Below are 57,671 nucleotides of genomic sequence, written 5' to 3' on the forward strand. Positions count from 1 at the left end.
TATCTTTCTTTGCGGCGGCAAAGAAAGTAAGTGCCGCCCCGCACAGGGGCAACACGAATAGACCACTAACAATTCAAGGAAAGGCCAAAGCGCGAAGAACACTGACAAAACAAGCGCCGAGCATCCAAAAAACTTGTCCCCACAAATTGTTGGCAAACCTGTGGACAAGCTGCGCACAGTCACCTCAAGTGCTTGATGCAATAGCTGTATCGTCCGTCTACTCAACTGCAGACAATGGACTGCAGGCAACGACCTTGCTCTGTGATAAAAAGTAATCCCCAGCCACCCGCCGAGGCTCCCGCATGTCCTCCGTCATGGGCTTCAAACTCGTCCTGCTGTCGCTCGGCGCGATGATCGGTCTTCAACTGCTCGCCAAGCGGCTACGACTCCCTCCGGCCGCGGCACTTCTGGTCGGTGGCGCCGCGATGGCCTTCGTGCCTGGACTCCCTCGCATCAACCTCGATCCCGAGCTGGTCCTGGTCGTGTTCCTGCCGCCGCTCCTCATGGACGGCGCCTACTTCTCCGTATGGGACGAATTCAAGCGCAATTTCGGCGGCATCCTGCTGCTAGCGATCGGCGCCGTCGCCTTCACGACCCTCGCGGTCGGTCTGGTCGTGCATTGGGTCGTGCCGGCCTTACCGTGGAGCGCGTGCTTCGCGCTGGGCGCGGTCGTCTCGCCACCTGACGCCATCGCTGCAAAGGCCGTACTCGAACGCGTCGCGCTGCCGCGCCGGTTGATGGTGCTCCTCGAAGGCGAAAGCCTGCTCAACGACGCCGCCGGCATCGTGCTGTTCCGCTTCGCCGTCGCGGCCGCGCTGACCGGCACGTTCAACGCTCAACACGCGGTCGAGCGGTTTGCGGTGCTCGGCCTGGGTGGCGTGGCAGTGGGCATCGCGATCGGCTTCGTGGTCGTCAGGCTGCTGCGCTACCTCGACGACGTCTACCTCATCATCACCGCATCCGCCCTCTCCCCGTGGCTCAGCTACATCGCAGGAGACATGCTGGACGTCTCGGGCGTCATCGCGACCGTCAGTTGCGGGATGGTGCTGGGCTGGCACCAGCACGAAGTTTTCTCTGCCTCGGTGCGCATGCGCGGCACGGCTTTCTGGCAGGTCCTGATCTTCCTGATGGAAGCGCTCGTGTTCCTTCTGATCGGGCTGTCGCTGCGCGGCGTGATCGTGCGGCTGGGCGGCGTCGGAGATGCGTGGACCGCGTTCGCACCCGCTGTCGGCGCAGTGATCGCAGCCGTCGTGCTGTCGCGCTTCGTATGGGTGTTTGCCGTCGAATGGTTGAAGGGACTCGTGTGCAAGGTGACGCGGAGCGCAAACATTGCGCTCGACTGGCGTTCGTCGACGGTGACGAGTTGGGCCGGCATGCGTGGCGTGGTGACGCTGGCAATCGCGCTCTCGTTGCCAGAGGCAATGCCGGGGCGCGATCTGATTCTGGTGGCATCGTTCGCGGTGATTCTCGTGACCGTGCTCGGACAAGGGACCACGATCGGTGCACTGATTCGCTGGGTCAAACTGGATAGCGTGAAGGAGCACAACGAACAGCATTTGACGGAGCCTCAGGCGTGGGCGAGACTCGAAGCGGCACAATTCGCCGCGATCCAACCGCTCGTGCACGACGCCGACGGAAAAGTAATTCATCCACGCCTACTAGAGCAATACAGCTATCGGGCGCAGATGACGGACACCTACCAGCATGTGACGGAATATCCCGCCGATGTTCGTGTCGCCCATTACGACGTTGTGCTCGCCGCCGTGGCAGCCGGTCGCAGCGAGTTGTTGCGGATGCATCGGTCGGGGATGATTCACGATGAACTGCTAACCGAACTGGAGCGGGATCTCGATTTGCAGGAGATCGCCGCGTTGCATGGCAGGGGATGACCGGGCCGCGTCAGACGTGAGTCCACACGCGAACCGGTCGAACCGCGGTGAGCGTCAATGGCCTTTGAAAATATCCAGCAGTTGATTTTGCATCTGCATCATCTCGTGCGCGTGCTTCATCTCCATCTGCGCCATCGTGTCCTGATACTCCATGTCCATCTGCATCATTTTTTGCTGGATGCCGATGGCCTGAGCGCGCTGTTCAGGGCTCAGCTTGTCCATCATCATGCTGTACTCGGGTGGCATCAGATAGGTGCCGGCACGTCCTATTCCCTGTGCTTGCACAGAACCCGCGACAAGCGCGAGCGGCAGCAATCCGCACATCAGTGCGGCTCGGATCGATTTCATTTCATCTCCAGTCTTACGTGAGCAGCCCGGCTTCAAGGAGGGCTGCATAAGCGACACTCAAGTGCTCAGACTGGCTTGCCGCGATGAATCCGTTGCACTGCCGGGTCTGAGGGTGCAACACCCTGGGCTGACCGCTGCACACGATCGACCGGGTGTTTCATGGCCTTAGTCGCGAACGCTGACTGGAAATGACATGCTGGACGAAAATTGCGCCGATAATATTTCTTCTGCGCGGCTGTCATTTTCGCCGCGGCACGCCGACTAATTAATCCTTCCAGGACGACCCCAAAATCATCGTGCAGAAATTCTCGCGATGATAATGCGGGTCCTTCAGCGCCAGCACGTCCGCCTTCACGTTGCCGAAGGTCGTCTCCGGCTTGTGGATCGTGCCATGCGCGAATGCGTCGATGATGCCTTCCTTGAAATGCGCGCCGCGCGGGTGGGCGTGGATCACTTCATGGCGCTGGTGTTCGGTGAATTCGTCATAGGCGAGGCCCAGCACATCCATCTCCACGCCCGCGGTCACCAGTGCGACCACTGGCTTCATATATTGCGGAATCCCGGGCGTGGTGTGCAGCGCTATCGAATTCCACACCTGCTCGATATCGTCTTCGCCGATGCCGTGGCGCTGCAGAAAATCACGCGCCGCGTTGGCGCCGTCCACCTCGAAGCGATCATGCTCGCTGCTATACGGCGCGACGAGCCCCATGTCATGAAACATCGCGCCGATGTACAACAGCTCGGGGTCATACTTGAGTTGCTTGCGCGCACCGGCCAGCGAGCCGAACAGGAACACGCGCCGCGAATGGTGATAGAGCAACTCGGTTTCGGTATCGCGCACAAGCTGCGTGGCTTCGCGCGCCATCATGCTGTCGGGAATGTGGATGCCTGCGATCGTGGTCATGTGATGTGCTCCATGAAAGACTTGAGTGAACCCGACGCGCGGTCTTTGTGACTCGATAGCGCGTTTGGTATGCTGGTCCGCGATGCTTTTTCTGGCTGCTTATTTGACCCGTCGAGCAGCGCGTCCGATGAAGCTCAGTATTGGTCAGCAAGCCGTCGCGGGCAATCGCCGCGGACCGTTGAACACTGCCAAACGCACCGCGTTGACTGCCGCGGGCCGCGGATTCCCATCCATCGTCAAAGGAGATCATTCGATGCCTACCGTCGCGATCGCGATCTTTCCAGGCGTGCAGGCGCTCGACGTCGCCGGTCCCGTCGATGTGTTCTCCGAAGCCAATCGCTTCATCGCGCCGCAGGATCGCTATGAGGTCACGCTGCTCAGCGCGGAGCCGGGTCCGCTGCGTGCGTCCAACGGCATGACGCTCGTCGCCGATGCCACGTTCGACCAGGCACGCCGGCCGTTTGATCTTGCGCTGGTTGCAGGCGGCCCCTCACTGCCCGATGGCGCCGCGCCCGACACACGTTTGCTGGATTGGTTGTCGCGAGCCGCCACACAATGCGAGCGTTTCGGCTCGATCTGCACCGGCGCGTTCGCGCTCGGCCATGCGGGGCTGCTCGACGCACGCAAGGTAACGACGCACTGGCAGCACGCGGCGCAACTCGCCGAGCAGTTTCCGCTAGCCCATGTCGATTTCGACCGGATCTACCTGCGTGACGGCAACCTGGTCACATCAGCGGGTGTAACAGCGGGCATCGATCTATCGCTTGCGTTGGTCGCCGAACATCACGGGCCGCATACGGCGCTCGCCGTCGCCAAACGGCTGGTGGTGTTCGCACAGCGGCAAGGCGGTCAATCGCAGTTCAGCCCTTACCTGACCGCACCCGCTGACGACACCTCGCCGGTCGCCAAAGTGCAGGCGCACGTCATGGAACGGATTCGCGAGAGCTTTACGGTCAAACAACTGGCGGACGTCGCCGGAATGAGCGCGCGGAATTTCGCCCGCGTGTTTGTGCAGGAAACCAGGGTGACGCCGCATGAATTCGTCGAGCGTGCTCGCGTGGATGCGGCGCGCAAGTTGCTCGAAAGCAGCGATGCCGCGCTCAAGGCGATTGCGTATGACTGCGGCTTCGGCACCGCGGACCGGATGCGCATTGTCTTCACGAAGCGAATCGGCGTCACGCCGATGCAATATCGCGAGCGCTTTCGCTCTGCCTGAGGCAAGCAGGATGGCCACACGAGCACGCGCCAGGAGTGCGGCTAGCGCGCCGCCGGAATGCGGCCTGAAGACCCGCGCCGCTGCAAGCATCAGACATAGCGTGAGAAAATAGCGGTCTTCTCAAGCGAACGATCACAAGGAACGACATGTCTGCCTCTTCTCCGATCCGTGCGATCGTTACCGGCCACAATCGCGGCCTCGGCGCGTCTCTCACTGAACAACTGCTGACGCGCGGCGTCGCGGTACTGGGTCTGTCCCGCTCGCGTCACGCCACGCTCAAAGAGCGTTTCCCGGCACTGCTCGACGAAATCGAGCTTGAGCTTGCAGATCCCACGCGCGTCGCGCAATGGGTCGCAACCAATGCACTGCGCAGCTTCGTCAGCGGCGCGCAGACCGTACTGTTGATCAACAACGCAGGCATGGTCCAGCCGATCGGTCCGATCGAAGGCCAGAACGCCGCCGACATCGCGACCGCCGTGAGTCTGAACGTGGCCACGCCGCTGATGCTGGCGAGCGCACTCGCCGCGGCCAGCGTCGACGCGACCGACCGCCGCATCATGCATATTTCCAGCGGCGCGGCGCGCAATGCGTATCCCGGCTGGAGCATCTACTGCGCGACCAAGGCCGCGCTCGATCATCATGCACGCGCCGTTGCACTCGACGCGAATCGCGCACTGCGTATCTGCAGCCTGGCGCCGGGCGTGATCGATACGAATATGCAGGCGGAGATTCGCAGCAGCGGCGAGGAACAGTTCCCGATGCGCGAAAAATTCGAAGACCTCAAGCGCAACGGCCAGCTTTCGACGCCCGAACAATGCGCCACCCAGTTGCTCGATTACGCCTTCAGCGATGCATTCGGCCAAGCACCTGTGGCCGACATTCGCGAGGTCGCGAAGCAGGCCTGATACGCGAGCTTCGTGCTCCCGTAAAACCTCACCTTTCGGCTGAAACGTCGAACCTCACACGCCGGGCGCAACCATCACGTCGCGCTCGGCCGCTCCAATCTCGCCGTGCGGCACGAACACATAGCCGCGTCCCCACACCGTCTGCACATAGCGCGGCTCGGAAGGATCAATCTCGATCAGACGCCGTAGCCGCCAGATCGATACATCGAGACTTCGCCCTTGATGCAGCACGCTATTACCGCGCAATTTCTCGTTGAGTTGCACGCGCGTGAGGACGGTCATCGCGTGATTGACGAAGATTTTCAGCAACGCGAATTCGGAGCTGCGCAGCGCGAAATGCTCGTTATCACGGCGCAATTCGCGTGCGGAGAAGTTCAGCTCGCAACGTCCGAAGCGGTACGGCGGCCGCGTTTCCGGCGCGCCTGGCGCGAGCGCGCCACGCCGGCGCAGCAGCACGCGGATGCGGGCGAGCAATTCGGCAGGGTCGGCGGGCTTGCTCATGAAATCGTCGGCGCCGAGCTCGAGACCGATCACGCGATCGATCGCCTTGCTGCTCGCCGACAGCAAAATCACCGGCACGTCGTTGCCGCTCATGCGCAAGTCGCGCAATACGGCAAGGCCGTCGCCGTGCGGCGCTGAGACGTCGAGCACCAGCAACGCCGGCCGCTCCGTCTCGACCACGTGCTTCAGTCCGCCGCAATGCGGACGTGCGGACACGCCGCAGCCTTGCCCGCGTAAAGATTCGCCCACTACTGCCGTTAAACCGGCATCGGCGCCAACAAAGAGAATGTGCTGACTCATCCAACTGATTCCAGGAGACGATCGGTTTTCAGAGACAGGCGATGGCTTGCGGGAATAGCAAATCCGCTGACCGCTTGTCGTCCGCGTCGCCATCTTCCCTGTATGCCGCTATTCTCAAAACGCGGAACAGCCCCCAAGGTTGGCAATTTCTTCCCAACTCTTTCAACGCAGAACGTGATATGGGAAAGCTCGCCAAGTCACCCTGCGATGCGCGCATCAGCTCCCGAAAAATCTCACCTTTGGTACGAAGCGAACGGGATCAGGCGCAAAGTGCCCATCGGAGCGCTCCCGAAAACGCTCACCTTTCGAGCTTGGGGGCAGGCCGCAAAGGCATGCTGGGCGGGCAACCGGTAGTTCAGAACCGGCTACTCCCGCAAACCCTCACCTTTGGAAGGGGTCGAGTAATCTGCATACCCAGGTAAGAGGCGACGTGTGTCAGGCACTCACATTCCGCGCCGATGGCGGATCTGCTCGGAAAATGCTGGCGGGAGTCGCCGACGGAATTGTCGGAAGGTGAAGAGGAGTGATGCGATGCAACTCACGTGTGCGCTGACGCATCACGCTCCCGAATATTCTCACCTTTGAGCTTTGTGAAGACATTCAAGACGCCGGCCGCCATCAGGGCAGCCGGCTCATTCAACCAGGCAATCAGAACTTGTGACGAATCCCCACCACTGCCACTTCCTGGCTGTTGGTCCCTGAATTCACGCCGTAACTGCCGATCGAGGCTTGCGCGATCACCACCTTGCCGCTCGCGTTCAGCGTGTTGCCGCTCGCCTTCTGGTAGCCCGCTAGCGCATACAGTTCGGTGCGCTTCGACAACGCGAAGTCCGCACCGAGGTTGACCTGGTTGTAGTGTGCCGAACTCGGACCCGTCAACGACGTGTAGTTATAGCCAACGCCCGTGCGCAAGGCCGGAGTGATCTGATAGTTGAAGAACACCGAGCCGTTGTTGAACTTGGCGGTGCTGCTGAAAGCGGAGAACGTGTCGTTCGCGTACTGCGTGTTCGAGTAAGCTGCACCGACCGTTGCCGCGCCGATCACATACTGTCCACCCACCCGCACGATCTGAATCGACTTGGCGCTCGCAAAGCCCGCGTTGATGACTGTGTTGAACAGCGAATCGGAACTGCTGGTCCACGTACGCACATTCGCCGTCGTCGTCGTGTTGCCGCCGTTCGCGTAGAAGTAAGCTGCGCCGAGCGATAACGGGCCGTTTGCATAGGCCGCGCCGAAGCTATACGTCTGGCCGCTGCCGGTCGCACCCGCAACACCACCCACGCCGTACAGCGCCTCGACCTGGAAGCCGGCAAACAACGGGCTCACGTACTTGACCGAGTTGCTTACGCGCAGACTGTTGTCGTAGTTGTCGAGGTCGCCGGGCGTGGCAAACACGCCGCCGAAGTAGTTGTCTTCCGTCAGACCTTGAACCAGATCGACCACCGGGTCGTATTGGCGCCCGAGGGTGACCGTCCCCCACGTGCCGCTCGACAAGCCGACCACCGCCTTGCGGCCGAATTCGCGGCTCCCCTGCCCAAGCGCGCCCGTACCGATGTTGAAGCCATTCTCGAGCTGGAACACAGCGGCGAGGCCACCGCCCAGGTCTTCGGTGCCCTTGAGGCCCCAACGGCTGCCAGACAGGTTGCCGCTGCTGAACTTCACGAGCGTCGACTGATTCTGACCGCTCGCGTTTTGTGCGTTGTGAACATAGGCGATACCGGCATCGACGATGCCGTACAGCGTGACACTGCTCTGTGCCTGAGCGCCGGCAGCAAGCAAAAGACCTGCGGGCAATGCGAGGAGAGAAAGACGTTTCATTTTTGGAGTTCCCGTATCAATGTTGTATTTGTTTAAATCTGGCGCAACGATACGAGAGGAATTTGTGTCGGCAAACTAACGAATTCTTCGATGAATATGAAAATGCCGGTAGCGTGGGCGCTTCTAAGGCCACGCGTTGGCGCGATGTCACGCCGGGATGGCGGACAACTCGGAAGGTGCGTATTTCGCGGTGGCGAGGACTTCGGCAGGAACGGGTACGTGCGCGCGCCGCAACAGCGCGCCACTGCGGAACATCAGCAGATCGCCCGGCTGGCAGGTGGTCCAGACTTCATCGGTGAGCGGCGTGGTGGCGATCACTGCCGTGCGATCCGCAGGCGTGCCACGCTCGGCGAAATCAACTGAGAGGTCGCCGTCGACGAGACGCGCGCTCGAAAACGGCCAGTGACGTATCACGTACGACAGACGCGTCGAGCAATACGCGAACTGTGCTGTGCCGTTCGAAAGCACGAAGTTGAAAATGCCATACGGGTTCAGTGCGTGCGTCGCCTGCTCGATAACGTCGAATACCGCGTCGACGTCATTCGTGTCTGCATGATTGGCGAAATGCGCGTAGAGGCGATTCATGATGAAGCAGAACGCCGCTTCGCTGTCGGTCGTGCCGACTGGTGCATACGGACCTTGCTCCGGTTCACCGAGCGGCTGCAGGTCGCCGTTATGCGCGAACACCCATTGCTGGCCGCGCAACTCGCGCATGAACGGGTGGCAGTTCTCCACGCGCGCGCCGCCTTGAGTCGCCTTGCGAATATGCGCGACGACGTTACGCGACTTGATCGGATGGCTCTTCAGAAACTCAGCCACCGGCGACTGATACGCGGGCTTCTCATCTACGAACACGCGGCACGCGCGATCCTCGTAGAACGCCACGCCCCAACCGTCCACGTGATGGTCAGTGAGACCTCCGCGTGCGGCAAAGCCCGTCAGCGAAAAACTGACGTCGGTGGGTTCGGCGCAGCTGAGGGCGAGCAGTTGGCACATGCTCGCAGACTAGCGTGTTTCAACCGCCGCCGTTATAGCGAATCATGCTTTGCAAATCACCGCCGCGCGGGCTCCCGAAAACCCTCACCTTTGGCCGGCTCGCCGCGGCGTGCAGCGTCTAGCTTGCCAGCTTGCGGAACGTTTCCAGCACCGCGTCGCCCTTGAACGGCTTGAAGATCCAGCCTTTCACGCCCGCCGCCTTGCCGCGCTCTTTCATCGCCGGGCTGCTTTCGGTTGTCAGCATGATGACGTTGACGGTCGTGTTCGCGAGTTCGCCGCGAATCTTTTCGACCATCGTCAGGCCGTCCATATTCGGCATGTTGACGTCGCTGATCACCAGCTTGATGCCCGGGCTGGCCTTCAGTTTCGCAAGGCCGTCCTTGCCGTCCACTGCCGTGTCGACATCCAGACCGTTCTTCTTCAGAAAGCCGGCCACTTCGTCGCGCACGGTGCTCGAATCATCTACCACCAGAATTTTCGACATGTTTGTTTCCTATGACAACATTCAGAACAGATCCAGTTCGCCCGCTTCGACCATCGCACCAACGTCGTCCGTGACTTCCTTGAAGTCTTCCGGCGACCAGCTCAGGCTGAACACAAAACGTTGATGCAGCTTGACCGAGCGGCCCGTCTGCGGGTCCGTCAGCGAGTACATGAAACACAGTTGCGGATTGCCGCTGCCGAACGAGATGTACTTGTGCTTGTGATTCACCAGCAGCGGCACCTGCACCTGGCTGCGCAGCCAGGCGTCCGCATCGCCGACATAGCGATTCTTGAACGACCCCCAGATCAGATTGGTCACTTCGCCGAGCACGCCATTCAGATCGCGGAAATTTGCTTCGCCGTCTTCCGCGTGCTCGCTCATCCGATAACGATCGATCAGTTCGAGAATCGGCGCCTCTTCCGCCTGCATCATCATGTAACCGCGGCACCACGCGCTTTCCAGCGGAATCAGGCTGAACACCTCGCCGAAGATGATCCGGTCGCGCACGATATAAGGCGTGTCGCACGTGATGCTCAGGTCCTTGAACACGTCGCCGAGAATCGCCTGCGTCATGTCGGCGATGCCGCGCACCAGCGCGTTCGGATAATCCAGGCTGAAGATGTATTCGTCGATAACTTTGCGCAAGGGCGCCATGTCGTGCGCGACGTAGGCCGCGCAGACCACACGGCGCAAGCTCTCCGGCAGACTTTCGACGCTCGGATCGTCATCCCGTCGGATGATGATCGGCAACTCGGGGCGCACCGCGTTGATCCTGATCGCAATCTCGGCGCTCGCTTCGGCTGAACCGCCGTAGCCTTCAGCAAACAGAACCGCACCCAGATCGATGTTCGAGCGCAGCACCGACTGCAAGCGGTTCTTGCCGACTTTCACGCCAACCAGATTGTTCTCGTCGCAAAAGCGCTTCAGCGCCGCTTTGTGCACGGGGCAATCGTCGAGCACCAGCACCTTGCTGACCGGCTTGTTCATGTTCATTTCGCGTTCCTGCTCGCTGCGGATATCGACGTCATGGTCAACACCAAACTCTCAAAACAACTCCAGCTCACCGCTGGATTCTTCGATTGCGCTCGTATCGGCCACGAAGTCGATCGGCGCATGGGCACACACGCATACCGTCGCGGCAAGCTGCACGGAACTGTTCAGCGTGACCGAATACGACGACAGCAAACCCGGCTTCAATGCCGGCAGATGCCCCAGACAACGCGCGCTCAACACATAAGGCGTCGACATGCCGAGGTCAGGGAAATAACGCAGCAGTTCCTGATTCATCGCGCCGCAGCACAGATTGCAGATTTCCAGAAACGCTTCCTGAAACGGCCGCTCGTCGCCTTCTTTCAGGTAGTAGCCGCGGGTGCTGTCGTTTTCGTCGAAGTGCAGGATCAGCAGCAGTCTGAACACGATCGACGAGATGGTCAGCACGACCACCTGAGTGTCCTTCGTTGCGCCCTCACCGGCCTCGCTGAGCGGCGCGATCTCACACGTATCGCCAGAATCCCGCGGCAAACGCGCCTGTGCCGCCTTGCGGAAAATGCGTTCGAAGCTGTCCTTCGCCTGGCTCGTGATCACGCCGGCACCTGGTGCAGCTTCGAGTGGAACTGATTGGCGAGCGATTCGACGCTGGAGAGCGACGCCGCGATCATCTTGCCACCCGCCTGGATGTCCTGGAACGTGGACGTGGTGGTCAGATCGTTGCGGTGCAGACTGTCGCGATAGCTTTTCGACAATTCCTCAGAACGCGCAGCGAGCGCCCGAACCTCGCTCGCCACCACCGCGAAGCCACGTCCTGCCGGACCCGCGCGCGCGGCCTCGATCGACGCGTTCAACGACACGATCACCACATGCCGGACGATCGACGAGAGCTCCTGATTCTTCGCGTGCATATCGTGGTTCTGCGTCATCAGCGAGATCATCTGCTCGTGCCAACGCTCGAACGTGGCGCCGAGGCTCTTCAGACGCGCGGCTTCGCCGGCGATCTGTCGCGCCTGATGCGCCCACCGGTCTTTGTCGTCAGTCGCTGCTTTCAACGTTACGCGCAGTTCGTCGACGCTGGCTGATTGCTGCCCCAGTTCCTCACGCAACTGCGCGGCCAGGGCTTCCATCTCCTGCGCGGCCTGTTCGCGTTCGCGGATCGCTTCGGCGTGGTCCGCCTGCGCCGCCGATAACGCCTTGATCCGTGCTTCTGCTTCGTCACGCAACCGTGCCGTCAGCCTCGCGCTTTGCAACTTGTGCACGACAAAAGCCAGCAGCGCGGTTACCGCGCTGCCCGCCATCGCCGCCAATACGTACTGTTGAATCACAACCTATCCTTCCGAAGTCCGTCGCGAAGCGCGTCAATCGGCGCTCCGACCAACGGTCAATCCGCCATCGCGTCGAGTTGCAGTTCACTGGCATCGCCGCGCGCCGCCACACCCAGCGTGTCGACGGCGAAGCTATCCGGCAGGCAGACGATCGTCTGGAACTGACGGAACGAAGCGCCCTTGTGATCGTCGGTGAAGCGCAGTTCGATGCGGCCGTTCTCGCGCCTGAGGAAGTCGCGCACCGCGTCCATGCCGACGCCACGGCCCGATACTTCCGTCACCGTTGCGGCAGTCGAGAAGCCCGGCCGGAAAATGAATTCGGCGATGGCTTCATCGCTCGGGTGTTCGTCGCTGCCGATCCAGCCGCGCTCGGCGGCAATGCCGCGAATCCGTTCGAGTGCGAGGCCGCGGCCGTCGTCGCTGAGTGTGATCTGCAGCGCGCCGCTGTCCACGCCCACTTCGATGTCGATGGTGCCGGCCGGCGTTTTGCCGTGTGCGCTGCGCGCCTCGGCGGCTTCGATGCCGTGGTCCATCGAATTACGCAGCAGATGCATGAACACGTTGTTTAACGTACCGCCTGCCTGGCCGCGCAGACGGTAGCCGTTGTCGTCGATGCGCACGACCGGCGCCGGCTTGCCCAGTTCCTGCGCCAACGAAGGCAGCGAGTCCAGCACGCCGGAGAGCGCGTCCCTCACGCTTTCGCTACCCAATGCGCGCAAGGTCTGGCGCAGCGCGTCGCGCATCGACTGCAATTCGTGGAGTTCGCCGGCGTTCGTCTTGTCCAGCATGCTCAAGGTCCGCTGAATCTGCTCCTTCTCGACCATCACATAGCGGCCCGCATTGCCGGCATTATTCGCTCCGACCTTGCTCTTGCGGCCGAGGCTATGTTCGTTGATCTTCGCGTAACTCTCGATCGCCTCGCGGACGCGCGTCAGCTCCTGCATCAGGTGTTCCTGATCCCACGAGCGGTCCGCGTCCGGTTGGCGCAGTTCGTGATAGCTCTGCTCGGTTTCATGGACGACGTTGGTCAGGTGCGCCAGGTTATAGGTCCGCGCATTGCCCTTGATGGTGTGCATGTTGCGGAACAGTTCGGCGATCGCCGCATGGTCCGCTTCCGAATGCTTGCGGATGATGCGCTCGTTCTCGCTGACGAAACCCGCGGAGCTTTCAATGAAGTGATGGAACTTCTCTTCGCTCACCGCGAGAATCTCGCCGATCATGTCGAGACGGCGGCGCTGTTCGCTGGCTTCCGCAGCAAGCTTGCGCAGTTCGGTAACGTCGCGCACGCACAGCATCAAACGCCCGATAACGTCGTTTTCGTCGGTGATTGCCGACCAACTGAGGTCGAGAATCTTCACGCGGCCATCGGGCATGCGCTTCGAAATTTCACCGACCAGCAGATGCTGATTGAACGCGAAGTTGATGCAGTCCTCGCCGAGGCATGCATGCGTGGCCGCATCGACTTGCGAGAGCACGTCCGAGCCGAGATCCGTATCCGAGAACACCAGATCCATCAGACCGCGCCCGGCGATGTCTTTCGTTTCGAAGATGTCTTCCAGATACGCCGAGTACTCCGAGTGGATTACGGCGCCGTCGATCACCGTCAAGATACCTTGCTGCATGTTCTGCAACATCGCCTGGATGTCGGCGGTTTTCTGCTTGAGTTGCGCCGAGCTTTCCTGAATCTTTTCGATCATGCCGTTGAAGGCGACGATCGAATGGCCGATCTCATCCAACCGGCCCACCGGCACGCGCCGCGTGAAATCCTGACTCGAAGCGATCTCGCTCATCATCGCTTGCATGCGGCTGAGCGGACGGGTGATCTGACGGTAGAGCAGCGTGCCGATGAAAGTCAGCAGAATGATCGCGATACCGGTCACGACGGCGATGGCCGTCGTAGTGGTGGAAAGCGTGGCGTTCAGTGCGGTGATCGCATCGTCTTTCTGGCGGTTCTTCTCAACACGCAGGGTTTCGACAATGCCTTCGAGTTCGTCGCGATACTGCGCGACGTTGGCGAACAGATACGCTTGCGCGAGTTCGTTCTTGCCGCCGGCCTTCATCTTCGCCGTCTCGGCGATTGCGGAAAAGTAGTTCTCGAGGCTGTCGTTGGCCTGGGAGACGAGACCTTGCTGGGCATGGCTCGCGGCATCTTTGCCTTGCAGCGCGAGAGCCTGCTGCAACGAGGCCTTTTTCTTTTTCAGTTCGTCTTGTGCCTGGGCGACCATGTTGGCGTCCGGCGCATAGACCAGGGTCATGGTTGCGAGCTGTACGTCTTTCACTTGCGAGACGAGGTCGGCGGAAGCCAGCGCGCTGGGGACGACGCCCTCGGTCACCTTGCGCACTTCGCCTGCGCTGCCGCGCGTTTGATACACGGCGTAGCCACCGATTGCCGACAAGGCGACGAACATCAAGACAACCAATAGCGTGATGCGATGACGGATAGTCATGTGAAACCCCCGGGGGTATGGCCTTCGCGTCCGCCCTCGATCGGGGTAGCGCGTTATTTGCTAATTCGAGTCAAGCTTGCAGCGCTGCCGAGTATTGCTGGCGCATATTACTAAGCGATGACTACAGAGCGGTTGGCCACACCAAAGGGATTAAATATTCTTCTAAAGTTTTTCGTTTCGACGCCGTTAACGGCCGTTGTTTCGCGCTCGCCGCGTCAGCGGATCGGCGGCAGATGCTTCGACGCCTCACGCAACGTGAGCGGTGACAGAATGTCTCGCGCGGTCATCAGAAAGCCGCTGACCGCGTGAGGCGCATGCCACGCATAGTCCCGCAAGGCCCAGCCGATTGCCTTGCGAATAAAGAAGTCCGGCTCTGCGGCGAGCGAGCGTGCATAACCAAACAAACGCGTCTCGTCCGTATCGTCACGCCAGCCGAGTTGATGAATCATCGCGATACGGCGAACCCATAACGATTCATGCTCGAGCGCCGCGTCCATGCATGCTTGCGCGTGCGGCGTCTGTCCGCGCGCCGACTTCAGAATGTCGCCGACCACACCCGCCAGCGGATCGATCGAATCCCACCACGCGCTGCGTTGAGCGATTGTTAGTAGATGCTCGATGTCCGCGATCGCCAACGTCTTCCACTTGCGCGCCAGCAGATCGGTAGCCGCGTATTGGTATTCGCGCTGCGGCATCGCCCATAAGACGTGTGCACACGCGAGCAGGTGTTCCGCGTTTTCAACAGGCAGCCGCTTGAAGACCGGCAATGTCGCTTTGCGCCGCAGCGGCGTCGGCACCCCGATGAACTCGAACTGGTCGCGCATGTAGGCGCGCATCGCGACGGCGCGCCCGGCATCCGCGTGCGGAGCCAGCGCTGCCTTGATTTCTTCACCGAAAGCGTCAGGCGTCATTGGGAACGCGCTCCATATGAATGGAAAGTAATTCGCAGATGACTGCGTTTGCGTTTGGGCAGGCCTCCCGAATCTTCTCACCTTCGAATCGAAAGTGCGTCGACAGGTAGCAACATTATCACCTCACACGCTCCCGAATGTTCTCACCTTTCGGCTTTCAGCTCCCCTCCCAACCGCCGCCTAACACCTTGTACAACGTCACGAGATTGGCCTGTCGCGACAGACTATCCGACGCCAGTTGCTGTTGCGCGGTGTAGAGCGTGCGTTGCGCGTCGAGGAACGTGAGGAAGCTGTCCGTGCCCGCCTTGTACCGCGCCTGAGCAAGCGTGTAGTACCGCTGTGACGACGTCACGTAGTCACGATCCGCCGCCACCTGATCGACGTACGTTGCACGCGCAGTCAGCGCGTTCGCGACTTCTTTGAACGCTGTCTGAATGGCGCTCTCGTAATCAGCGACCTCGATTTGTTTCTCGATCTTGGCGACGTCGAGCGATGCCTTGTTGCTGCCGTAATCGAAGATCGGCACTGACACGGTCGGCGCGAATTCCCAAGCGCCTGTGCCCGCTTTGAACAAACTTGAAAGCGTCGAACTCGATGTACCAGCCGAAGCCGTCAGCTCGATCTTGGGAAAGAACGCAGCGCGCGCGGCGCCGATGTTCGCATTCGCCGCCTTCAGCGCATGTTCCGCCTGCACGATGTCGGGACGACGGGTGAGCAGCAACGACGGCACGCCCGCACCGATGTCGGCGAACATCGTCTCGTCATCGAATTCGCGGGCGGGTGGAAGGTCGTCGGGAATCGGCGCGCCGAGCACGGCGACCAGGTTGTTGCGGTCCTGCGCGACGGCGCGCCGATAGGACGCAAGGCTCGCCTTCGCGCTCGCCAACGAGTTTTGCGCCTGCTGCACGTCGAGCATCGACGAATTGCCCAACTCCTGAATGCGCTTGGTCACGTCGTATGTCGACTGATCCGCCTTGACCGTGTCTTCGGTGATTTGCAGGAGACGTTCGTCGGACAGGAGCGTCAGGTAGTCGGTCGCTACCGTTGCAATCAGGCTGATCTGCGTACTCTGCCGCGAGGCATCCGTCGCGAGATAGTTTTCCAGAGCCTGACGCTTGAGGCTGCGCAAGCGTCCAAAGAAGTCGATCTCCCATGACGTAGTACCGACGCTCACATCGCTGGAACTGCTCGTCACGCCTGAAGTGCGCTCGCGAGTCAAGCTGCCGCTCGCGCTGATCGACGGCGCGAGCGCTGCACGCGTGATGCGGTATTGCGCTTCGTACTCGGCTACGTTCAACGCGGCGACGCGCAGGTCGCGGTTGTTGTCGAGCGCGATCTCGATCAGCCGTTGCAGACGCTCGTCGCGAAAGAAGCTGCGCCAGGCCATGTCGGCGGCAAGCGGCGGTGCGGTAGTTGTCGTTCCCGGCGTCGCGGTTCCTGAAGCCGTTCCCGAAGCCGCAGCGCTAGTGCTCTCATACGCCTCGCCTTTGGGATAAGCCACCGCAACGGGTGCCGCGGGCCGTTCATAGTGCGGGTCCAGCGTGCACCCCGTCAGCATGGCAACAGCGAACGCCACCATGCATGCGCTCAATTTGAGTCTCATCATTCAACACCTTCCTGTTGCTTGGCATCGCCGTGTTCGCCGAACAGGCGGCGCACGACAACAAAAAACACCGGCACGAAAAAGATGGCGAGCAGCGTCGCGGCGATCATGCCGCCCATCACGCCGGTGCCGATCGCATGCCGGCTCGCCGAGCCGGCGCCTGTGCTGATGACCAGCGGCAGTACGCCGAACACGAAAGCGAGCGATGTCATCAGAATCGGCCGCAGACGCAGCCGCGCGGCTTCCAGCGTAGCGTCGATCAGGCTGCGGCCCTGCGCTTGCAGGTCCTTGGCGAATTCGACGATCAGGATCGCGTTCTTGGTGGAGAGCCCGATGGTCGCGAGCAAGCCGACCTTGAAGTAGATGTCGTCGGACAGCCCGCGAATATGCGCACCCAGTACCGCGCCGAGCACCCCGAGCGGCACGACCAGAATCACCGCGATCGGAATGGACCAGCTCTCGTACAGTCCGGCCAGACAGAGGAACACCACGACCAGCGAAATCGCGTACAGGTAGATCGCCTGCGATCCGGCAAGGCGCTCCTGGTATGATTGCCCGGTCCAGTCGATGCCATAGCCGGCGGGCAGCTTCTTCACGAGCGCGTCGACGGCGGCCATCGCCTGGCCCGTGCTGGTGTTCGCACCGGTTTGCGCGGTGATTTCCATCGCCAGCGTGCGGTTGAAGCGTTCGATCTGCGGCGGCCCGAACGTCCATTTGCCTGTAGCGAACGCGGAGAACGGGACCATCTGGCCGTCGTAGCCTGTGGTGGTCGTACTGCTCGTGCTTGTGGTCGAAGTGCTCGTACTGGTACTCGTGCTCGAACTGCTCGTCGTGCTGGACTTCACATACCACCGTCCAATATCGGACGGCATCATCCGGTAAGGCGCATCGGCCTGCACGTAAACCTTCTGGATGCGTCCCGTATCGACGTAGTTGTTCACGTAAGTCGAACCGAACGCGGTCTGCAACGTGTCGTTCACGTCGGCGATTGAAAGTCCGAGCGCACTCGCCTTCTCGCGATCGATATCCACGTGGAACTGCGGTGTATCGTCGAGGCCGCCGGGACGCATGCCGGCTAGCGCGCTGTCCTGCGCGGCAAGCGCGATCAATTGCTGGCGCGCGGCCATCAGCTTGTCGTGACCCTGCCCGGCGCGATCTTCCAGTTCGAAGTCGAGACCGCTCTGCGTGCCGAGTTCCTGAATGGCCGGCGGATTGAGCGCGAAAATCTGTGCGTCGTGCGAGGCGGCGAAGTGCATGTTGGCGCGCTGGATGATCGCCGCCGCCGAACCGTCGCTGCCGCGCCGCGTGCTCCAGTCCTTCAGCTTGACGAATGCAAGGCCGTTGTTCTGCCCCGAGCCGTTGAAGCTGAAACCGGTCAGCGCGATGATCTTGTCCACCTGCGGCAGACCGAGGTAATACGCCTCGACTTGTTTCACGACTTCCAGCGTCTGCGCGGCGGGCGTGCCGACAGGCGCGGAAATCGACGTGATGATGATCCCCTGATCCTCGTCCGGCAGATAAGACGACGGCAGCTTCATGAAGAGCAGCGCTACCACGCCCCCAATCAGCAGGTAGATCACCATATAACGCATCGGCTTGCCAATCACGCGCGCAACCGCCGAGTCGTAACGATCGGTTCCACGAGTCAGCACACGGTTGAACCAGCCAAGCACGCCGCGCTTCGTGTGGTGCTCGACGTCCGCGCGCCGCAGCATGGTCGCGCACAGCGCCGGTGTCAGCGTCAATGCGAGGAACACGGAGAGCAGCATCGCCGCGACGATCGTGATGGAGAACTGCCGGTAGATCGCGCCCGTGGACCCCGAGAAAAACGCCATTGGAATGAACACGGCAATCAGCACGGTCGTAATGCCGACCAGTGCGCTGGTGATCTGCTTCATCGCTTTGCGCGTGGCTTCGACGGGCGATAGTCCCTCTTCCGCGATCAGCCGCTCCACGTTTTCCACGACCACGATCGCGTCGTCCACCAGCAGCCCGATCGCAAGCACGAGCCCGAACATCGACAGCACGTTGATCGAAAAGCCCACTGCCGACATCACCGCAAACGTGCCGAGCAACGCGACCGGCACGACGATGGTCGGAATCAGCGTCGCGCGCAGGTTTTGCAGGAACACGTACATCACGACGAAGACCAGCATCACCGCTTCGATCAGCGTTTTCACCACCTCTTCGATCGAGATGCGCACGAACGGCGTGGTGTCGTACGGATAGTCGACCACCACGTTGTGCGGCAATTGCCCGCTCATTTCGTTCAGTTTCGCGCGGACCGCTTTGGCTACGCTCATCGCGTTCGCACCGCTCGCCAGTTTGACCGCGAGCGAGGCCGCCGGCTTGCCGTTCAGTCGCGAGTCCGTGCTGTAATCGTCGCCGCCGACTTCGACGCGCGCAACGTCCTTCAGCATGACCTTCGAGCCGTCGCTATTCACGCGCAGAAGGATCGCGCCGAACTGCGCGGGCGTGGTGAGCAGGCTCGATGCCGAAATGGTCGCGTTCAGCGCCTGCGTCTTCGTGGACGGCGAGCCGCCGATCTGGCCGACCGAGAGTTGCACGTTCTGATTCGTGATCGCGGTGGTGACGTCGCCGGCAGTCAGGCCGACGGCCTGCAGCTTCACCGGATCGAGCCAGATACGCATGGCGTGCTGCGCGCCGAACAATGTCACGTCGCCGACGCCGTCGATCTGCGTGAGCGGGTCTTCGATCTGCGTTGCGATGATATTGCCGAGATCGATGGAATTCATGCTGCCGTCGGAGGACGAGAGCGACACGATCATCAGAAACGCATTGGCTGCCTTCGCAACCTGCACACCCTGGTCCTGAACCGTCTGCGGCAGCGACGAACTGGCCTGCTCGACTTTGTTCTGTACCTGTACCTGGGCGATATCGGCATTGGTGCCCTGCTGGAACGTGAGCGTGATAGTGGCCTGCCCGGCCGAACTGCTGGTGGACGACATGTAGAGCAGATGGTCGATGCCGCTCAGCTTCTGCTCGATCACCTGCGTGACCGTTGTCGCCACGGTTTCAGCCGAGGCGCCCGGATAAGTCGCCGTGATCTGCACGGAGACGGGCGCCACGCTCGGATACTGTTCGACCGGAAGCGTCCCGATGGAGGCGCCGCCGATCATCATGATGACGATAGCGATGACCCACGCGAGGATCGGTCGGTTGATAAAGAAACCTGCCATGAGTGTCTCGCTTTAGCTATGTGCGGCCGACGTGGTGTCCGCGGTGGCGGGCACGACCGAATTGGCGGGCGATTCGACCGGCTTCACAACACCGCCCGCGCGCGCTTTCTGCGATCCGGCGACGATCACGCGATCGCCCGCCTTGAGGCCGCGCGTGACGAGCCAGTCGGCGCCTGAAGCGGTGTCCGCCGTGACGGGCGTTTGCGTGACCTTGTTGTCGGCACCGACCGTCAGCACGCTCGCCGAGCCGTCGGATGCACGCGAGACCGCGAGTTGCGGCACCGTAATCGCCTGCTGGTTCACACCCTCTTCAAGCCGGGCGCGCACGAACATACCGGGCAGCAGCACGCCGTCCGGATTCGGGAACACGCAACGCAAGGTGACCGAGCCGGTGGTGGCGTCGACGGTGATATCGGAGAACAGCAGCTTGCCTGGCTGCGTGTACGTGCTGCCGTCTTCCATCACGAGATGAACGACTGCGCCGTCCGAGCCCGCCTGTTGCAACTGGCCACTGGCGAATTCTTTCTGCAGCCGCAACCAGTCGGCGGATGAGCGCGTGACGTCGAGATACATCTCGGTCGTCGCCTGGACCGTCGCGAGCGCGGTGGTCTGCTCCGCGGTGACGAGCGCGCCTTCAGTCACGCTCGATTTGCCGATCCGTCCCGCGATGGGCGCAACGACTTTGGTGTAGCCGAGGTTGATCGCGGCGGTCTTCAATGCGGCACGGTCGGCGACCACGTCGGCCTTCGCTTCCTCCAGGGAGGCGACGGCGTCGTCGTAGTCCTGCTTGCTCACGCCTTCGATCTTCGACAGTTCGGCGTAGCGGGTGGCCTTGGTCTGCGCGGCGCTCGCTGTCGCCTCGGCTTTGGCCAGCGTGCCGACGGCCTGGTCGTAAGTTGCCTGGTAGCTGGACGGGTCGATCTGATACAGCACCGCCCCGGCCGCAACCAGCGAGCCTTCCGTGAAGAGGCGCTTTCTGACGATGCCTTCGACCTGCGGCCTGACTTCGGCGACGCGGATCGCCGACAGTCGCCCGGACAATTCGGTACTCGACACCACGGCGTGCGGCGCGATCGTCTGGACGCCAACTTCGGGGATCAACTGTGGCGGGCCATGCGGCGCCTGCTCGCCGCAACCCGCCAGCCAAAACGTGGCGACAGCGACTGTGGCGGCAAGATAGGTGAATCTCGGTACACGCGAGGAAGATCCGGACGCGCTAGGATTATTCGGCATGCTGTGGGCATCCTTCGACTCAATTCGACAAAGGGCCGTCTGGCATGCGTTGTTCGCTAAAGCGGGGCGGGTGAAAACGTGTCGGTCGACCACGCGCCTGAATCTGCGCGCAAACCAACCCACTGAGCCCGGAGGAAACCGCGTAACGCCACCAGCGGCGAGAAGTGGCCCAGCATAGTGAGTGGCGTCTTACGGTGGCTTAGACGAGGATTACGAGTTGTAACGAGGCGCGTGGTGTTGCGATGAATCGGACGGTGTGACGTTGACCGGCACGGCCTGCTTCACGCAGGCGGACAAAACCAAAGGCAGGCGCCGTAATAAACTGTAAGTGCAGATAAGAACCCGAAACCGCTGCCACCGCGAGATTCGCTATATTGCGACATGCGATAGACGCGCTCCCGCGCCGTCCGTCAATTGTCCTCATCGATCAGGGCCCAGCCATGTCAGACACGCCCATCCAGGTTTTACTGGTCGACGACGACGCCGACCTTCGTGACCTGCTCAGAACCTTCTTTCAACAACGCGGCATCGAAATGTCCGTGTTGCACGACGCGAACCATCTGGCACGCCGGTTGGAACGCGAACGGCCCTCGATCATCGTGCTCGATCTGATGATGCCGGGCGTCGACGGACTCAGCGCGCTCAGGCAATTGCGTGCGCATGGCGACACGATTCCCGTGATCATGCTGACGGCGCGCGCGGACGGCGTGGATCGCATAATCGGTCTGGAACTCGGCGCCGACGACTACCTCGGCAAGCCGTTCATGCCGCAGGAACTGCTTGCGCGTATTCATGCGGTGTTGCGCCGGCATGCGCAGCCATTGTCGGGGTCCACGGCTACGGCGCTCGAAAAACGTGAAGCACTGCGCTTCGGCCGCTTCCGGCTCGACTTCGCGAGGCGCACCCTGTTTCGCGATGACGAAGCGCTCAAGTTGACCGGTGGCGAATATGCGCTGCTCGAAGTGCTCGCCGCGCATCCAATGGAAACGCTGTCGCGCTCGAAGCTCGTCGATCTGCTGCATGGGCCGAACTCAGAAGTAACCGAACGCGGTATCGACGTACCGGTGTGGCGCCTGCGCCGTCTGCTTGAAGACGACCCGGCCAATCCGCGCCGGATCCAGACCATACGCGGCATCGGCTATATGTTCGTGCCCGACGCCAATGACGATGAAAAATCCCTTTAACACACTGTTTGGCCGGCTCTCGTTGATGACGGTGAGCCTGATCGTGCTGGTGCACATCACCGCAATCGTTCTCGTGGACCGTGACCGCGGCCAGATCGACGCGGGTCATGCACAACGCGCTTTAGTGCTCGCGGTTGAGGCGGAACGCGGCGGCCCGCTCGCCGCCTCCCAGGTCGCGGCAACGCTCGGTGTGTCCTATGTGAGCGCGCAAGACGCGATTCGGTATGGCTGTCCCGCGCCGTGTGAGAACACCTCGGGTCCGTTCGAACACGACTTGCGCGAGAAATTGCCAGCAGGCAGCCAGGTCGTATCTGACGGCGAGAACGGCACGGTCTGGGTCCACTACGCGGGCAATCCAGGCTGGCTCAAAATGCAAAACTCGACGCTGCCGGCGCGTCGCTTCCTAGGCGCATCGGCGACGATGCTGGTGTTGGCGGTGATCATCGCGCTGCTCGGCGCATGGCAATTGCAGCGGCCGTTGCACCGGCTGGCGCTCGCCGCGCGCGAGTTCCGCGTCGGCCATCGCGCGCCGGTCGTGGAGGCGAGCGGCCCGCGCGAATTGAAAGAGCTGATCGGCGACTTCAATCAGATGGTGCATGAACTTGCGCAGGCCGAGCAGGAGCGCGCAGTGATGCTGGCCGGCGTGGCGCACGATCTGCGTGCGCCGATCACCCGCATGCAGGTGCGCGCGGATCTGCTGCCCGACGAAGCGAATCGCCGTGGTTTTTTGCGGGACTCGGAGTCGTTGTCACGCATCGTCACGCAGTTTCTCGACTTCGCACGTGAGACGGCGGATACCTCGCCAAGCACCGGCGTCGATGCCCACTGTCGCCGGCACTACGGCGACGGCCTCGCGGACGATGCGCTCGTGCGCCTCGATCTGCAAGCCGGCGATGGCTTTGGGTTGCCGCTTGTCGACCTAGACCGGATTCTGACCAATCTGATCGAGAACGCCCTCACTTACGGCGAGCCGCCGGTCGAAATTTCGACGTCCCGCCGCGACGGCCAATACACGCTCGAGGTTCGCGATCACGGCGGCGGCATTCCGAGCGGTCAACTTGATCGTGCGCTGCAACCGTTCGTGCGACTCGATGAAGCGCGGAGCGGCGATGCGCACTGCGGGCTCGGGCTTGCGATCGTGCGGCGCCTCGTGCGATATAACGGCGGCGTTTTTCATGCCGATAACGCCGCCGCCGGCGGGTTCGTGGTGACGCTTACGTTTCCCGCCTAGTTTCTGGCTTGGTTTCCGGCTCAGCCCTGAGCAGCGTTGCCAGGAACGACGATCGCACCGTGCGGTCCGCCGCCACCAGGCCCACCCCCACCCCCGCCTCCACCGCCCCAACCTGGAGGCGGCCCCCACCAGCATCCGCTCAAGGTTGCGCTCAGTGCGGCCAGCGCCGCGATTGCCAACAGCTTCTTCATGCTTTCTCCATCGATAGATCTACGGTGACGCAAAGTCGTTGCTCGAGTGGCGACGACACGCGTTATCCGCAACTTATCAACGAGCGAAAGATCATGTTTTACGAGAGCGTTACAAGATGGCGAAGTTTGGCCGCTTCTGGTGCGCACAAGCTGCGGTGTGTATCGCCGTGCGGCGCAGGTAGCACGGCCTTTGCGACGTGACCCGACGCAAGCTGTCGCGCTCACCCTTTGTTTGTATATGGAAGAGGATGTAAGGAGATTGGCGGTATCGGTCTTGCTCTTGCACGTATCAGGGTGAGGTTTGGAGTGCTCGCTACATCACCGAAAGCGACCACGACGAGGACTCCCTGGAAATCCTCACCTTATTTAAGGTGCGCGCTCAGCGAGGCGATTTCTCACCTCCTGGAATCGCTCACCTTTGTGGATCATCTCCTGGAATTCCTCACCTTAGCGCGTCGCTGCCTGCTCCTAAGGTGCTGTTCGGCTCATGGAATGACTCACCTCTGAAGAAGATGATGTCGTCTCCTGGAATTCCTCACCATTCTTCACTGCTCGATGAATTCCCGGGCGAGCTTGCGTGCCGCGTTCGCAAACATAAGGATGTCCACACCGGTCGCGACGAACGTGCATCCAAGCTCGAGATAGCGACGTGCGAGCACCGGGTCCGAGGTCAACGTGCCGGCCGCCTTGCCGGAAGCAATGATGGTGCGCATCGCGGCTTCGATCGCGTTCTGCACTTCCGGATCGCCGGGCTTGCCGCGATGGCCCATCGACGCAGCCAGATCCGCAGGCCCGATGAAGACGCCATCCACGCCGTCAACCGCGCAGATGGCTTCGAGATTGTCGAGCGCGGTGACCGTCTCCGCCTGCACGAGCAGGCAGATTTCACTGTCCGCGATATCCAGATAGTCGGTCCGCGAACTCCAGCGCGACGCACGTCCCACCGCACTGCCCACACCACGAATTCCATGGGGCGGATAGCGTACGGCAGCCACGCACGCGCGAGCCTGATCCGCGGTATCGATCATCGGAACGAGGAGGTTACGTGCGCCGATATCAAGCAGGCGCTTGAGCAGCGCCGGATCACCGTTCACGGGTCGCACGACGGCTTCGGCGGAATACGGCGCGACCGCCTGCAATTGCGCAAGAATGCTGCGCACGTCGTTCGGAGCGTGCTCGGCATCGATCAACAGCCACTCGAAGCCGGCGGTCGCGCTGACTTCGGCCAGGTAGGCGTCGGCCATCGAAAGCCAGAAGCCGATCTGTCGTTGACCATTTGCAAGCGCCGCCTTGAATGGGTTAAGCGCTGACATCGACGTTGCGTTCATCACGATTTCTAGCCTCCACGGGGACTTGATTGAATTGAATGGGCTCCACCTTTCCGAGCAGGAACAGGTAGTTGAGGATCGCGATCACGATCAGCCCCGACGAGAACAGCAGCGCGGGAATGAACGAACCGGTTGCACCGACGATCGCGCCGGTGACGATCGGCCCGACCACGCCGCCCATGTTGGAGACGGTGTTCTGGATGCCCGCCACCCGCGACACCATGTTCCCCGGCGCGACATCGCCCGGTAGCGCCCAGACCTGGGATGCGGCGACGGTCGTGCCCGACTTCGCCACGCAGAGCAATGCGACGGCCACGAGCGGAGAAGTGGCGAACGCCGCGAGTCCAATGCTCGACGCCATTACCAGGCCGACGACGAGAAACAGTTTTCGGGTCGCGGTGAGCGACAACTTTCCGGACGCATACACACGATCGGAGGCCCAGCCCGCGAATACCTCGACGATCATCGAAAGAACGAGCGGTAGCGAAGCCATGAAGCCCATCTCCATCAGGCTCATGCCGCGTTCCTTGACGAGATAGGTCGGCAGCCAGGTGATGAAGAAGTACGAGTTGTAGTTGATCATGAAGAAGCCGATGCACATGGCCCAGATGTTCCGATGCGCGAACAGCCTGTGCCAGGGTACATCGGCGGCCACGCCCACGCTGTCGCTGCGCGACACTGTTTCGCCATCGCGGATATGGGCAAGCTCGGCCTCATTCACGCGTTTGTGATCCGCCGGCGAATCCCTGAACACGAACACCCAGACGACGCACCAGATGAGACCCAGCACACCGGTGATCGCAAAGGTGACCTTCCAGTCGAAAGTCGCCAGCAACCAGGCGATCAGCGGCAGCGCCACCGCGCCGCCAAGCTTGGACCCGCTATCGAAGATGCCGGCCACCGTTGCGCGTTCCTTGCGCGGAAACCATCGCGAGGCAATGCCCGCGTTACTGGGGTATGCGCCCGCTTCGCCGATGCCCAGCATGACCCGCAGGAGCACGAGGGACTTGAAGCCGGTGGCGAGTCCGGTGACGGCCGTCGCAAGCGACCACCAGAACACGGACGCACCCAGCACGATCTTCTGTCCGAAGCGATCGGCGAGCATGCCCGCAGGCAATTGCAGCAGCGCGTATGACCAGAAGAAGGCCGACATCACAATGCCCATCTCCATCGCACTGAGATGGAACTCCGCTTGAAGATGGGGCGCCGCGGCGGACAGCACCGTGCGGTCGATATAGTTGATGGCAATGGCCGACCACATCAGACCGGCCACCAGCCAGCGCACTTTGCTGCGTGGCGCCTGTTGCAAGGCTTGGTTCAATCTCTGTCTCCGCTTTTTTTGTAGGAATGACGTGGCGTTTCAGCTCACGATGCCCATATGCCAGGGCACAAATTCGTGATCGCCCAGCCCGAGCAATTCACTACGGGTGCGCTCACCCGACGCGGCCCGCAGGATGTGCTCGAAGATATCTTTCCCCATCTCATCGACTGACCGCTCACCGTCGAGGACAAGTCCGCAATTGATGTCCATATCGTCGGAGAGCCGCTTGAACATCGGCGTGTTGCTCGCGAGCTTGAGCGTGGGCGCGGGCTTCGAGCCGAACATGGAACCGCGGCCGGTCGTGAAGCAGATCAGGTTTGCGCCACTTGCAATCTGCCCGGTCACCGCAACGGGATCGTAGCCTGGCGAATCCATGAAGACAAAGCCGGCCTGATCGATCGGCTCGGCGTATTCGTATACGGCTTGCAGCGGCGTTGTGCCGCCTTTCATTGCCGATCCGAGAGATTTTTCAAAGATGTTGGCGAGTCCGCCCTTCTGATTACCCGGGCCGACGACACCGTTGAACTGACCGTTGTGGCCGCGCGTATAACGCTCCCACCACGCAAGCCGGTCGAGCAATTTCTGACCGACTTCCGGTGTCACCGCACGGCGCGTCAGCATGTATTCGACGCCGTGAATTTCGGGGGTTTCGGAAAGAATCGCCGTGCCGCCATGGCGCACCAGAATATCCATGGCCGCGCCTAGGGCCGGATTGGCTGTGATGCCCGAAAAGCCATCGGAGCCGCCACATTCCAGACCGATTTTGATGTGGCTCGCCGACACCGGGCGACGCTCGATATCGTTCGCCGACGGCAGCATCTTCTGTATGGCAGCGATCCCCGCTTCGATCGTTGCCCGGGTGCCACCTTCGTCCTGCATCACCAACGCGTGGACCGACGTACCGACATGAATCCCTTGTGAATCGAGCAGGTCGCCCACCTGATTGCGTTCGCAGCCCAACCCGACGATCAACACCCCGGCAAGATTGGGATGACGCGCATAGCCGGCGAGCGTCCGGCGCAGGACATCGAAGTGTTCGCTGGGCGATGACATCCCGCAGCCACTTGTCTGCGCGAATGCGACCACGCCATCGACATTGGGATAAGGCGCAAGCCGCTCCGGCGTAAACCAGGCGGCGATATTCTTGATAACGGTCGACGAACAATTGACCGATGCCAGAATCCCGATGAAGTTGCGCGTCGCGACTCGCCCATCGGGCCGAACGATGCCGTTGAATGTGGCCCGTTCAGCTTCTGCCACGTACTCGACCGGACGCACATCGAGACAGAAACCCGGATCGCGCTCGAAATCGATCAGCTCGACGTTATGAGTGTGGACGTGATCGCCCGCCTCGATGTCGCGAGCCGCGAGGCCAATGACGGTGTCGTATTTACGGATCGGCGCACCACGTGGGATGCGATAAGCGGCGACTTTGTGACCCGCGGTGACCTGCGCGCGGATGCGGATCGTCGCCTCGCCGATGCACAGTTGCTGTCCGATCGACAGCGATTCTCGCGCGATCAGTACATTGTCCGCAGCGTTAAGCCGAATCAGCGGCTCGCTCAACACCGTACCAGCCTGCGACATGCTGCTCTCCTGTCTCTCAAGTTCTGGGCGCACGCACTCGGGTCGCGCCAATCGCTTTTCTTCTAATCGATGTTACCGGTTCATGTAACCGGTAACATACGACGCATGGTAGTATGGTTTTGCCATAATCGCCAGCAACTTTTTTCGGGCCTGAGTGATCAACGTCGTGAGCAAACCGCCAACTACCCTGCTTGCCCCTGTCGAACGCAGCGCCTCCCGGCGCGCCCGCAAGAATTCCGGCCGCGTAACGCTGAGCGATCTCGCGGCGCTCGTCGGCGTGACGAAAGTGACCGTCTCACGCGCACTGAACACGCCGGAACTAGTTTCGGTCGATACGCTGGAGCGTGTCCAGGCGGCCGTCCGGCAAACCGGGTACACGCCTGACCTCATCGCCGGTTCGCTGGCGTCGACTCGCAGCCATCTCATCGTCGCGTTGATTCCGGCGATGGCCGGGAGCGTGTTTCAGGAAACCGTCGGCGCCCTGACGACCGAGCTTGCCGCGGCGGGCTACCAGTTGCTGATTGGGCAAAGCGGATACGACGAGTCGCGCGAAGACGCCCTGCTTGATGCGGTGATCGGCCGCCGGCCCGCCGGCATCGTACTGACCGGCGTTATTCATTCGCACAGTGCGAGGCAAAAGCTGCGCGCGTGCGGCATTCCTGTCGTCGAGACCTGGGACCTGACACGCGAGCCTATCGACATGCTGGTCGGCTTCTCTCATGAGAACGTCGGGAGGGCAGCCGCGGACTTTCTGAAGACGCGTGGCGTGCGGCGGCCCGCTGTCGTCACGCCCAGCGACCGGCGCGCGCAGGCCCGCACCAAAGCTTTCCTCAAAGCGTTCGGAAATGGCAAAGCAATCTCCTCCATTCCTGTCATGACGGTCGAGTCACCTGCGAATCTGGGCGACGGGCGACGGGCGCTGAAGGGCTTGCTCGACACGCACGCCGATATCGACGCCGTTTTTTGCGGCGCGGATATTCTGGCGCTAGGCGTGTTGATGGAAGCTGAATACCGGGATATCTCAGTACCAGAGAAACTGCGTGTGATTGGCTACGGTGATCTGAATTTCGCGAAGGACACCACGCCACCGTTGTCGACCATGAGAATCGACGGCACGAGAATCGGAACGCTTGCGGCGACCATGCTAGTCGATCGGATTGAGAATCGCGCTGGCAGTGAGCCAATCGTCGATGTGGGGTTCAGTCTGATCGAGCGGGAAAGCACTTAGTGTCGTGGTGCGCTGTTTGGCAACGGAAATCCAGAACTGTCTCGCGCCGCCATCCGTCCCCGCTGGCCCGGCAGGCACTCCCGACGCGCATCGTTCATTTCAGAGATGCCACATAGCGCACAACGTCCTGCAGGTCCTGAGCATTGAGAGGTCCTGGATACAGGCGCGGCATGATGCCCGACGGTTCCCGGATGCGCGCTTCGATATCGGCTGTCCGATACCGGCTTGAAATGCCGATCAGCGCGGGACCGACTCCACCTTCGCCGGCTTGGCCGTGACATGCAGCGCAATTCGCGGCATAGACCGATGCACCGTGCGCAGCCGGGTTTGCAATCCGGGAAGTCGACGAACTGTTGCCGGGTGCGCTAGCCGGCGACGTGCCGTTGTTCAACAGTGCAATGCTATCGGCCGGTTGACTCGGCGGCAGAGAAGCAAGATACGCATGAATCTTCGCAATTTCGTCATTCGACAGTATCTTTTCGCTGAAGACCGGCATCTGGCCTTGCGGATCCCGCACATAGGCCTCCATCGCCGGGAGCGGTATAACGCGTGGCGCCAGGGCAGGTCCAGTCGCGATACTGCCCTGCCCGAATATGCCATGACATTCGAAGCAGCCTTTCTGCATGAAGAGCGCGCGCCCTGCTTCGATATCGGTATCTGAATCGGCCTGCGACAAGATCGGCCACGCACAGGCAACAGCCGCTGCAGCGACCATTGCAATGCGGACGGTGCAACCGGGGAAATGAGCTTTCATCGTCAGTTCCGTTACCTGGGCTGCGTCAGCACATCTACCAGTGCAGGCTTGCCGCTCTTTACCTGCGTCATCGCGCGTGCAAGCGCGGGACCGAGATCGGCCGGGTTCGATATCGGCCCTTCCGCCCACATGCCCATGCTTTTCGCCATCGCCGCATAGTCGATCGACGGATCGTGAAGCACCGTACCCACTGTTCCTCTTTCAGGATGCCGGTCCCGGCGACTGGCCATACGCTGGATGTGCATAGTCTCCTGATGCCAGGCCCGGTTGTTGTGCATCACCGTGAGTAACGGCACGCCATGATGGGCGGCGGTCCACAGCACGCCCGGAAGAACCATCAGATCGCCATCTGTCTGAATGCTCACTGCTATGCGGCCGGCGTCGCGGTGTGCGAGGGCGGCGCCAACCGCAGCGGGCGCGGCATAGCCGACGCCATAGCCGCCCCCCGCACCGATGAACTGATAGGTCCTGGTGAAATCCCACAACCGCTGTGGCCACTGGCTGATAGCGCCTGAAGGCGAAACCAGCGCCCAGTCCTCATGCCGGATGGCATTCCAGACTTCCTGAGACAGGCGCGCGGTACTAATGGGGCTGCCATCCCATGCCCGCGTCGCGGCTTCGCGCGCATCGTTGCGCATCTTTTCAAACGCCTGCCGCATCGGCTGCGCGCGTGCGCCAGCGGCTTGACGTTGCGCCGGCGTCATCGTCGTTAGCACGGCATGCAGCAATCCGGGCAGCGATGCCTCCGCATCGCCGGCGATGGGTAGCGTGGGCGCGAAATAGCGTTCAGCGTCCTGCATGTTCGACTTGCCGTACAGGTAGGCAGTGGAAATGCTGATGACCTTGACGTCGTTTTTCGCGCGTCGCTTCGACGGGCGGCTAATGGTGTCCGGCACGCTTCCCGTGAGTCCCCATACATCGCCGACCTCGAGCGCCAGAATGACGTCCGCATCTTTGAGGAGCCTCGCCTGCAGCGAAGAATGGTTAAGGTAGTGGTTCGTGGGGAAATTCATGCGCCCGAGCAGATCGATGACGGGCGCATTAAGCGACTCCGCAAGCTTGACCAGCGTGTCCATGGCCGCCTGCGTCCGGACGGCCCGATCGGCCACAATGACGGGCGTCTTCGCACTACATATCAGCGAGGCGGCCGCGCCAAGGGCATCGGGGCTTCCCACGGGTGGCGAAACCTCGCGCAGCGGCGGTACAACGATATCTCGCGGGTCGGCAATCGGCTGCTCCTGCAGCTCGGCATCCACCACAATCAGCACGGGCTCCATGGGTGGGGTTACCGACATCGTGTAGGCCCGCAAAAACGATTCTGCGTAATGCTGAAGCGACACGGGGTAGTCGTCCCACTTCGTATAGTCACGCACCAGCGCGCCGAGATCCTGCGCCGTGTGATACCACTCCACGCCAGGGCGACGTTTCACGGCATCGGCAATGTTGCCCGCCAGCACCATCATCGGCACCCTATCGCACCACGCGTTGTAGATCGCCATCGAAGCATGCTGCAGACCGACGGTACTATGGACGAGACATGCCATTGGCTTTCCCGCGACCTTCGCGTAACCATGCGCAATGGCGGCCGATGCTTCCTCGTGCGTACACACGATGAGTTGCGGATGCGTATCGCCGGCATAGTTGACGATCGATTCGTGAATGCCCCGGAAGGTCGACCCCGGCATCGCCGCGACATAGTCGATGCCGGCGATCCGCAGCAAATCGACCATGAAGTCCGAACCGGGGTTGCCGATGTGTGCGGCGTCTGTGGCGGGCGCTTCGTCTAACGAGGGCGCCTGAGTCTCGGCGGCGGCCAGCGCCGTGGATGGCCTGCCCACTGCCGGCCCCTTGTCCGCAGCAGGTTGCGCAGCGCCGGCGCTCGGATTCACAAGCACGGCAGCCGTGCCAGTGAGGAGAGCTTCTTTCAGAAACGTTCGTCGGCCAGTCGTGCTGCTTATAGGTTTAATCGTCGAGCCGCTTGGCAAGATGGTCTCCGACTGAATGGACGCGTTCAGTTCCGTATGAATGTGTGATGGGAAGGCATGCAATGTTCGGCCACGGCCAGGCGTTTGAGCCTGGGCATTTTTGTGTAAGAATCGTCTGCGTCCGACATTTCGTTACCCAACCAGGACTCAAGGCTATTCAGTTTAGCCAGCTGTCTCACCGCAGTCACATGAGAAATCCTTGTGCGGTTCGCTAGATTTACTTGAGCAACGCGCTGGAGAGAAAGGTATGTGTCCTCAACCAGCCCGAGCGAGACAATGCCCACGCCGCTGCCCCCTCTCAACGCTCTGAAGGCATTCGAATCGGCGGCCCGTCACCTGAGTTTCACGAAGGCCGCTGCCGAACTGCACGTCACGCCTGCCGCAGTAGGCTTCCAGGTCAACGCTCTCGAAGCACATCTCGGGGTATCCCTTTTCGAGCGAACGAAAGGAGGGCTGGTGCTCACGCAGGCGGGTCGCGCCTGCCTGCCGAAGCTCCGGGAGAGCTTCCGCGTAATGCGCGAATCCATTGAACTGCTCGGCCGGTTCAAGGACAAGGAACCGCTAACCATCGATTGCCCGCCTTCTTTCGCCAATCGCTGGCTGATGCCGCGCTTGCATCGTTTCCTCGTTGAGTATGCCGATATCGACGTGCGAATCGTGTCGCGTATGCATGGTTTCGGGCTTGCGTGGACCCAGCAGGCAATGGAAGCGAACAACATTCGCCAATGGATGGCCGAAGTGGACGTGGTGCTGTTGCTAGGGAATGGGCAATACGAAAGCCTTGATGTCACGCCCATTCTGCCGCTCACGCTCACGCCGCTGCTATCGCCCTCGCTGGCATCACGCATCGACCTGAACCAGCCGGAGCAACTTGTCACGCTGCCTTTGCTATATGACGACAGAGGTGTGGTGCGCGGCGGCGAGTCGTACTGGAAAATGTGGGCGCAGTTCGCGCGCATCACCGCCCCCGACGAGTCCAGTGGACACCATTTTGCGCATGCGATGACCGCGCTGGAAGCAGCGGTCGACGACATGGGGGTGGTCGTCAGCGCACCCGCTCTAGCGCTATCCGAGTTGCAGAGTGGCCGTCTCGTCGCACCGTTCGCAGTGCTGTCCGATTGCGGCGTTGCCTATCATGCAGTTTCCGCAACGCCTCGCAGGAGTATCGATCTATTCGTTCAGTGGCTCGTCGACGAGGCCAGATCGACGACCGACGCGTTGAGCCTGTTGACGCGGACGTCGGCTTGATGCGAATCGGCGGCACGTCATGGCCCGCGGTCAAATTCGACACGCGCATTCCTCGCGCAGATGCTCGATGAACGCCTGCTGGACGGCGGTGCCGAGCCAGTCGGCACGCAATGTATACCCGACCGCCCGGCTTGCCTCAGGCGTCTCCAGTTCCAACGCGACCATCTCACTGCCCGGATAGGCCTCGCGAATCTGCGCACGCGACAGGAGCGTGATGCAATCGCTTTCCACCAGCATCGCTATCATCATTGCGAGCGAACTGGTCTCGACCACCAGCGGCGGCTTGACCGGCAGCCGGGCGAAAATCGCATCGATCACCGAGCGTCGCGGCACATTGCGCTGTGGCATGACCCAGTCGTAACCGGCGAGGTCGCGAGCTGCGACGGTTTTCTGCCCGGCCAGCCGATGCCCCTTGCGGACGGCGACCACGTAAGGGTCGGCGAACAACTCCGTCTCCTGCACCGACCCCGTGAGGCGGGGCTCGCGAAGCCCACCGATGATGATATCGATGGCGCCGACGCGTAGTTCGCGCAGGAGATGCGCGTGGGAGCCTTCATCGACTGTAACGCGCGCAGCGGGATAGCGGCCGCGCAGTCGTTGGATGGCGCGGGCGACGAGGCGTGGCGGCAGCAACGGCAAGACGCCGATCGCCACTTTCCCTGTGAGCTGCCCGCGCGCGTATGCCAGATCCTCACTCGCCTGTGCGATTTCGTAACGCGCCAGACTCAGACAGCGCGCGAATTCGATGCCTGCGGGATTGGCCGACACGCTGTGCACACGCCGCCGGTAAAGCGATACACCGACATTCTGCTCGATCTGCCGCGCTGCCCGATGCACAGCCGGCTGCGAGATGCCCAATAACTGTGCGGCCTCTGCCGCCGATCCCGCATTTGCAATCGCGACGTGGCAGCGCACCTGCGTGTCGGTCAGACGGCGGCAAATCTTACCCGCGTTCGCCGCCGCCGCTTGGCCAGTCAGGCTTGCAACGGCGCGCTCCATCTGGTCGAGCATGCGACGCACGCGCCGTTGCAGGATCACGCCCTCCTCCGTCAATTCGCTACCGCCGAAGCCACGCTCGAATAGCTGACCGCCAAAGCTCGCTTCCAGCTTGCTGATGGCGAGGCTCACCGCAGGCTGCGTGCGCCCCGCGCGGGCAGCCGCCTGTCCGATTCCACCTGCTTCGCACACCGCATCGAACAGGAAAAGCCGCCTTAATCGCGTCAGATCGTCATCCGACGGCGTGCGCTCAACAACAGCCATCGATTCTCCAGATTTGCTATGTGAAAACCCTTAGCTTAACCAGAATTTATGCCTTGCGGCTCACTTCATATTGGGGCCTTCGACTACATCCCACTTACAGTAACGTCCATCCGATCAAAAAAGTTTCCAGTCAGGAGCACGTTCATGTCTGTCGTTATCGACACGCACACTCACGCAATTTCCCCAGATAAACAACGCTATCCGCTCGCGCCGGTCGGCGGTCATCAGTCGGAATGGTCGGCGAAGCGCCCTGTTAGCTTTGAAGGCCTGCTCACCTCGATGGACGAAGCCGGCATCGATCGCGCGGTGGTCGTTCAAGCTTCGACAGTGTACGGAAACGACAATAGTTATGTGGTCGAAGCGGTACGGAGCCATCCTGATCGCTTCGCAGGCGTATTTTCGGTCGACGTGCTAGCGAGCGACGCCGTCACGCAGTTGCAGCGCTGGCTCGACGCGGGCCTCTCCGGGCTGCGCCTTTTCACGACCGGCAGCACGATGCCCGGCCAGGCGGGCTGGCTCGACGACGAGCGCTCGTTCCCGGTATGGGAATACGCGCAGCGCCACAACGTGTCGATCTGCCTGCAGATGACCGCGCAGGGGATTCCCGCACTCCTGAACATGCTCGCGCGCTTTCCGGACATTCGGGTGTTGCTCGATCACCTCGCACGTCCCGAACTCGCCGGCGGCCCGCCGTACGAAGCGGCCGCACCGCTCTTCGGCCTCGCGTCGCATCAGGGTGTGTATCTGAAGCTCACGAACCGCACGATCGCCGAAGCCGCGCGTGGTGACTCGACGCCCGCCGCCTTCTTCCCGCGCGTGCTCGACGCATTTGGCGCGCATCGCATCGCGTGGGGTTCGAATTTCCCGGCTGCCGAAGGCGCGCTGCCGCAACTGCTTGCCGATGCCCGCGAGAGTCTGTCGATGCTGCCCGTCGACGCGCGCGAAGCCATCTTCGGCGGCACCGCGCGCACGATTTACCCAGCGCTCGCCGCTTGATATGTACGCCTCGAACGAAACAGGAAGACAAGATCGTGAGCATCTCTACGCAACCGCTGCGCCTGAAGACTGCGTTGAAAACCTATCCGCACACGCAGGCGCTGAAGGCTGGCGAACTGACCGACCCCGCCGTCGAATTCGTGTTTGAGGACGTCGAACCGATTCACCGCGCGTTCGCACCGATGGCGCGCCGTCAGGTGTACGACGTCAGCGAAATGGCGATCGTCACGTATTTGCAGGCAAAAGCCTACGGCAAGCCGGTTGTGCTGCTGCCCACGGTCGTGGCCGCGCGCTTCCAGCAGGGCTGCATTATTTACAATGCCCAGCGTGGCAAACTCGATACTGGCAGTCTCCCGGGAAAGAAAGTCGGCGTACGGGCCTACTCGCAGACCACCGGCATGTGGGTGCGCGCCATTCTGGCGCAAACCTACGGCGTGCCGCTCGATCAGATCGAATGGATCACGGTCGAAGGCGCGCATCTTGAGGAGTATCGCGATCCGCCTTTCGTGCACCGCGCCGAACCCGGCAAGCAGCTGTTGCCGATGCTTCGCGCGGGCGAACTCGATGCCGCCATCCTCGGCAACGATTTGCCTGACGAGCAAGGGCTCGAACCACTGATCGACGACGCGGCCGCCGCCGACCTTGCATGGTACGCCCTCCATCGATATGTTCCGATCAATCACGTCGTAGTGGTAACGAAGGCGCTGGCCGATACGCATCCGCAAGCCGTGCGCGCTGTGTATGACCTGCTGTGCCGCGGTAAGGCATCGGTCGCTGCGGGGAACGCCGGCAAGCCGGACAAGCTGCTGTTTGGCTACGACGCGCTCCGCGGTCCGCTTGAGGAAACGCTTGCGTTCTGCGAGCAGCAACAACTGCTGCCGCGCAAGCTGAGTGTCGACGAAATCTTCGCCGACAGTCTTGGCATTCTGGGCGACGCCGCGCGCTAACGTCGCAGCCGTTCATTTCACCATTTTTGAGCGGACCCGAGTTCGCCGCCGCTTGACAAGGAGACATCATGAGCTTGCCCGGCGAGTCCGCCGCCCCGAAACCCAAGGCGCGTCAGCCGCTCTACCGCGACCTGTCTTTTCAAGTGTTGGCCGGTATGGCACTGGGCGTCGCCACGGGCTACTTCTTCCCGAAGTTCGGCATCAATCTGCAGCCCGTCGGCGACGCCTTCATCCGCATCATCCAGATGCTGATTGGACCGATCATCTTCTGCACCGTGTGCAGCGGCATCGCGGGCGTCAACGACTTCAAGAAGGTTGGCCGCGTGGCGATCAAGGCGCTTTTCTATTTTGAAGTGGTGACCTCGCTCGCACTGGTGCTGGGCCTCGTAGTCATCAACCTGCTCAAGCCCGGTGTCGGCATGAACGTGGACATGCACAGCGTGCACTCCGCCGCCGTCGACGTGTACATCGCGAAAGCCCATCACGTCGTCACGACGAGCGAATTCCTGCTGAATGTGATTCCACACACAGCGATCAGCGCGTTCGCCGGCGGCGACGTGCTCCAGGTACTGTTCTTCTCGGTGCTGTTTGCATTCGGCCTCGCCGCAATCGGCGAGCGTGCACAACCGGTGTTGAATCTGATCGACGCGATGTCGGGCTCGCTCTTCTGGATCATCGGCCTGACGATGAAAATCGCGCCCCTCGCCGCGTTCGGAGCGATCGCCTTCACGGTCAGCAAGTTCGGCTTCGGTACGCTGATCTCGCTCGGCAAACTCGTACTCGAGTTCTATCTGACCTGCGCGCTCTTCATCATGCTGATTCTCTGGCCGATCGCGAAAGTCAACGGTTTCAGCCTGCTGCGCCTGATGCGCTACATCGGTGCGGAGTTGCTGCTCGTGATCGGCACGAGTTCGTCGGAGACAGTGTTCCCGCAACTGATCGACAAGCTCGAACGGCTCGGCTGCGAAAAATCGGTGGTGGGTCTGGTTCTGCCGACCGCGTACACGTTCAATCACGACGGCACATGCCTGTACTTCGCCGCAGCCGCTGTGTTTCTCGCCCAGGCCACCAACACGCCGATGAACTGGCACGACCAGCTGGTGCTGCTCGCCGTGTTGCTGCTCACGTCGAAGGGCGCGGCAGGCGTATCCGGCGCGGCGATTGCCGTGCTGGCAGCGACGCTCGCCGCGTCGAACACGATTCCGGTCGAATCGATCGCCCTGATTCTCGGCATCCACAAGGCGATGTCCAGCGCGTTCGTGTTCACCAACATTGTCGGCAATAGCGTGGCGACCATCGTGGTGGCGAACTGGGAAAAGGCACTCGACCGCGTCGCGCTGCGCCATGAACTGAAAACCGGCTTCAAACCGGCCGACCCGCCGCCCGCCCGTCTCAACCAGACTAGCAGCGGTCAGGCAAGCAACTAGCGACATGTGCTCCATAGCCGGCGGCGCGGACGAAAGACTGCCGCCGGCTCAGCCGGAAATCGATAAACGGAGTTGGAAACAGAAAAGTTTATTTAGTCATACGAATCATACGGCAAAGCTATACCATCGCCAGCCGTTCCACAAAATACGACATTAGATTGGAGACATGCTATGAAAAAAAAGGTTTGGAGAACCATTGGATTTGGACTGTCGGCCGCAGCCGGCACGCTGGGTGCAATGCCCGCATATGCGCAGTCGAGCGTCCAGCTATACGGTACGGTAGACGGCGGCGTCCGTTACCAAACGAATGCAGTAAAAGGCGGTGGCACGGTGGTGACGATGAATTCGAACGGCTACTACAGTTCGAACAAACTCGGCTTCCTCGGGAAGGAAGACCTGGGTGATGGCTGGAACGCGCACTTCCAGTTGGAGAACGGCTTCAATCTCGGCAACGGGCAGTTCGACAATACCACTGGCATTGAATTCAACCGGCAGGCGTTCGTCGGCATCGGAAATACGAAGTACGGATCGCTCGATCTCGGCCGCCAATACACGATCTCGCACGACATCATCAGTATCTACGATCCGTTCGGCTTCCATTTCACGCCGATCCTGCCGTTGACCACAGCCTCGGACGGCACGCGCAACAACAACGACGTCAAGTACAAGAACGTTTTCGGTCCGCTGCTGTTCGAAGTGGACAATTCGCTCGGCGGCGTCGCGGGCGATTTCAGCAGCGGAGCAACGCGCTCAGTCGGCATGAGTTATAGCGCGGGTCCGGTTAGCGTCGGTGGCGTGTATGGGCATCGCAACATACTGACCGGCACGGCCTACATCGGCGACAGCTATTACATGGCCGGCGCCGCCTACAAAATCGGTCCGGTCCGACTGTCGGGCGGCTTCATGTCCGAGGATTTGCAGAATCCGGCCGCACCACACCAGGTAACAAACAACGCCTTTGGCGGCATCTCGTGGACCGTCACGCCGGACGTGATTTTCGACGGCGGCTACTACCAGACCACCGTGTCGAACGACAAGGCCAGCCGCCGCGGCCTGTCGGTGATTTCGCTAGCCTATCTGCTGTCCAAGCGCACCACGCTCTACGGCGAAGTCGACTACACGTCGTACAAACACGCGGTGGTCAGCACGCTCAACCCGGCCGGCGCGTCCAGTCAGACCGCGGTCACCGTCGGCATCGACGTTCTGTTCTAGTACGTCAGATTCATACCCGGATGCGCGTAATCGATGCGCGCGCCGAACTTTCCAGGAGCCACCGATGATCATCGATATTCACGGACACTACACGACCGCGCCCAAAGCGCTGGAGACCTGGCGCAACCGCCAGATCGCCGCGCTCGGCCAGCCGTCGAGCAGCCCCAAGCCTTCCGAACTGAAGATCAGTGACGACGAACTGTGCGAATCGATCGAGACCAACCAGCTGCGCTTGATGCGCGAACGCGGGCTCGATCTCACGGTGTTCAGTCCACGCGCGAGCTTCATGGCGCATCACATCGGCGACTTCGACGTATCGAACACCTGGGCAGCAATCTGCAACGAGTTGTGCTATCGCGTGAGCCAGCTGTTTCCGCAGAATTTCATTCCGGCGGCGATGCTGCCGCAGAGTCCGGGTGTCGACACGGCGACGTGCATCGCCGAATTGGTGAAATGCGTCGAGCAGTATGGCAACGTCGCAATCAACCTGAATCCCGATCCTTCCGGTGGTCACTGGACGAGCCCTCCTCTGTCCGACCGCTACTGGTACCCGATCTACGAGAAGATGGTCGAATACGACATCCCCGCGATGATTCACGTGAGCACGAGCTGCAACGCGTGTTTCCATACGACCGGGGCGCACTACCTGAACGCGGATACGACGGCCTTCATGCAGTGCCTGACGTCTGACCTCTTTCATGATTTCCCCACGCTGCGTTTCGTGATTCCGCATGGCGGCGGCGCGGTTCCGTATCACTGGGGACGTTTCCGTGGTCTCGCGCAGGAGATGAAAAAACCGCCACTGGAGGACCATCTGCTCAACAACGTGTTCTTCGACACCTGCGTGTACCACCAACCCGGTATCAATCTGCTTACGGAAGTGATTCCCGTCGACAACATCTTGTTCGCGAGCGAGATGATCGGCGCGGTGCGCGGTATCGATCCGTACACGCAGCACTATTTCGACGACACGAAACGCTACATCGAAGCCGCTGATATGAACCCTGAGCAGCGTTTCAAGATTTACGAAGGTAACGCGCGCCGCATTTATCCGCGGCTGCATGCCGCGCTCACTGCGCAGGGACGTTGATCATGTATGAACTCGGAGTCGTTTATCGCAACTTCACGCGTGCGGGCTGATCGTCGATGCGGGTGTACGCGACGCGAGGCGAACGAAGCGCAGAAGCGCCCGAAGCTTGCCTCGGGCGTGCTGGGACTCGACATATATCAGATGCGCGAACCGCTGGAGAAGCCCGGCTTGCGCTATATCGACTGACGCCGCCCGCGCGACCCTCAGTGCAAGGTTTCACGTCTGGCGAGCGGCTTGAACAGGCGGCTCCATGCCACGCTGACGAGGATCGTCGCGCATCCACCGAATACCACCGAACCGATGACGCCGAACGCCGCGGCAGTCGCCCCGGATTCGAATTCGCCGAGCTGATTGCTCGCTCCGACGAAAAGGGTGTTCACAGCAGCGACACGGCCGCGCATGCGATCGGGCGTTTCCAGCTGGACCAGCGTCTGCCGCACGACTACGCTGATCGTGTCGGCACCGCCTGCGACCGCCAGCAAAGCCAGCGACACAGGAAACGAGCGTGAAAGCCCGAAGGCAACAATGCACGCACCATAAACGCCGACAGCGATCAGCAGCTTCTTGCCGACGCCACTGCTGATCGCACTCCGGGACAGCACGAGGCCCACGCAAAGTGCGCCCACCGCCGGCGCGGAGCGCAGCAAGCCCAAGCCTTGCGGACCGACATGCAGAATCTCTTTGGCATAGACGGGTAACAGCGCCGTGGCGCCGCCGAACAGGACCGCGAACAGGTCGAGCGAGACACCGCCGAGCAGAAGCGGGTTGCTCCAGACGAAGCGCAAGCCAGCGAGAAGCGTCTCAGCAGTGACAGGCTCGCGCGGTGGCGGAACATACTCGTAGCGTATGAATATGCACATCACGGCGCTCATGCAGAAGAGCGCGGCACAGGTCGCGTAGACGGCGTTGACGCCGATCGCGAAGAGCAAACCACCCAAGGCAGGGCCTGCGATCACGGACACCTGCTGACCGACGGTGCTGAGCGCCGTCGCCTGCGCTAGCAACGTCGGTGGAACGAGCATCGGCAACAGCGCTTGCTGCCCCGACATCTGGAATGGCCGGATCGCGCCGAGCATCAACGAGAGTCCGAGCAGCACATCGCGTGTCACGATATGCGTAACAGTCGAAACGGCCAGGAACGCGGCCACGGCGGCTTGAGCCGCGAGACAGAACGCAACGAGCCGGCCGCGATGCATGCGATCGGCGCAATGCCCGGCGACGAAGGTCGTGGCGAGCGCGGGAACGAACTGGAACAGTCCGACAAGGCCGAGATCCCACGCGCTGGACGTGAGGTCGTACATGTGCCAACCGATCGCGAGCATCAGCATCTGCTGGGCGGCGATGGAGCCGATGCGAGCCGACCAGAAACGCGTGAACGACGCGTGGCGCAGCAGCGCTCTCATGCTGCCCGCGACGCGAGCGAAGGCGACGTGTTGCATAGGGGCATCATGCGCGCCCCTGTTCCAGCGATTCGCGAGCGACGTCAGCGTCCCGCACGTTACCGGACACCAGCTCATCGACGACGATATTACGCAGCGTTCCGATGCGCGAAATCTCGACCTCGACGACATCGCGGGCTTTCATCCACAGAGGCGGATTGCGGTACGCGCCGACCCCGCCTGTCGTTCCGGTGATAATCACGTCGCCCGGCGACAGCGCGCAGAACGTCGAACAGTATTCGATCAGTTGCGGCACAGGGAAGATCAGATCGTCGGTGGTGGCCTGCTGCATGACCTCGCCATTCAGGCGTGTGGTGAGCGACAGCCGCGACGGATCCCCTACTTCGTCGGCTGTCACGAGCCACGGCCCGAATCCGCCGGTGCATGGAAAATTTTTCCCCGGTGTGAACTGCGACGTGTGACGCTGCCAGTCGCGAATGCTGCCGTCGTTGTAGCAGGAGTAGCCGGCGATCATGTCGAATGCGTCCGCCGCCTTGATATGGCGGCCATGCTTGCCGATCACCACGGCGAGTTCCCCTTCGAAGTCGAGTCGTTCCGATGCGAGTGGACGCACCATCGGCCCTTCATGAGCCGTCTGCGATTGGGCAAAACGCACGAACAGCATGGGCTTGTCCGGCACTTCGCGCCCGGTCTCTTTCACGTGAGACAGATAGTTGATGCCGACGCACAGGATCTTCTGCGGATCGGGGATTACTGGCAGCAGTTCGACATTCGTCCAGGCGAGTCTGTCGGTGGCGCTTGCAGCGTATTCTGCAAGCGCACCGAGCGAGCCCCGTTCGAGCGCTTCTCTTAGCGTCGCGCCAAGCTCGTGCGCAGCAGGCGCCGCGTCGACGATGCCATTCTCTGTGACGACACCATACGAGTCATATCCGAAAGTACGAAAACTGGCGAGTTTCATGTTGGGGCACGTCCTATGGAAACAGAGTCGGCTTTGGCGTGCTGCGCGCGCATCGCGCTGAACCGCTGATCGGGTGTCGCGACATCCGGATCGGTCACCAGTTCAAGCAACGCGGGACGTCCCGCCGACAACGCGCGTTCGAGCGCGGCGTCGAACTGGAATGTCGTCTCGACACGCTCCGCATACGCGCCAAACGATTCTGCAAATTTCACGAAGTCCGGATTGGTCAGTCCCGTTCCCGACTCCCGTCCGGGATAGTGCCGCTCCTGATGCATGCGTATCGTTCCGTATATGCCGTTGTTCACGACAATCACAATGACATTCGCCCGATAGCGGATGGCGGTCGCGAGTTCCTGCCCATACATCAGAAAGCAGCCGTCTCCGGCAAACGCGACCACCGGGCGATCGGGGTACGCGATCTTTGCCGCAATCGCCGCCGGTACGCCATAGCCCATCGCGCCACTGGTCGGCGCGAGCTGCGAGGTGAAGCCCCGATAGCGGTAGTAGCGATGCACCCACACCGTGTAATTGCCCGCGCCGTTCGTGATAATCGCGTCGTCGGGTAGCCGTTCGCTTAGCTTCTGTACGACCTGAGCCAAGTCGACCTTGTCGGCGCCCGGCGCTACGCGCGGCGTCGTATGCGCCAGATACTCGGCGCGCGCGTTTGCAAGCCATCGGTCGCGGCCGGCCACAGGAGGCAGACGCAACGCGGAGAGCGCCGCTGCGAACTCTGCCATGCCGGCCTGAATGGCGAGCTCAGCCTGATAGACACGACCTAGCTCTTCAGCGCCCGTGTGCACGTGGACGAGACATTGACGCAGCTTGGGCACATCGAACAGGCGATAGCCGCCCGTCGTCGATTCGCCCAGACGTGGCCCGATCGCCAACACCAGATCGGCGTTGCGGACACGCTCCGCGAGCCGCGGATTGATGCCCAGTCCGATATCGCCGACATAATTCTCGTGCCGGTGATCGTACAGCGCCTGGAAACGGAAGGCGACGGCAACGGGCAGTCCGTGATTGCGCGCGAAGGACGTAAGATCGTCGCGCGCCTGCTCCGTCCACGCTCCACCCCCAACGATCAGGAGCGGCCGCTCCGCGCGCACGAGCAACGCCTGCAAACACTCCATGTCCTGAGCGCGGGGCGCCGCGTGAACACCGGTGCGCAACGGCAAGTCATCAACCTGCGCCTGTTCGACCAGCATGTCCTCCGGTAGAGCCAGAACCACTGGGCCGGGCCGACCTGACATCGCGGTGCTGAACGCCCGTGCGACATATTCGGGGATACGCGCTGCGCTCTCGACCTCTGCCACCCATTTGCAGAGCGGGCCGAACATGCGCCGGTAGTCGATCTCCTGAAACGCCTCGCGCTCTTCGTGGCCACGCGCGACCTGCCCGACAAACAGGATCATCGGCGTGGAGTCCTGAAACGCGGTGTGCACACCGACACTCGCATGTGTCGCACCCGGGCCGCGCGTAACGAAGCAGACGCCCGGCCGGCCGGTCAACTTCCCGTATGCATCGGCCATGTTGGCCGCGGCGCCTTCGTGACGGCACACGATATTGCGCACGCTGGCCGTATCGTGCAACGCGTCGAGCACCGCAAGAAAGCTCTCGCCGGGCACACAGTAGATTGTGTCGACCTGTTGCGCGACGAGGGCATCAACCAGAATCCGCCCACCTCTGCGCGGCGTCGCCACGAGATTTGCTAGCGGAGCGTCGGCGCCGTTCGTGTTCGTGCTCGGCCGCGCCGCGGGTTCAACCTGCTGGATTGTCATCACTGTCTTCTCTCTGTCAGCGGCGCGGTATGCCCGCCTGCTGAATCACGTCCCGCCACTTCGCGGTATCGATCTGGACGAGGCGGGTCATCTGATCCGGTGTGCTCGCGCGGCCCTCGGCGCCGAGCATCAGCATCTTGCGTTTTACGTCCGGATCAGCAAGTGCGACCGCGGCTGCGGATGCGAGACGGCTCACGACTGCGTCGCTCGTCTTCACGGGAACGCTCAGCCCGCTCCACGACGTCGCATCGAAACCGGGGAAACCGCATTCTGCAAGCGTCGGCACTTGGGGCAAGCCTTTAAAGCGCGCAGGCGACGTCACCGCGAGTGCACGTATCGCGCCCGATGACACCTGACCAAGCACGGAAGGAATGACCTCCACCACGGCCTGCACGGAGCCACCCCGCAACGCCGATAGCACTTCACTCGTGGTTTCGAACGGCACGATCTGGATGTCAACGCCCGCCTTCATACGGAACAGCAACGCGACGAGATTCTGCGTGCTGCCGGCCGACACCGTCGCGATGTTCAGCTTTCCCGGATGGGTTTTCGCATCGGCGATCAGATCGGCAACACTCCGATACGATGCGTGGCCATCGACAAGAATCGCAGGAGTAAAGAACGAAACGGTCGATACGTGTCTGAAGTCGCTTATCCGGTAAGGCAGGCTGCGAAACAGCACGGACGAGATGTCCGCACCGTTGCCACTGAGGAATACCGTGTAGCCGTCTGGACGCGCATTCGCGACCATCGTCGCCGAGTTCACGAAGCCCGCGCCCGGACGGTTCAACACGATGACCGGCCTGTTGACGATCTGCATCAACTTCTGGGCGAACAAGCGCGTTGTCAGATCGCCGGCGCCCCCCGCCGCGAACGGCACCACGATCGTCACCGCATGCGAGGGATAATCGCTGCCGGCGTCTGCGGCACGCGCTCGAGGCGCAACGAAGATCGACTGGAAGCAGCAAGCGAGGAATAGCAGCGCCGCGACACGTACGCTGCGCCAACCCGTTGCCGAAAAGCGCGTGCGCGACGCGCTCAAAAGAGCGGAACCCGTCATCACCCGCTTATGCTCCCAGAACGCGCGTCGTGTCGTCGAACAGTTCGTCGACAGTCAGACGGCGGTCGATCAGCTTCTGATCGACGCAATAATCGATCGCCACCTCGATGTTGTGTCTGTTCGCTTCGAGTCCGAATGCCGGTTCGGTTTTGCCACCTTTTTCCGCCGCTACACGGCGACTTTCTTCCAGTAAACGGAACACTTCACATGCCGCTTCCGGATGGGTGTCCATCAGCGACTGCTTCGCGACGATCATGTGATTGATCTGGATTGCGTGATTGCGTTCGTGCCACGCCTTCGCTTCCGCAGCGGGATCGGGAAAGAGCGTCTTGATGCGCGGATCGTTCTTTGCACCGTCACCGATGATCGCCGCGTCGATCTGGCCGTCGAGCAGCATCTTTAGCAACTCCTTGTCATCAGGCGCGCGTTGGACATTGGGCGGATCGACGAACTCGGCGACGTGCGGCTCTTCGAACGTCGTCCACTTGACACTCGCAAGGTCAAGTCCAAAGTCGTTCTGCAGGATGCCGCGCACCCAGGTCGCGGTCGTGACCGAGTACGAGCGCATGCCGATGCGCTTGCCGTTGAGGTCATGCGGCGACAGAAGCCCGCGCTCCGCGTTATAGACGATGTACGGATGTTGGAAGCGGCCGATCATCACGGCCGGCAGCAGCACGAGTGGCTTGCCACGCGCTTTCGCCATCAGGAACGTGATGATCGCGAGTTCGGCTACGTCGAACTCAAGGTCGCGCACGACACGCTTGAAGGCGTTGTTCGGCCGCTGCACCTCGGCAAAATCCAGTTCCACGATTTCTGAGCGAACCGTACCGTCTTTCAGGGCCTCCGTGCTCGAATAGGTACCGAGCAGCATATGCAAGGGAATACGTGGCTTGGCGTTCACAAGCGACTCCATTATGCGAGGACCGGGTAGAGTTGGGAGGCGGTGCGATTGAAGATCCACTCCTTGTCTTCTTCCGGCAGCCATTCAATCGCCTGCATGTTGTCGGTGACGATCTGTTTCAGCGATCCAGGCGACGCCGGAAAATTCGAACCCCACGCAATGCGTTTCGCGCCGAACTCCTTGACGACACGCGGAAAAAAAGATTCCGGCGTCGCCTTGCCCGCGCGCGCGTGGCGAATGACCACGCTGCTCAGTTTCAGATAGATGTTTTCGTGCTTAGCGAGACTGAACAGCAGCTCGGCTTCCGCATACGGCGCGCCTTCTTCGAGGTTCGGGCTCAGCAGGTGATCGACTATGATGCGAACCGTCGGGAAGCGCTCGATCAGAACGTTGAGTTGCGGGATGCCCTGAATTCGCGCCTGCACGCACACCGGCAGATTCAGCTCAGCCGCGCATTCCCAGCCGGCAAACGAGCGCGGGTCAGCAAGCCAGTCGCCCTGCCCTTGCATCGTGCTGCCTGCTGTGAACAGACGCAGGCCCGTCATGCCACGCCCCACCCAATAACGGATCTTGCCGGCGGCATCCGGCGCAAGCATGTCGACCGAGCAGACGCCCGTGAAACGATCGGGATGAGCGGCGACCGCATCGGCGCAGTAAGAGTTGTCAAACCCGTAGCAAGTCGATGAATGCACGATCGCCGCTTTCGCTATGCCGGCTTCATCCATTGCGCCCAGCAATTGCTCGTAAGAGGTTGGACGCTCTTGCGACCAAACCGATTGCTTGCCGCCCAAAGGATCGCGCGGATACTTTTTCTCGTCGGTCGAGATGACGTGCGGATGGATGTCGAGAATTCTCGTCGGCATGTTGTGCTCTCCTGATCAAATTCTGGAAAAAAGCAATCCCCAGCCCCGGGCACGGGACCCTGCGGTCCGGCGCATCGGAAGTCAGAGATACGACTATCGGAAGGAAGGAAAAAAGTGCGCCGTTTTGCGGCGAGGGATTAGCGTCGCGTACTGCTCAGGTCGACAACGCCATAGATATCGTTCAGGACGATCAGATATTCAGGAAGATTGCGCGCGTACGTCTTTCCTGCATCCTTCGTCGCACGGCGGGTCGCTTTCGTCCAACGCAGCAGATTCATGATCCAGATACGCATGGTGTCTCCTGTCTTTGTCCTGTTTCGGCGCGATCCCGCGTCCGATTGGTTGACTACTGCCTGCCCCTCATGCGGGGGTTGAGTCGAGGCGGTGTCATCATCATCGTGCCGTCTGCTATTGCCGTCTATTGAAATAAAGGGTTAAGGCGTTAACCGGCGAGTTAACACGCAGCGGGCTTTCCGGTCGTTAGCGCATGGAGTCGTTTCCTGCGAGCAGCAGGCAGAGGTCCCGTTCGCCAGGAACGGGCGATGTCACGCTTACAACGATGCCTCATTCATCCGCGTCCACGGCAGGCAACGGGTCTGGCGCATCGGGCGAGACCATCCCTGGACACACTTTCTCCAGACAGCGCAGCAGAACGGTCGCACTCGGCGCAAGAGGCTTATCGGCGCGCCAGACAACACCGAGCGGTCGTGTCACGAGGCTCAGATCGAGTGGCAAAACGTGGATCGGGCTCATGTCTGCGTACGGATACAACATGTCCACCGTATGGAGCGCGATTGCGTCGTAGATCGTGATGTAGGCGCGAATGAGATGGGTCGACAGCGTTTCGATGTAATTCAACGGCATCGGCAAGCCGTGGCGCGCAAGCGTATTTTCAATTGGCTCGCGCAGCAATGATCCGGGCGGCGGCAGTATCCAGGGGAATCCTTTGAGGTCGCTCCATTCCAGCTTCTTTTTACCAGCCAACGGATGATTGGGTCCGGTCACGAGCTTGATTGGCGTGTCGAGCAGAACCTGCTCCTGCAAGCCTACCGTGTCCGACCGGTTCGGCAAGCGCCCAACTATCAGGTCGAGGTCGCCGCGGCGCAACTCCTGCAACAACGAAGTCATCCGTCCTTCGGAGATCGATACATTCGTGTACGGTGAATTCTGTTTGAGTAGCGCGAGTGCCTTCGGCATGATCGTGGAGATCAAGGTTGGTAGCGCGCCGACATGCACTTTGCCCGCACTGCCCGTTTGAAGCGCCTTGATCTCTTCGGCGGTCTGATTCAGATTGCTGAGTACGATACGTGCATGACGGACAACGCACTCGCCATAGGCAGTCGGCCGCAGGCCATTGACCGTGCGTTCGAAGAGCTTCACACCGAGCGCATTCTCGATCTCGCCTAGCGCTTTCGACACGGCTGGCACAGTAATGTACGAATTTGACGCAACCTGCCGCAGATTGCGAAAATCATTGACAGCCACGAGCAGGCGCAAATGGCGCGCCTTCAGGTTGACCGTCAGATACCAGTCCAGTTGACTCATCGTATCTCCGGGTTCGTGCCAGCACGAACCGTTTGCACGCTATTTGTCGTGGCCGCGTCCTGCCGGAGCGGCAATCGGACGATCCCGATAGGCCGCCCGCTCACTGTGCTGCGATTCATCCATCGTCGGCGGACGCGGTAGTGTTTCGGCACTGCGCTTGCCGCCGACCCGACCGCGCAATGCAAACCAGGCTTGCATAAGCAACAGCAGCAGCGAGACGGCCAGAAACGCCGCACTGATGGGCTGATCGATGAAAATGCCGAGACTACCGTGCGATAGCAGCAGCGCGCGGCGGAAATTCTGTTCGACCATCGGTCCCAAAACGTAGCCGAGCATGATCGGCGCGATAGGGAATCGCAGCACAACGAAGACAGCTCCCATCAGACCGAACACCAGTACTTCACCCACTTCGAACAGCATGTTGTTAGTACTGTAAACGCCTACGGTAATAAAGAATAGCGCAGCTGGGAAAAGGTAGCGATACGGCACCCGCAGCACACGCACCCATACCTGGATCAGCGGCACATTGAGCAATATCAGCAGCACGTTGCCAATCCAGAAACTCGCAATCAGGCCCCAGAATATGTCCGGATGGTCACCGAGCAGTTGCGGTCCCGGCTGGATACCCTGAATGAGCAATGCGCCAAGCAGCAGCGCCATCACTGGATCGCCGGGAATGCCAAGACTCATGGTCGGGATGAAATCGATTTGCGTCTTCGCATGAGATGAGGCTTCTGGACTTGCGACGCCTTCGATAGCGCCGTGGCCGAAACGCTCGGGCTGCTTTGAGATTTTCTTCTCGAGTGCGTACGCAATGAAGGTGGTGATGGTGGGTCCGGTACCGGGCATCGCGCCGAACAGCGTTCCTACCGATGTGCCGCGCACGATGGGCCAGAATGCCTGGCGCAATTCAGCCGCACTCGGGCGCATGTCTCGCATGCGCAGCTTCATTCCCGTTCCGACCACTTGCATACGGTTCACATTGCGCAGGAACTCCGCAACGCCGAACAGACCCAGCGCAAGCGCGACGAGTTGAATACCGTCTGCAAGCTCCGTGAAACCAAACGTGAAGCGCACGGTTCCCGACGTTGAATCTGCGCCGACCACGCCAAGAAGGAGACCAACGACCGTCATTGCGACCCCCTTTACACGAGAGCCACTCGACATCGTGCCACCAGCGATCAATCCCAGCAGCATGATGGAAAACAGCTCGGGCGGACCAAACTTGAACGCAACGCTCACAAGTAGCGGTGACGCGAACACCATCACGACGATACCGAATGATGCCGCTGCGAACGACGCGACCATCGTGATGCCGAGCGCTGTACCGCCTTTGCCCTGGCGTGTCAGTGGATAGCCATCCAGACAGGTCACTGCATGGGGCGGATGACACGGGAGATTCAACAGGATCGCGCCAATCGCACCACCGTACTGCGATCCGTAAAAGATGCCCGCAAGCATCAGGATTGCCGGCACGGCGTGCATCGAATAGGTAAGCGGAAGCAGGATGGAAATGGCGGAGAGCGGCCCCATGCCCGGCAGCACACCAATCAGATTGCCGACTAATACACCGACGAACGACCAGATGAAATTATGCGGCTCGAACGCCACGCCGAAACCCTGCCACAAAGCGGCAAGAGATTGCCCGATCATGCGTCACCCCCACGTAAACAATGGAAACTGCAGCTGCAACGCCCACCAGAACACCACAACACAGACAATCGACATCGCGACTGCCAGCAGCAGCGCGTTCAACCACGAGTTGTCCCGGTCACCCAGCGCCGAGATAAATACGACAGCAAAGGTCGCAGGCAGAAGGCCGCCATACTTTCCGAGTACAACGAACGCGACCACACTGCCGAGAATGCAGAACCAGCCGCGCCACTCTAACGACTTCTTCTCGTCTGTTGCGGCTTCGTGGGGCACGCGGTGCGCGGTAGCCGCGATCCAGGTTCCGAGCAGCACGAGAATCGCGCCAAGCGCGACTGGAAAGAAGCCGGAACCCATCGCGGTAAGCGAGCCGATCTTGTAGCTTGAACCTTGAACGATCGCGCCGAGACCGATCAGCATCATCAGTGCGCCGCCGTAATATTCGCGTGCGTGGGCGCCTCGCCATCGTCCTTTACTCATCGTGTTCATACAGATGCCTCCTCCCTGCGTGTGTCGCTATGCTGACGTTGCATCGGTGTCGGAACAGATCGATGTCGGTCGCAGTGGCAACCGGCCCCATCAACCAAATCCGGCAATCTCATGCGGCACATAGGGCGCCTGCAATGCGGCGATCTCGTCCTGTGAAAGCTGGACGTCGAGAGCCGCGACCGCATCTTGCAGATGTTGCAATTTCGAGGCACCGATGATTGGCGTCGTCACGCCACGCTTGTGCAGAAGCCATGCGAGTGCAACCCGCGCATGCGGCAGCCCGCGCGCGGCCGCTACGGCGCCGAGAGCGTCGACTACCTTGCGATCCTGCTCTTCGCTGGCCGAATAGATTTTTCTGGAGAACGCATCCGTGCGGTCGCGTACGGTGGCTGGCGTACTTTGCCACGGCCGCGTGAGCTTGCCGCGCGCGAGCGGACTCCAGGGCATGACCGCGATACCCTGGTCATTGCACAACCCGAGCATTTCGCGCTCTTCTTCCCGATACAGCAGGTTCAGATGATTCTGCATCGATACGAATCGAGTCCAACCGTTCAGACGTGCGACATACAACGCCTTACTGAACTGCCATGCGAACATCGACGATGCACCGAGATAGCGCACTTTGCCGGCTTTGACGACATCGTGAAGCGCCTCGAGGGTTTCTTCGATCGGCGTCGTGTTGTCCCATCGATGCATCTGGTAGAGGTCGATGTAATCCATACCGAGGCGCCGTAAGCTGGCATCGACCTCGGCCATGATTGCCTTGCGCGAGAGGCCGCGGCCATTGGGATCCCTGCGCATCGGCCAATAGACTTTCGTTGCGATGACAACTTCATCACGCTGCGCGTACTCGCGGATCATCTTGCCGAGGATCTGCTCACTGGTTCCGGCCGAATAACTGTTGGCGGTATCAAAGAAATTGATACCGGCCTCGAGCGCTGCCTGAAAAATAGGCCTGGCGCGCTCTTCGTCCAATGTCCACTCATGCGTGCCGGACTGCGGATCGCCGAAGCTCATGCATCCGAGACACAGACGCGACACCTGCAAACCCGTGTTGCCGAAATTGACATACTTCATATGCTCACACTCCTGATCGGAAGAACCATTGCTTGTCAGAACAGGTGGTTAATGCCTACCGAAAAAGCCGACTGGTGAGGAATACCGTTTGCATTGAGCGTCTTGTTGGTGATGTAGCTGCCGCTAAATTTGATGTAATCCACCTCAGCATAGAGGCGCGTCTGTTTCGACAGCGCATAGGTAACGCTCGCAATACCCTGACTGCGCTTCCCGCTCGAGTTCGGCAAATCGGTGATGTAGTAAGCGCCTCCGAGGCGCACGAACGGATTCAGATCGTACGTGATACCCCCCCAGTAGTTCAGCGTGCGGACGTCAGCTGCGGGCGGGGTCGCGTCCTGGTTTTCGTTCATGTATCCGCCAGCAAAGCGCAAAGCGCCGAACTTCAGCTCCGCGCCCGCCGTGAAATAGTTGTCCGGTTGATACGTGGTACCAACCTGTATCGTGCGATATTCGTATGCGCCGCCGACATTCAGCCACCCCCACTTATACTGGACGCCCAGGCCGCGAGCAGAACCGGCATTGAAGTCGCCTGCAACACCGCCGAATGAATTCTCTGCGCGGAAACGGAACGGCCCATACTCACCGCTGTATTTCGCATCGTTGTTGAAGCGGAAGCCGTCGGTAGCCGGCGTCACTGGCGTGATCGCCGGGTATGAGAAATTGAATGGATCGTAGTCGAACACCACGTCGTGGGCGACTGTGTACTGACGGCCAAAGTTGACCGAGCCAAACCATCCACCGAGACCCACATACGCGCCCCGGTTGAACAGGACGCCAGTGGTATTGTCGAGTGCGCCATTGCCGAGGTTGAAGCCGCTCTCCAACTGGAAGTGAGCGTCATAGCCACCGCCCAGATCTTCCCGACCGACAAAATCGATGCGGTTGGATGTGAACAGGCCATTCGAGTTCATCGAAAACTGATTTCCGGCTTTTGAATTCGTATAGCGGATGCCGCCGTCTATATCGCCGGCGAGCGTCACACTCGATTGTGCGTGGACCACGCTGGCGATTGGGACTATGGCGAGAAGCAGCGCAATATTCTTTATCATGCGGTCTCCGTAATATATATACCGGATATTCACCAGATGACGTCGGCCCCAACCAATGGAGGACCTGATCAATTGATTTTCTGTTGAATCATGGATCAGCCCAGGTGGACCATCCTTCCGCCACATATATCGGTATGCTTATTATTCTCCATGATGCATTTCATCGTTTGTCTCCACGCTGTAGTCCGAACCGCAGACTCAGCTTTTCTGATTGTATGGGCGACGTTCTGAGAGGAAGTCGCACTCATCCGATACCTACTACTTCAACTTACTGCTTCATCCTGCTGTAAACCTTCTGCGCATTGGCGCTAAAAATCTTCCGCTTGTCATCCGTGCTCAACCATGCGACCTGATCGATATAGCGACGGGTATCGTCGAAATAGTGACCGGTCTCGGGATCGATACCGCGCACCGCGCCTACCATCTCGGACGCGAAAAGGATGTTGTCGGCAGGGATGACCTTCGTCAGCAGATCAATACCTGCCTGGTGATACACACAGGTATCGAAATACACGTTGTTGAGCAGCAGTTCGCTGAGTGGCGGCAAGCCCATGTCCTGCGCCAGACCACGGTAACGTCCCCAGTGATAGGGCACTGCGCCGCCGCCATGTGGAATCACGAATCGTAGCGTCGGAAAGTCCTTGAACAGTTTCGAAGTGAGAAACTGCATGAATGCGGTGGTGTCACCGTTGATGTAATGCGCGCCAGTCGCGTGGAAATTGGGATTGCACGAGCCACTTACGTGAATCATGGCCGGTACGTCGAGATCCACCATTTTTTCGTAAAGGGGATACCACCACTTGTCGAACAGCGGTGGATCGGCCCAATGGCCACCAGACGGGTCCGGATTCAGATTGCAACCGATGAACCCGAACTCTTCGACGCAGCGGGTGAGTTCCGCAATGCAGTTGTCGGGACGAACGCCTGGGCTTTGGGGCAGTTGGCATACGCTGACAAAGTTTTGCGGATAGAGCTCACTGACGCGATAGATAAGCTCGTTGCAATGCTCCGTCCAGTGGCGGCTTGTTGTCTCATTCCCGATGTGATGGCCCATGCCGACCGCACGCGGCGAAAAGATCGTGCGATCGGTGCCGCGCTCGCGCTGGATCTTGAGTTGCGCGGTTTCGAGGCTTTCGCGAATCTCGTCGTCACTGATGTTCAGATCGCCCTTCTCCGGCTCATGGTCCTGCCCGCACAAACAGCCAATCTGATGCTTACGGAATTCGTCCAGCTGGCGCGGTGCGGTGGTGTAATGCCCATGACAGTCGATGATCATTCCGATTGTTCCTCTTTGTTGAAACCAGGGCGCCTGGCGGTGTGATGCGTGGTCGGATCAGACCGCCTGTGGATCGACAAACAGCTCGTTGATGCTGTAATGCTTTGGCAACAGTCCCTGCTGATACGAGTACTGAATCAGTGCCTCGATCGCGGGACGGTTTGGCGCAATACCGAGCGGCAGTGGATCGCCGACGATCTCCGACATTGCCTGGTAGTGCCGATCGGTATCGGAGTTGGCGATGCCGTACTTCAGTTGCTCCAGCCACAATTCTTTCGATTTGACGAACGCGTCGAATAGCGATTTCGCCAGCCACGGATGCGCAGCGAGCAATTCGTCCTTGACGACGATCAGGCCGTGAACCGGATAGATGCCCGTGCGGTAGTACCAGTCCCTTTCCGCTGCAAGCGTGTCCGGAAACATCTCGATATAGCTCGGCGCCCGTTGCACGCTGGATGCATCCCATCCTTCCTTGGGCGCGCCCGAGCGCCCAATACCGGCTGGCCCAGTGAATGCGGCCTGCAGGCTACCGTCCGCCATCATGTTGACGAGTGACTGTCCTTCCGGTGCGTGCACGACATTCGGCGGCAAGCGCAACGACGTCACATGCTCTTCGTCGTCGACCACCCACGTCACCTTTGAAACATCGACACCGTAGTCGTTCTGCAGAATGCCGCGCGTCCAGATTCCCGTGGACACCGAATACGCCCGCACGCCCACCTTCTTGCCTTCGAGATCTTTAGGCTCACTGATGCCCGAGTCGCTGCGAAAGACAAACCCGCCATGATGAAAGCGGCGGAACACGAACACTGGCAGGGCCTTGAACGGCGCGCCGGCCGCGCGCGCGATCATGTAAGTGGCAGGCGCCATTTCGCACACGTCGAATTCGACGTCTCGCACCATGCGGCGGAAAGCGGCGATGATCGGACTGATTTCGACGAAGTCAGGTGCGACGCCTTCAATCGGCGCGCGACCGTCCTTAACTGCAGCCGTGTGTCCATAAGTGGCAATTGCGATCTTGAGCGGGAGATTCTCGTTTTGCATGAGTCGTTTCCGTTTAGGGTTGGGCTATTCGGCCAGAGACCGGCCGCAAAATTCGGAAGGATGCGGTATGTCAGCTGGCCGCGTCGAGTTTCATCGCGTCCTCGTACGTATCGACGTAGGTCAGCCCAAGCTTTTCGAGCTGCGGACGCATTGCATTGATATCGAGTGACAGCTCACCCGCTTTCAGGCGCTCGCGCGAGCGGCTTTCCTTTTCAAGGCGCTGTGCCGACGCCCTGGCCACTGTTTCAGCAATTGCACACGGTACGATCACCACGCCATCGTCATCGGCCACTACGACATCGCCCGCGTGCACTGTTACGCCGGCACACACGACTGGCATGTTGACGTTACCCAACACGGCCTTGACCGTCCCTTTCGCCGAGATCGCGCGCGACCAGACCGGAAAGCCCATGTCCTTCAACGGACCCACGTCGCGGCAGCCCGCGTCGATCACGAGGCCCGCTGCGCCATGGCTTTGCATTGACGTGCCAAGCAGCTCGCCGAACATGCCGTCAGTGTTGTCGGCCGTCACCCCGACAACCATGATGTCGCCCGGCCGACATTGTTCGATGCCAACGTGAATCATCCAGTTGTCGCCGGGTTGGGCGAGCACCGTGACTGCGCTACCGGTTGCGGCGGCGCCTGGATAGATCGGCCGCATGTAGGGCTTCATCAGTCCAATGCGCCCCATCGCTTCATGCACAGTCGCAGTACCGGCAGTACGCAGAATGTCGATTACATCCTTGCTTGCCCGATCAAATTTTCGTACTACTACGGTTTTCATGGCATCGACTCCTATTGGTCGAATAATGCTCAATTCCTCATTGAAGCTGGATACTTGCCCTCTGGATGACGCCCTTCCATTTTTCCTGATCGGCTTTCACGCGCGCCGTCATTTCGGCAGGCGTGCTCGACTGCGCTTCAGCACCGAGATCGAGCAGCTTTTTCTTTACGTCCGGCGAAGAGACTGCTGCGGCGACGTCCTTGGCCAGCGCGTTGACGATCGCGTCCGGTGTATTCCCAGGCAGACTCAAGCCATTCCACGACGTAGCCTCATAGCCTTTCAGACCGCTCTCGGACATTGTCGGCACATCAGGTAATCCGGAGAACCGTTTGCCGCCGGTCACGGCGAGCGGAGTCAACGCCTTCGACGTGATCTGGCCAATCACGGACGGCATGATCTCGAACGCGGCCTGAACCTGATTGCCGCGCAGCGCGGTGACGACCTGGCTGGTCGAATCGTATGGCACCACCTGGGCGTCGATACCCGCCATCGACTTGAACAGATCGGCGGCGAGATTTTGCGTGCTGCCAGTCGAGATCGTGCCGATATTCATCTTTCCAGGATGAGTCTTCGCATAAACGATCAGGTCGGCAACAGACTTGTATGGCGAACTTCCGTTGACGAGCAGCACAAGATCAAAGAACGAAATCGTCGACACATGCTTGAAGTCCCCCATCGAGTACGGCAGGTTCTTGAATAGTTGTGTCGCCACTGCCGTGCCATTGCCTAGCAGAAATGCGGTGTACCCGTCCGGCTTGCCGTGAGCGACCAGCGTCGCTGAATTGACGAAGCCTGCGCCGGGCCGATTCAGGATGACGACCGACGCCTTGGTCAGTGCGGTCATTTTTTGCGCAAAAATGCGCGCTGTCAGATCGCCGGCGCCTCCCGGACCATACGGTACGACGATCGTAATCGTGCGGCTCGGATAGTCGTCTGCGAATGCATTCAGGGATGAAATCAGGCACAGCGCGGCCAAACACAGCCGCAGATAGCGAGCTATCTCGCAAGGCATGTCGTCTCCTTTATTGATTGCGGTACCGTTTTCCCGCAACACTTTAATAATCATCGGAAGCGACACTACCGCTTGAGCATCTGCACAAAACATCTTCAGCGGCTTTGACAGCGGGGAATTTCATCCCAGGGCTTCGCCTCGGACTTTCGATGAAGCTCGTTGCGCCGCCGCGCTAAAGGCTTGCTTCCGTTGATTGAATCGTCTCACTGGGACCCAGCAACGTCTATTGAATAAAAGCCGCGACGAGTTAACCGTTTGGTAAAGTCGTAAGCAGATTCGCGCGAGGGAGGTGGGTAAGACCGCTGCGCCTAAACGTGTTCTGTTGCCGAGGCCTCAAATGCATGAAAACGCTCAAACTCAATGAGGCGGTGCAATCACGTGTCGAGGTGAGGCTTTTCGGGATGGTGAGGAGTTCCAGGAGCTGACCGTCGGCGGCCATGACCAAGACTCCCTGGAAATCCTCACCTTATTTCAGGTGCGTGCTCAACGCGGCGATTCCTCACCTCCTGGAATCGCTCACCTTTTGCGAGCGCTCTCCTGGAACTCCTCACCTTGGCGTGGTTTTGCTTGCTCCTACGGTGCAGTTCAGCCCGCGGTACGACTCACCTCTCGCTGATATGGCGACATCTCCTGGAACGGCTCACCTCTCACCGACGTGATGTGATGCGCCCTGGAAAAGCTCACCTTTCGTTGAGGTCGTTGCGTCTCCTGGAATTCCTCACCATC

Annotated in this window: 50 protein-coding genes and 1 pseudogene; 14 read left to right on the top strand and 37 right to left on the bottom strand. The window is 60.7% G+C overall.

Translation table 11 applies throughout. The annotated features are described in order from the left end of the window. Nucleotides 1–275, top strand: a 275-nt coding sequence (locus tag M0D66_RS32600) for a hypothetical protein (protein WP_266212566.1), incomplete at its 5' end; no start/stop codon positions are given. A 27-nt stretch (nucleotides 276–302) separates the two neighbouring features. Next, entirely contained in the window at nucleotides 303–1,889 is a 1,587-nt protein-coding gene (locus tag M0D66_RS32605) for a Na+/H+ antiporter (protein WP_211705710.1), read from the top strand. A gap of 54 nt (nucleotides 1,890–1,943) precedes the next feature. Here M0D66_RS32605 and M0D66_RS32610 read toward each other — a convergent pair whose 3' ends face one another. Together M0D66_RS32610 and M0D66_RS32615 are read right to left on the bottom strand one after the other, a co-directional pair. Next, complete coding sequence (locus M0D66_RS32610) at nucleotides 1,944–2,237, bottom strand: hypothetical protein (protein WP_200652326.1); 294 nt, start codon at nucleotides 2,235–2,237, stop codon at nucleotides 1,944–1,946. Between the two features lie 265 nt (nucleotides 2,238–2,502). Then, on the bottom strand, nucleotides 2,503–3,141 hold the full coding sequence (locus M0D66_RS32615) for an HD domain-containing protein (RefSeq protein ID WP_200617603.1): 639 nt from the start codon (nucleotides 3,139–3,141) through the stop codon (nucleotides 2,503–2,505). 253 nt (nucleotides 3,142–3,394) lie between these two features. Between M0D66_RS32615 and M0D66_RS32620 the strand changes: the two genes are divergently transcribed. Both M0D66_RS32620 and M0D66_RS32625 read left to right on the top strand, forming a co-directional pair. Continuing rightward, on the top strand, nucleotides 3,395–4,357 hold the full coding sequence (locus M0D66_RS32620; protein WP_211705736.1) for a GlxA family transcriptional regulator: 963 nt from the start codon (nucleotides 3,395–3,397) through the stop codon (nucleotides 4,355–4,357). Between the two features lie 146 nt (nucleotides 4,358–4,503). After that, entirely contained in the window at nucleotides 4,504–5,262 is a 759-nt protein-coding gene (locus M0D66_RS32625; RefSeq protein ID WP_211705711.1) for an SDR family oxidoreductase, read from the top strand. Between the two features lie 54 nt (nucleotides 5,263–5,316). Here M0D66_RS32625 and M0D66_RS32630 read toward each other — a convergent pair whose 3' ends face one another. From M0D66_RS32630 to M0D66_RS32685, 12 genes are all read right to left on the bottom strand, one after another. Further along, entirely contained in the window at nucleotides 5,317–6,063 is a 747-nt protein-coding gene (locus tag M0D66_RS32630) for a winged helix-turn-helix domain-containing protein (RefSeq protein WP_093634360.1), read from the bottom strand. A 648-nt stretch (nucleotides 6,064–6,711) separates the two neighbouring features. Then, nucleotides 6,712–7,881 (bottom strand): porin, encoded by a 1,170-nt coding sequence (locus tag M0D66_RS32635; RefSeq protein WP_211705712.1) that lies wholly within the window; start codon nucleotides 7,879–7,881, stop codon nucleotides 6,712–6,714. A gap of 147 nt (nucleotides 7,882–8,028) precedes the next feature. Further along, entirely contained in the window at nucleotides 8,029–8,877 is an 849-nt protein-coding gene (locus M0D66_RS32640) for a class II glutamine amidotransferase (protein WP_266212567.1), read from the bottom strand. A gap of 118 nt (nucleotides 8,878–8,995) precedes the next feature. Further along, nucleotides 8,996–9,361, bottom strand: coding sequence for a response regulator (locus M0D66_RS32645; RefSeq protein WP_266212568.1), 366 nt, complete (start codon nucleotides 9,359–9,361; stop codon nucleotides 8,996–8,998). 21 nt (nucleotides 9,362–9,382) lie between these two features. Next, nucleotides 9,383–10,354 carry a chemotaxis protein CheX gene (locus M0D66_RS32650; RefSeq protein WP_211705714.1) on the bottom strand — a complete coding sequence of 324 codons (972 nt, stop codon included), beginning with the start codon at nucleotides 10,352–10,354 and terminating at the stop codon, nucleotides 9,383–9,385. 51 nt (nucleotides 10,355–10,405) lie between these two features. Then, the gene (locus M0D66_RS32655) at nucleotides 10,406–10,945 is read right to left on the bottom strand and encodes a hypothetical protein (protein WP_093634357.1); all 540 of its coding nucleotides are present in this window, start codon (nucleotides 10,943–10,945) and stop codon (nucleotides 10,406–10,408) included. Further along, nucleotides 10,942–11,676 (bottom strand): methyl-accepting chemotaxis protein, encoded by a 735-nt coding sequence (locus M0D66_RS32660; protein WP_200654615.1) that lies wholly within the window; start codon nucleotides 11,674–11,676, stop codon nucleotides 10,942–10,944. The genes M0D66_RS32655 and M0D66_RS32660 overlap by 4 nt, the downstream gene beginning before the upstream one ends. Nucleotides 11,677–11,732: 56 nt before the next feature. Beyond that, complete coding sequence (locus M0D66_RS32665) at nucleotides 11,733–14,123, bottom strand: HAMP domain-containing protein (RefSeq protein WP_266212570.1); 2,391 nt, start codon at nucleotides 14,121–14,123, stop codon at nucleotides 11,733–11,735. Nucleotides 14,124–14,338: 215 nt separating this feature from the next. Next, nucleotides 14,339–15,034: a DNA alkylation repair protein gene (locus tag M0D66_RS32670; RefSeq protein WP_211705716.1), complete on the bottom strand. Its 696-nt coding sequence runs from the start codon at nucleotides 15,032–15,034 to the stop codon at nucleotides 14,339–14,341. Between the two features lie 157 nt (nucleotides 15,035–15,191). Continuing rightward, nucleotides 15,192–16,637: an efflux transporter outer membrane subunit gene (locus tag M0D66_RS32675; protein WP_211705737.1), complete on the bottom strand. Its 1,446-nt coding sequence runs from the start codon at nucleotides 16,635–16,637 to the stop codon at nucleotides 15,192–15,194. Continuing rightward, complete coding sequence (locus M0D66_RS32680) at nucleotides 16,637–19,837, bottom strand: efflux RND transporter permease subunit (RefSeq protein ID WP_211705717.1); 3,201 nt, start codon at nucleotides 19,835–19,837, stop codon at nucleotides 16,637–16,639. Before M0D66_RS32680 ends, M0D66_RS32675 begins: the two co-directional genes overlap by 1 nt. A 12-nt stretch (nucleotides 19,838–19,849) precedes the next feature. Then, complete coding sequence (locus tag M0D66_RS32685) at nucleotides 19,850–21,193, bottom strand: efflux RND transporter periplasmic adaptor subunit (protein ID WP_323137106.1); 1,344 nt, start codon at nucleotides 21,191–21,193, stop codon at nucleotides 19,850–19,852. Nucleotides 21,194–21,510: 317 nt separating this feature from the next. Here M0D66_RS32685 and M0D66_RS32690 point away from each other — a divergent pair, with 317 nt between their 5' ends. Both M0D66_RS32690 and M0D66_RS32695 read left to right on the top strand, forming a co-directional pair. Further along, entirely contained in the window at nucleotides 21,511–22,254 is a 744-nt protein-coding gene (locus tag M0D66_RS32690) for a response regulator (RefSeq protein ID WP_211699852.1), read from the top strand. Then, nucleotides 22,238–23,485, top strand: coding sequence for an ATP-binding protein (locus M0D66_RS32695; RefSeq protein WP_211705719.1), 1,248 nt, complete (start codon nucleotides 22,238–22,240; stop codon nucleotides 23,483–23,485). The genes M0D66_RS32690 and M0D66_RS32695 overlap by 17 nt, the downstream gene beginning before the upstream one ends. 20 nt (nucleotides 23,486–23,505) lie before the next feature. Here the strand turns inward: M0D66_RS32695 and M0D66_RS32700 are convergent, their stop codons facing one another. From M0D66_RS32700 to M0D66_RS32715, 4 genes are all read right to left on the bottom strand, one after another. Continuing rightward, nucleotides 23,506–23,676, bottom strand: a complete 171-nt coding sequence (locus M0D66_RS32700; RefSeq protein WP_167378368.1) for a hypothetical protein — start codon at nucleotides 23,674–23,676, stop codon at nucleotides 23,506–23,508. 545 nt (nucleotides 23,677–24,221) lie between these two features. After that, nucleotides 24,222–24,989, bottom strand: coding sequence for a 4-hydroxy-2-oxoheptanedioate aldolase (hpaI, locus tag M0D66_RS32705; RefSeq protein ID WP_093634348.1), 768 nt, complete (start codon nucleotides 24,987–24,989; stop codon nucleotides 24,222–24,224). Next, nucleotides 24,976–26,265: an MFS transporter gene (locus M0D66_RS32710; protein ID WP_211705738.1), complete on the bottom strand. Its 1,290-nt coding sequence runs from the start codon at nucleotides 26,263–26,265 to the stop codon at nucleotides 24,976–24,978. Before M0D66_RS32710 ends, hpaI begins: the two co-directional genes overlap by 14 nt. A 99-nt stretch (nucleotides 26,266–26,364) precedes the next feature. Beyond that, complete coding sequence (locus M0D66_RS32715) at nucleotides 26,365–27,912, bottom strand: UxaA family hydrolase (protein WP_211705720.1); 1,548 nt, start codon at nucleotides 27,910–27,912, stop codon at nucleotides 26,365–26,367. A 250-nt stretch (nucleotides 27,913–28,162) separates the two neighbouring features. On the opposite strand from M0D66_RS32715, the gene M0D66_RS32720 reads away from it, so the two are divergent. Next, on the top strand, nucleotides 28,163–29,140 hold the full coding sequence (locus tag M0D66_RS32720; RefSeq protein ID WP_200617762.1) for a LacI family DNA-binding transcriptional regulator: 978 nt from the start codon (nucleotides 28,163–28,165) through the stop codon (nucleotides 29,138–29,140). Between the two features lie 94 nt (nucleotides 29,141–29,234). On the opposite strand, the gene M0D66_RS32725 is transcribed toward M0D66_RS32720, so the two are convergent. Both M0D66_RS32725 and M0D66_RS32730 read right to left on the bottom strand, forming a co-directional pair. Beyond that, nucleotides 29,235–29,894 carry a c-type cytochrome gene (locus M0D66_RS32725; RefSeq protein WP_200617639.1) on the bottom strand — a complete coding sequence of 220 codons (660 nt, stop codon included), beginning with the start codon at nucleotides 29,892–29,894 and terminating at the stop codon, nucleotides 29,235–29,237. 11 nt (nucleotides 29,895–29,905) lie between these two features. Further along, nucleotides 29,906–31,879: a thiamine pyrophosphate-binding protein gene (locus tag M0D66_RS32730; protein ID WP_266212571.1), complete on the bottom strand. Its 1,974-nt coding sequence runs from the start codon at nucleotides 31,877–31,879 to the stop codon at nucleotides 29,906–29,908. A 276-nt stretch (nucleotides 31,880–32,155) separates the two neighbouring features. Between M0D66_RS32730 and M0D66_RS32735 the strand changes: the two genes are divergently transcribed. Further along, nucleotides 32,156–33,127: a LysR family transcriptional regulator gene (locus M0D66_RS32735; protein WP_211705721.1), complete on the top strand. Its 972-nt coding sequence runs from the start codon at nucleotides 32,156–32,158 to the stop codon at nucleotides 33,125–33,127. A 30-nt stretch (nucleotides 33,128–33,157) separates the two neighbouring features. Here M0D66_RS32735 and M0D66_RS32740 read toward each other — a convergent pair whose 3' ends face one another. After that, nucleotides 33,158–34,387, bottom strand: a complete 1,230-nt coding sequence (locus M0D66_RS32740; RefSeq protein WP_200617644.1) for a LysR family transcriptional regulator — start codon at nucleotides 34,385–34,387, stop codon at nucleotides 33,158–33,160. 144 nt (nucleotides 34,388–34,531) lie between these two features. Between M0D66_RS32740 and M0D66_RS32745 the strand changes: the two genes are divergently transcribed. From M0D66_RS32745 to M0D66_RS32770, 6 genes and pseudogenes are all read left to right on the top strand, one after another. Next, a complete protein-coding gene (locus M0D66_RS32745) occupies nucleotides 34,532–35,383 on the top strand; it encodes an amidohydrolase (RefSeq protein ID WP_200617645.1) in 852 nt (283 codons plus the stop codon). Nucleotides 35,384–35,418: 35 nt separating this feature from the next. Then, nucleotides 35,419–36,330: a hypothetical protein gene (locus tag M0D66_RS32750; protein WP_200617647.1), complete on the top strand. Its 912-nt coding sequence runs from the start codon at nucleotides 35,419–35,421 to the stop codon at nucleotides 36,328–36,330. Nucleotides 36,331–36,398: 68 nt separating this feature from the next. Beyond that, nucleotides 36,399–37,757, top strand: a complete 1,359-nt coding sequence (dctA, locus tag M0D66_RS32755) for a C4-dicarboxylate transporter DctA (RefSeq protein ID WP_266212573.1) — start codon at nucleotides 36,399–36,401, stop codon at nucleotides 37,755–37,757. Between the two features lie 171 nt (nucleotides 37,758–37,928). Continuing rightward, entirely contained in the window at nucleotides 37,929–38,969 is a 1,041-nt protein-coding gene (locus M0D66_RS32760; RefSeq protein WP_200653240.1) for a porin, read from the top strand. 64 nt (nucleotides 38,970–39,033) lie between these two features. Continuing rightward, complete coding sequence (locus M0D66_RS32765) at nucleotides 39,034–40,059, top strand: amidohydrolase family protein (protein ID WP_211705722.1); 1,026 nt, start codon at nucleotides 39,034–39,036, stop codon at nucleotides 40,057–40,059. A 69-nt stretch (nucleotides 40,060–40,128) separates the two neighbouring features. Then, nucleotides 40,129–40,245, top strand: a pseudogene (locus M0D66_RS32770) (4-carboxy-4-hydroxy-2-oxoadipate aldolase/oxaloacetate decarboxylase); the annotation flags it as partial. A 17-nt stretch (nucleotides 40,246–40,262) separates the two neighbouring features. Here the strand turns inward: M0D66_RS32770 and M0D66_RS32775 are convergent. The 16 genes from M0D66_RS32775 to M0D66_RS32850 form a co-directional block, all read right to left on the bottom strand. Beyond that, a complete protein-coding gene (locus M0D66_RS32775; RefSeq protein ID WP_211705740.1) occupies nucleotides 40,263–41,462 on the bottom strand; it encodes an MFS transporter in 1,200 nt (399 codons plus the stop codon). A 43-nt stretch (nucleotides 41,463–41,505) separates the two neighbouring features. Next, a complete protein-coding gene (locus tag M0D66_RS32780; protein ID WP_200617666.1) occupies nucleotides 41,506–42,417 on the bottom strand; it encodes a fumarylacetoacetate hydrolase family protein in 912 nt (303 codons plus the stop codon). Continuing rightward, a complete protein-coding gene (locus M0D66_RS32785; RefSeq protein WP_211705723.1) occupies nucleotides 42,414–44,195 on the bottom strand; it encodes a thiamine pyrophosphate-binding protein in 1,782 nt (593 codons plus the stop codon). Before M0D66_RS32785 ends, M0D66_RS32780 begins: the two co-directional genes overlap by 4 nt. Before the next feature lie 16 nt (nucleotides 44,196–44,211). Then, complete coding sequence (locus tag M0D66_RS32790) at nucleotides 44,212–45,255, bottom strand: tripartite tricarboxylate transporter substrate binding protein (protein ID WP_211705724.1); 1,044 nt, start codon at nucleotides 45,253–45,255, stop codon at nucleotides 44,212–44,214. Between the two features lie 7 nt (nucleotides 45,256–45,262). After that, a complete protein-coding gene (locus tag M0D66_RS32795; RefSeq protein ID WP_211705725.1) occupies nucleotides 45,263–46,156 on the bottom strand; it encodes an ABC transporter substrate-binding protein in 894 nt (297 codons plus the stop codon). Between the two features lie 11 nt (nucleotides 46,157–46,167). Beyond that, nucleotides 46,168–47,019 (bottom strand): amidohydrolase, encoded by an 852-nt coding sequence (locus M0D66_RS32800; RefSeq protein WP_200617681.1) that lies wholly within the window; start codon nucleotides 47,017–47,019, stop codon nucleotides 46,168–46,170. Between the two features lie 137 nt (nucleotides 47,020–47,156). Continuing rightward, nucleotides 47,157–47,312, bottom strand: a complete 156-nt coding sequence (locus tag M0D66_RS32805; protein WP_200617684.1) for a hypothetical protein — start codon at nucleotides 47,310–47,312, stop codon at nucleotides 47,157–47,159. Nucleotides 47,313–47,583: 271 nt separating this feature from the next. Then, complete coding sequence (locus M0D66_RS32810; RefSeq protein WP_200617693.1) at nucleotides 47,584–48,564, bottom strand: LysR substrate-binding domain-containing protein; 981 nt, start codon at nucleotides 48,562–48,564, stop codon at nucleotides 47,584–47,586. A 39-nt stretch (nucleotides 48,565–48,603) separates the two neighbouring features. Further along, nucleotides 48,604–50,217, bottom strand: coding sequence for a tripartite tricarboxylate transporter permease (locus M0D66_RS32815; protein ID WP_200617708.1), 1,614 nt, complete (start codon nucleotides 50,215–50,217; stop codon nucleotides 48,604–48,606). A gap of 3 nt (nucleotides 50,218–50,220) precedes the next feature. Further along, nucleotides 50,221–50,694 (bottom strand): tripartite tricarboxylate transporter TctB family protein, encoded by a 474-nt coding sequence (locus M0D66_RS32820; protein WP_211705741.1) that lies wholly within the window; start codon nucleotides 50,692–50,694, stop codon nucleotides 50,221–50,223. A gap of 99 nt (nucleotides 50,695–50,793) precedes the next feature. Further along, nucleotides 50,794–51,780 (bottom strand): aldo/keto reductase, encoded by a 987-nt coding sequence (locus M0D66_RS32825; RefSeq protein WP_200617709.1) that lies wholly within the window; start codon nucleotides 51,778–51,780, stop codon nucleotides 50,794–50,796. Between the two features lie 35 nt (nucleotides 51,781–51,815). Next, entirely contained in the window at nucleotides 51,816–52,829 is a 1,014-nt protein-coding gene (locus M0D66_RS32830; RefSeq protein WP_200617711.1) for a porin, read from the bottom strand. A 268-nt stretch (nucleotides 52,830–53,097) separates the two neighbouring features. Then, the gene (locus tag M0D66_RS32835) at nucleotides 53,098–54,105 is read right to left on the bottom strand and encodes an amidohydrolase family protein (protein WP_200653249.1); all 1,008 of its coding nucleotides are present in this window, start codon (nucleotides 54,103–54,105) and stop codon (nucleotides 53,098–53,100) included. Between the two features lie 57 nt (nucleotides 54,106–54,162). Beyond that, nucleotides 54,163–55,149 (bottom strand): ABC transporter substrate-binding protein, encoded by a 987-nt coding sequence (locus tag M0D66_RS32840; RefSeq protein WP_200617714.1) that lies wholly within the window; start codon nucleotides 55,147–55,149, stop codon nucleotides 54,163–54,165. 70 nt (nucleotides 55,150–55,219) lie between these two features. Then, nucleotides 55,220–55,933: a 4-carboxy-4-hydroxy-2-oxoadipate aldolase/oxaloacetate decarboxylase gene (locus M0D66_RS32845; RefSeq protein ID WP_211705726.1), complete on the bottom strand. Its 714-nt coding sequence runs from the start codon at nucleotides 55,931–55,933 to the stop codon at nucleotides 55,220–55,222. Between the two features lie 37 nt (nucleotides 55,934–55,970). Then, on the bottom strand, nucleotides 55,971–56,945 hold the full coding sequence (locus tag M0D66_RS32850) for a tripartite tricarboxylate transporter substrate binding protein (protein WP_211705727.1): 975 nt from the start codon (nucleotides 56,943–56,945) through the stop codon (nucleotides 55,971–55,973). Nucleotides 56,946–57,671 lie beyond the last annotated feature (726 nt).

Origin of the sequence: Paraburkholderia sp. SECH2, assembly GCF_030464795.1 — a bacterium.
Classification (GTDB): domain Bacteria; phylum Pseudomonadota; class Gammaproteobacteria; order Burkholderiales; family Burkholderiaceae; genus Paraburkholderia; species Paraburkholderia aspalathi.

What these genes read in the sequence shown, in the direction of transcription:
- M0D66_RS32815 (WP_200617708.1), bottom strand. Translation starts at nt 50,217, where the DNA reads ATGATCGGGCAATCTCTTGCCGCTTTGTGGCAGGGTTTCGGCGTGGCG.
- M0D66_RS32620 (WP_211705736.1), top strand. Translation starts at nt 3,395, where the DNA reads ATGCCTACCGTCGCGATCGCGATCTTTCCAGGCGTGCAGGCGCTCGAC.
- M0D66_RS32680 (WP_211705717.1), bottom strand. Translation starts at nt 19,837, where the DNA reads ATGGCAGGTTTCTTTATCAACCGACCGATCCTCGCGTGGGTCATCGCT.
- M0D66_RS32775 (WP_211705740.1), bottom strand. Translation starts at nt 41,462, where the DNA reads ATGAGAGCGCTGCTGCGCCACGCGTCGTTCACGCGTTTCTGGTCGGCT.
- M0D66_RS32670 (WP_211705716.1), bottom strand. Translation starts at nt 15,034, where the DNA reads ATGACGCCTGACGCTTTCGGTGAAGAAATCAAGGCAGCGCTGGCTCCG.
- M0D66_RS32700 (WP_167378368.1), bottom strand. Translation starts at nt 23,676, where the DNA reads ATGAAGAAGCTGTTGGCAATCGCGGCGCTGGCCGCACTGAGCGCAACC.
- M0D66_RS32830 (WP_200617711.1), bottom strand. Translation starts at nt 52,829, where the DNA reads ATGATAAAGAATATTGCGCTGCTTCTCGCCATAGTCCCAATCGCCAGC.
- M0D66_RS32610 (WP_200652326.1), bottom strand. Translation starts at nt 2,237, where the DNA reads ATGAAATCGATCCGAGCCGCACTGATGTGCGGATTGCTGCCGCTCGCG.
- M0D66_RS32790 (WP_211705724.1), bottom strand. Translation starts at nt 45,255, where the DNA reads ATGACGGGTTCCGCTCTTTTGAGCGCGTCGCGCACGCGCTTTTCGGCA.
- M0D66_RS32850 (WP_211705727.1), bottom strand. Translation starts at nt 56,945, where the DNA reads ATGCCTTGCGAGATAGCTCGCTATCTGCGGCTGTGTTTGGCCGCGCTG.
- M0D66_RS32835 (WP_200653249.1), bottom strand. Translation starts at nt 54,105, where the DNA reads ATGATCATCGACTGTCATGGGCATTACACCACCGCACCGCGCCAGCTG.
- M0D66_RS32745 (WP_200617645.1), top strand. Translation starts at nt 34,532, where the DNA reads ATGTCTGTCGTTATCGACACGCACACTCACGCAATTTCCCCAGATAAA.
- M0D66_RS32640 (WP_266212567.1), bottom strand. Translation starts at nt 8,877, where the DNA reads ATGTGCCAACTGCTCGCCCTCAGCTGCGCCGAACCCACCGACGTCAGT.
- M0D66_RS32695 (WP_211705719.1), top strand. Translation starts at nt 22,238, where the DNA reads ATGAAAAATCCCTTTAACACACTGTTTGGCCGGCTCTCGTTGATGACG.
- M0D66_RS32780 (WP_200617666.1), bottom strand. Translation starts at nt 42,417, where the DNA reads ATGAAACTCGCCAGTTTTCGTACTTTCGGATATGACTCGTATGGTGTC.
- hpaI (WP_093634348.1), bottom strand. Translation starts at nt 24,989, where the DNA reads ATGTCAGCGCTTAACCCATTCAAGGCGGCGCTTGCAAATGGTCAACGA.
- M0D66_RS32740 (WP_200617644.1), bottom strand. Translation starts at nt 34,387, where the DNA reads ATGGCTGTTGTTGAGCGCACGCCGTCGGATGACGATCTGACGCGATTA.
- M0D66_RS32650 (WP_211705714.1), bottom strand. Translation starts at nt 10,354, where the DNA reads ATGAACATGAACAAGCCGGTCAGCAAGGTGCTGGTGCTCGACGATTGC.
- M0D66_RS32820 (WP_211705741.1), bottom strand. Translation starts at nt 50,694, where the DNA reads ATGAGTAAAGGACGATGGCGAGGCGCCCACGCACGCGAATATTACGGC.
- M0D66_RS32710 (WP_211705738.1), bottom strand. Translation starts at nt 26,265, where the DNA reads ATGTGGTCGGCCATTGCCATCAACTATATCGACCGCACGGTGCTGTCC.
- M0D66_RS32805 (WP_200617684.1), bottom strand. Translation starts at nt 47,312, where the DNA reads ATGCGTATCTGGATCATGAATCTGCTGCGTTGGACGAAAGCGACCCGC.
- M0D66_RS32800 (WP_200617681.1), bottom strand. Translation starts at nt 47,019, where the DNA reads ATGCCGACGAGAATTCTCGACATCCATCCGCACGTCATCTCGACCGAC.
- M0D66_RS32645 (WP_266212568.1), bottom strand. Translation starts at nt 9,361, where the DNA reads ATGTCGAAAATTCTGGTGGTAGATGATTCGAGCACCGTGCGCGACGAA.
- M0D66_RS32840 (WP_200617714.1), bottom strand. Translation starts at nt 55,149, where the DNA reads ATGCAAAACGAGAATCTCCCGCTCAAGATCGCAATTGCCACTTATGGA.
- M0D66_RS32785 (WP_211705723.1), bottom strand. Translation starts at nt 44,195, where the DNA reads ATGACAATCCAGCAGGTTGAACCCGCGGCGCGGCCGAGCACGAACACG.
- M0D66_RS32765 (WP_211705722.1), top strand. Translation starts at nt 39,034, where the DNA reads ATGATCATCGATATTCACGGACACTACACGACCGCGCCCAAAGCGCTG.
- M0D66_RS32665 (WP_266212570.1), bottom strand. Translation starts at nt 14,123, where the DNA reads ATGACTATCCGTCATCGCATCACGCTATTGGTTGTCTTGATGTTCGTC.
- M0D66_RS32605 (WP_211705710.1), top strand. Translation starts at nt 303, where the DNA reads ATGTCCTCCGTCATGGGCTTCAAACTCGTCCTGCTGTCGCTCGGCGCG.
- M0D66_RS32845 (WP_211705726.1), bottom strand. Translation starts at nt 55,933, where the DNA reads ATGAAAACCGTAGTAGTACGAAAATTTGATCGGGCAAGCAAGGATGTA.
- dctA (WP_266212573.1), top strand. Translation starts at nt 36,399, where the DNA reads ATGAGCTTGCCCGGCGAGTCCGCCGCCCCGAAACCCAAGGCGCGTCAG.
- M0D66_RS32810 (WP_200617693.1), bottom strand. Translation starts at nt 48,564, where the DNA reads ATGAGTCAACTGGACTGGTATCTGACGGTCAACCTGAAGGCGCGCCAT.
- M0D66_RS32615 (WP_200617603.1), bottom strand. Translation starts at nt 3,141, where the DNA reads ATGACCACGATCGCAGGCATCCACATTCCCGACAGCATGATGGCGCGC.
- M0D66_RS32675 (WP_211705737.1), bottom strand. Translation starts at nt 16,637, where the DNA reads ATGAGACTCAAATTGAGCGCATGCATGGTGGCGTTCGCTGTTGCCATG.
- M0D66_RS32715 (WP_211705720.1), bottom strand. Translation starts at nt 27,912, where the DNA reads ATGTCGCAGGCTGGTACGGTGTTGAGCGAGCCGCTGATTCGGCTTAAC.
- M0D66_RS32630 (WP_093634360.1), bottom strand. Translation starts at nt 6,063, where the DNA reads ATGAGTCAGCACATTCTCTTTGTTGGCGCCGATGCCGGTTTAACGGCA.
- M0D66_RS32725 (WP_200617639.1), bottom strand. Translation starts at nt 29,894, where the DNA reads ATGAAAGCTCATTTCCCCGGTTGCACCGTCCGCATTGCAATGGTCGCT.
- M0D66_RS32635 (WP_211705712.1), bottom strand. Translation starts at nt 7,881, where the DNA reads ATGAAACGTCTTTCTCTCCTCGCATTGCCCGCAGGTCTTTTGCTTGCT.
- M0D66_RS32760 (WP_200653240.1), top strand. Translation starts at nt 37,929, where the DNA reads ATGAAAAAAAAGGTTTGGAGAACCATTGGATTTGGACTGTCGGCCGCA.
- M0D66_RS32735 (WP_211705721.1), top strand. Translation starts at nt 32,156, where the DNA reads ATGCCCACGCCGCTGCCCCCTCTCAACGCTCTGAAGGCATTCGAATCG.
- M0D66_RS32690 (WP_211699852.1), top strand. Translation starts at nt 21,511, where the DNA reads ATGTCAGACACGCCCATCCAGGTTTTACTGGTCGACGACGACGCCGAC.
- M0D66_RS32825 (WP_200617709.1), bottom strand. Translation starts at nt 51,780, where the DNA reads ATGAAGTATGTCAATTTCGGCAACACGGGTTTGCAGGTGTCGCGTCTG.
- M0D66_RS32625 (WP_211705711.1), top strand. Translation starts at nt 4,504, where the DNA reads ATGTCTGCCTCTTCTCCGATCCGTGCGATCGTTACCGGCCACAATCGC.